The sequence below is a fragment of the Sphingobium sp. KKT206 genome (assembly GCF_055640555.1).
On record NZ_CM145764.1, the window covers coordinates 1,247,874 to 1,305,544 of the forward strand.

Below are 57,671 nucleotides of genomic sequence, written 5' to 3' on the forward strand. Positions count from 1 at the left end.
GCGGCGGCAGCGGGATTGGCGAGGGACTGGTCGAGGGCTTTGTCGCGCAGGGCGCGCATGTCGCCTTTTGTGACATTGCGGTGGCCGAGAGCGAAGCGCTGGTAGCGCGCCTCAGCGATGCGGCCTTCACGCCGATCTTCCACGCGATCGACCTGTGCGACATCGATGCCGTGCAGGCGATGATGGCGCAGGTCGAAGCGGAGCTGGGCGGCATCGACATCTTGATCAACAATGCCGCCAATGACGACCGCCACACGATCGAGGAGGTCACGCCGACCTATTGGGACGAGCGGATGGCGGTGAATTTGCGCCATTTGTTCTTCGCCGCGCAGGCTGCCGTTCCGGCGATGAAGCGCGCGGGCGGTGGTGTGATCCTGAATTTCGGGTCGATCAGCTGGCATCTCGCTCTGCCCGAACTGGTGCTGTACCAGACCGCCAAGGCAGCGATCGAGGGGCTGACCCGCAGCCTGGCCCGCGACCTTGGCCGCGATAATATCCGCGTCAACACCATCATTCCGGGCAATGTCAAAACGCCGCGCCAGATGAAATGGTACACGCCCGAAGGCGAAGCCGAAATCGTCGCCGCGCAATGCCTGGACGGGCGGATCATGCCGGTCGATGTCGCCGCGCTGGCGATGTTCCTGGCGTCGGACGATGCGCGCTATTGCACCGGCCATGATTATTTCATCGATGCGGGTTGGCGCTGACATGAGCAGCGCGACGCCCCAGAGTGTTTTGAGCGTCGGCGCGATATTGGGCGAAGGCCCGATCTGGGTCGCGCGCGACGCGGCGCTATGGTTCGTGGACATCAAGGGCCATTGCATCCATCGCTACGATCCGGCGCTCAATGTGGCGCGCAGTTGGACCGCGCCGGGACAGGTCGGATGGATCGTGCCGACCCACGACGGCCTGTTCGCGGTCGGGCTGCAATCGGGCATCCATCGTTTCGATCCGACCAGTGCCAGCTTCCGGTTGCTGCACGCGCCCGAAGCGCAGGTGCCGGGCAACCGGTTGAACGACGCGACGGTCGCGCCGGACGGCGCGCTATGGTTCGGGTCGATGGACGATGGAGAGGCGGAAGATAGCGGTCACATTTATCGGCTGCATCGCGGCCTGTGCGCCAATGTCGGCCTGCCGCCAGTGTCGATCACCAACGGCCCTGCCCTCTCGCCCGACGGGCGGACGCTCTATCATACCGATACGCTGGGCCGCCATATCTGGCGCACCGCGCTGAGCGCCGACGGGGCGATCGGCGAGACCAGCCTGTTCACGACGATCGAGGATGGCGCGGGCTATCCCGATGGGCCGACGGTGGATGCCGAAGGCTGCCTGTGGACCGGATTGTTCGGCGGCTGGGCGGTGCGGCGCTATGATCCGGCGGGCGCGCTGATGCGCGAAATCCGCTTTCCCGTCGCCAACATCACCAAGATCGCGTTCGGCGGGGACGACCTGGCGGTTGCCTATGCGACGACCGCGCGCAAGGGACTGGACATGACAGCGTTGACAGAGCAGCCCCTTGCGGGTGATCTGTTCGCCTTCGACCCCGGCGTCGCAGGATTGCCGGGCCACGTCGCAACGATATAAGATTTGGGAGAATGACGGATGAATGAGGGGAGCGCCGAGAAGGTCAACATGGCCTTCATCGCAGCGATCGTCGCGGTGGCGACGATCGGCGGGTTCATGTTCGGCTATGATTCGGGTGTTATCAACGGCACGCAAAAAGGGCTGGAAAGCGCCTTTGACCTCGGCAAGCTGGGCATCGGCATCAATGTCGGCGCGATCCTGGTCGGGTCGTCGGTCGGCGCGTTCATGGCCGGGCGCATGGCCGACCTGATCGGGCGGCGCGGCGTCATGATGCTGGCGGCCGTCCTGTTCCTGGTCAGCGCCCTGCTGGCGGGTGCGGCGAGTTCCTCGGCCCTCTTCATCTTCGCGCGCATCATCGGCGGGCTTGGCGTCGGCGCGGCGAGCGTGATTTCGCCGGTCTATATTTCCGAAGTCACGCCAGCGGCGGTGCGCGGGCGGCTGTCCAGCATTCAGCAGGTGATGATCATTTCCGGCCTGACCGGCGCGTTCATCGCCAATTTCGTGCTGGCGCGCTATGCGGGCGGATCGACCGCGCCCTTGTGGCTCGATTTTCCGGCGTGGCGCTGGATGTTCTGGTTGCAGGCGATTCCTGCCGCCATCTATCTCGTCGCTTTGCTCTTCATCCCTGAAAGCCCCCGCTATTTGGTCGCGCGCGGCCGGGATGCGGACGCCGAAGTGGTGCTGACCCGCTTGTTCGGTCCGCTCGAAGCGGCGCGCAAGGTCGCGGAAATCCGCGCGAGCCTCGCCGCCGACCATCATCGGCCCAAATTGTCCGACCTCATCGAAAAGACCAGCGGCAAGATCCGTCCGATCGTGTGGACCGGCATTGGCCTGGCGGTGTTCCAGCAGTTGGTCGGCATCAACGTCGTCTTCTATTATGGCGCGACGCTGTGGGAAGCGGTCGGCTTTTCCGAAGACAATGCGCTGCAGATCAACATCCTGTCGGGCGTGCTGTCGATCGGCGCGTGCCTTGGCGCGATCGCGCTGGTGGACAAGATCGGCCGCAAGCCGTTGCTGCTGATCGGATCGGCCGGTATGGCGGTAACGCTGTCGGTCGTGGCCTATGCCTTCTCGACAGCCGTGACCGGCGCGGACGGCGCGGTGTCCCTGCCCGGCTATAACGGGTTGATGGCGCTTATTTCCGCCAACCTCTATGTGATCTTCTTCAACCTCAGCTGGGGTCCGATCATGTGGGTGATGCTGGGCGAGATGTTCCCGAACCAGATTCGCGGATCGGGCTTGGCCGTCGCTGGCTTTGCCCAGTGGATCGCCAATGCGGCGATTTCGGTCAGCTTCCCCTCGCTGGCCGTCTCGCCGGGGCTGGTGTGGACCTATATGGGCTATGCGCTGTTCGCGGCGATCTCCTTCTTCTTCGTGCGCAAGATGGTGTATGAGACCAAGGGTCGCGAGCTAGAGGATATGGTCGGCTGAGTAACGAGACGATCCTGTTGCGGGCGGGAGGGCTGGAGGCAGCGCTCTCGCCCGCTGTCGGTGGGGCGCTGCGCTGGCTGGCGCTTGATGGCGTCGACCTGCTGCGGCGCGCGCCGGAGGGGAGCGTCGATCCGCTCGCCATGGCGAGCTTTCCGCTGGTGCCCTATGCCAATCGCATTGCCGATGGGCGCTTTCATTTTGGCGGGCAGGATTATCACTTGCCGCTCAATTTCGGCGATCACCCGCACAGCCTCCACGGCCATGGCTGGCAAAGCGGCTGGGCAGTGACGGACCAGCGCGATGATGCAGCGCAGTTGACGTTGGTACATCGCCCGGATGCGCGCTGGCCATGGGCGTTTACCGCGCGGCAGCATATTGCGCTCAGCGCGGATGCGATCGTCCTGACGCTGGCGCTGACCAACGATGCCGAGGACGATGCGCCCGTTGGCCTTGGTTTCCATCCCTATTTCCGCGCCGATGCCGACACGCGCTTGCAGTTTGCGGCGCAAAGCCTGTGGCTGTCCACCCCCGACATGCTGCCGGAGCGGTCGGTGCCTGCCGATGGGCTTGGCGACTGGTCGGCGCTGGCACCGGTGCAGGGCGAGAGCCTGATCGACAATGTCTATGGCGGCTGGGACGGGATGGCGACCGTGGCGCGCGGCGACGGGCTGCGCCTGACGCTGACGGCGAGCGGGGCGGACTGGCTGCATGTCTATCGCCCGCCCGGCTCCGATGCCTTTTGCCTGGAGCCGGTCAGCCATATGCCCGACGCGCTGAACCGGGCCGACGGCATGGCGATAGTCGCCCCCGGTGCGACGCACAGCCTGTCGATGCGGATCGAAATCGGCAAAAGCGATCAGGTGCTTCCGAAATCCGCCGGGATCGCCTAAGCTGCATCGCAACAGCAGCATGAGGTAAAGCCGATGCAATTTTTGCGGACCGCCTTCTGGGTCGTCATCGCCGTCGCCCTGGCCTTCTTCTGCATGGCGAATTATGTCCCCGTGACCGTGCGCCTGTGGGGCGACCTGGTGATGGAAACCAAGCTGCCGGTCCTGTTGATCGGCGCGTTCCTGCTGGGGGCTCTGCCCTTCTGGATCATGGCGCGGGCCACCCGCTGGCGCTTGAAGCGGCGGCTGGATAGCACGGAGCGCGCGCTGGCTGCGGTCACTACGCCGCCCGCACCACCGGCTTCGGCAGCGCCGGTCGCTTCTACGCCGGTCGCCCACTCGCCTATGTCCTCGACGCCGCCGATGGCCGACGCGACGGACCCGGCCACACCCCCACCCTCCCCTCTTTCGCCCGCAGGACCAGCATGAGCAGCCCCATCTATGTCGCCATCGACACGCCCGATCTCGCCAAGGCGCAGCATCTGGCCGGGCAGGTGCGCCATCATGTCGGCGGGCTGAAACTGGGCCTCGAATTTTTCTGCGCCCATGGCCATCATGGCGTGCATGAAATGATGAAGTTCGACCTGCCGATCTTCCTCGACCTCAAGCTGCACGATATTCCGAATACTGTGGCCAAGGCGGTGCAGGCGCTGCACCTGCTGGAACCTGCGATCCTGACCGTCCATGCGGCCGGTGGCCGCGCCATGCTGGAGGATGCCAAGGCGGCGGCTGGGGTGAATACGAAGGTGGTGGCGGTGACCGTGTTGACCAGCCTGGACGATGGCGACCTGCTCGACATCGGTGTGGGCGGGAAGGCCGAGGATCAGGTGCGGCGGCTCGCCGACCTGGCGCAGAGCGCCGGGCTGGACGGCATCGTCTGTTCGGGCGAGGAAGTGGCGATGGCCAAGAAGGCCTGGCATGACGGCTTTTTCGTGGTGCCGGGCGTGCGGCCTGCTGGCGGCGCGATGGGCGACCAGAAACGCGCCGTGACCCCGCGTCAGGCGCTTGATCGGGGTGCGTCGATATTGGTGGTGGGGCGTCCGATCAGCCTGGCGGAAAATCCCGACCTGGCGGCGCGCGAGATCGAAGCGACGCTGTAAGCGGCGAAGTTCACACCGTCGCTGGGTGATTGGGGGCAATCGCAACGGAGAAGTTGCTGCCACTGAAGCGCGCCAGCAGCTTTTATAGCACCGACGTTCCTGCTTGGTATAGGGCCCGCAGCTACAATCGGGATTGATGGCGGATGGCCAAGAATAACAAGTCAGCAACCGTGCAGCCCGCTCCAGGTCCGCCAGCATAGGCTTAACCAGATAGTCGTGGCCCAATGGGCCATGTTCTCCTGCCCTAGACCTTTGGCCATCGTCATACTATATACCGATCGGTATGGAACAGGTTGCAACCACGTCTCGCGGTCGCCCGCGTGAATTTGATCCGGCACAGGCCTTGGCTGCTGCGCTGCAGGTTTTCTGGCGGCGTGGTTATGAAGGCGCGTCGATTTCGGACCTGACCGAGGCGATGGGGATCACCCGACCCAGCCTCTATGCCTGTTTCGGCAACAAGGAAGCCCTGTTTCGGCAAGCGCTCGACCTCTATGAGACCGAGAAGCTCTGCTATGTGAAGACGGCGTTGGAAGCCCCCACGGCGCGCGGCGTGGCCGAGCGGTTGTTGCGCGGTTCGCTTGCCATGCAATGTAGCGACAGCGAGCCGCAGGGTTGTTTAGGCGTCATCAGCACCGTGGCTGGCGTGACCGAGGCAGACTGCATCCGCGACGAAGTGTTGAAGCGCCGCGCCTCGTCGAACGCCGCCTTGCTCGCGCGGTTCGTGCAGGCGAAGGAAGAGGGCGACCTGCCCGACGGCATCGAGCCGGAGGCGATGTCCTGTTATCTCTCGACGGTGATGCAGGGCATGGCGGTCCAGGCATCGGGCGGCGCATCGCGCGAAACGCTGGAAAGACTGGTGCAAACCACCCTTGCCATGTGGCCGGGGCGATAGGGGATAGGTCGCCGAACGGGCACCCCATTCACCTGCGATAAATAATTACCGATCGGTATGTTATTCCGTTTGACGCGGCGCAGCATCTCATTATATACCGATAAGTATGGAATGAACCACTGAGCCGACAGGCTTCAGGGAGGTAATTATGCGCTGCCCCATCATCAGAGGCGGTCCCTGACCGATCGCTTGCGGTAGCCCAACAGGGCGTCGCATCCCCCCACCGATATTCTCGTTCGATAGCTCCGCGCACCTGCGCGTGGGTTTCGGCCATCGCTCATCTGCCGGACGCTCTGCGTGTATCCGGTCGGCGCGATCGGCTGCGCTCTTTTCATCACTGGTGCCGTCCAGGGAGGACTTAACACATGGCTTTTATAGATTTCGCCCAGCCCATGGCTGGAGCGCCCCTATCCGCATGCCTGCCGATGGCGGACATGACTGAAGCTGCCACGCTTGATCCGCTGGAATGGCAGGTGGTGGCGCTGGCCCGATCCGATCGGCTCTCCACCCTGCGCAGGCCCGGCAGCTGGGACAAATGGAGCGCGCTCATCTTGGGCCCACGCCCAAGCCCCGTGCTGGCCAGCGAACGGCTGGAGGCGCTGCGCCGCCTGTCGGTCGAGGCCTGGCATCGCGGCTATGCCGTCACCCCTTCCGCCCTTGCCGACGCGCAAGAGGCCGGTTTCACCGCCGACCAGCTCGAACTGCTGCTCGCCACCATCAGCGCGGGCCGCAGCGCCCGTGGACGAAAGGTTCGCCCATGAACATGCTCGCCCCCATCCATGCCGACACGGCCAATGAAGTTTCGCTGTCCAAGAAGCGCCGCCTGTCCCGGCGCGGCGGCGCGATGGCCGCGATCGCGCTGGTCCTCGTCGCCGGTGCCGCCTGGAAATGGCTCGACCAACCCAATGCCCAGGCCGCGGCCACGCCGATCGCCACCGTCGGCATCTCCACGCCGCTCGCGCGCGAAGTGACCCAGTGGGACGAATATGTCGGTCGATTCGCCCCCAGCCAGACGGTCGAAATACGGCCGCGCGTATCGGGCGCGGTCACCGCGCTTCACTTCCGCGACGGGGATATCGTGCGCAAGGGCCAGCTGCTCTTCACGATCGACCAACGCCCGTTCCGCGCCGCGCTGGCCGAAGCGCAGGCCAATGTCGCCGCCGCCCGCAGCACCTTGGCGCTTGCCCGTTCCGATTATGCCCGCGTCCAGCGGCTGACCGGCGACGAAGCCATTTCCGCGAGCGAAGTCGACGCCCTGCGCGCCCGGCTGCAATCCGCACAGGCTGCGCTGGCCGCTGCCGAGGCGCGCGCGCGCCAGCGCTCGCTCGATATGGAATTTACCCAGGTCCGCGCCCCGATCGGCGGCCGCGTGTCCGACCGGCGCATCGACATCGGCAATCTGGTGGCCGGTGGCGACGGCGCCAGCGCGACATTGCTGACGACGATCAATGCGCTCGATCCCATCTACTTCACCTTCGATGCGTCCGAAGCTTTGTTCCTCAAGGCGCAGCGCGACCGGGCGGATGGCGATGGTGCAACCGCCGTCGAGGTCCGTTTGCAGGACGAAACCGACTATAAGTGGAAGGGCAAGCTGGACTTCACCGACAATGGCCTCGACCCGCGTTCGGGCACGATCCGGGTGCGCGCGACCTTTGCCAATCCGGGCATGTTCCTCGCGCCCGGCCTGTTCGGCAATATGCGGCTTGCCAGCGGTGGCACGACCCGCGCCTTGCTGGTGCCGGACGCCGCGATCCAGTCCGATCAGGCGCGCAAGACGGTGCTGGTCGTGGGCAAGGATGACAGCGTTTCCGCCAAGCCGGTCGAACTCGGCCCGGTCGTGGATGGCCTGCGGATCATCCGGTCCGGCCTGACGCCGCAGGACCGCGTCATCGTCGGCAATGTCCAGGCGGCGATGCCCGGCACCAAGGTTGCGGTACGCGCCGCACCCATCAAGCCGCAGCCGACGCCGGTGACGCCCGTCGATCCGGCCGCCGCACCCGCCGCCGCCCAGGCGACCTTTGCGCGCTAAACCCATTTCCCAAGGATAACGCCCATGCGTTTCTCCCGCTTCTTCATCGACCGGCCGATCTTTGCGGCCGTGATCGCCGTGATCATCACGGTCGTCGGCGCGCTGGCCTTCATCGGGCTGCCCGTCGCCCAATATCCCGACATCGTCCCGCCGACCGTGACGGTCAGCGCGCAATATCCGGGCGCATCGGCCGAAACGGTGGCCCAGACCATCGCCGCGCCGATCGAACAGGAAATCAACGGCGTCGACGACATGCTCTATGTCAGCAGCCAGTCGACCGGCGATGGCAAAGTCACGATCACCGTTACCTTCAAGATCGGCACCGACCTGGATGCCGCACAGGTACTGGTGCAGAACCGAGTCGCGGTCGCCGTCCCGCGCCTGCCCGAAGAGGTGCAGCGCCTGGGGGTCGTCACGCGCAAGACATCGCCCGACTTTCTGATGGTCGTCAATCTCCAGTCGCCCGACGGCTCGCTCGACCGCAACTACCTCTCCAACTATGCCCTGACGCAGGTGCGCGATCGCCTCGCGCGGCTCGACGGTGTGGGCGATGTGCAACTGTTCGGCGCGCGTGACTATGCGATGCGCGTGTGGATCGACCCTGGTCGCGCCGCCGCGCTCAACCTGACGGCGGGCGAGATCGTCGCCGCCCTGCGCGCGCAAAATGTGCAGGTGTCGGCGGGGGCAATCGGCCAGCCGCCCTATGATAGCGGCGAAGCCTTCCAGCTTGGCGTCGAGATGCAGGGCCGCCTGAACGAACCGCAGCAATTTGCCAATATCGTCATCCGCACGGACGCCGATGGCCATCAGGTTCGCGTCGCCGACGTCGCGCGGGTCGAACTGGGCGCGCAGGATTATGGCATTAACACCTATCTGTCCGGCAAGCCCACGGTCGTCATCGCGGTCATGCAGCGCCCCGGCTCCAACGCGCTCGACGCGGCGGAGAAGGTGAAGGCGGAAATGGACAGCCTGTCCCAGCGCTTCCCGAAAGGACTGGAATATAGCGTCATCTACAATCCGACCGAATTCATCAGCCAGTCGATCGACGCGGTCTATGACACGCTGTTCGAGGCGGTGATCCTGGTCGTCCTCGTCATCCTCATCTTCCTTCAAAATTGGCGCGCGGCGGTCATCCCGATCATCGCCATTCCGGTCTCGCTGATCGGTACGGCGACGATGCTGGCGGCGGTCGGCTATTCGCTTAACAATCTCTCGCTCTTCGGCCTCGTGCTGGCGATCGGCATCGTCGTCGATGACGCCATCGTCGTGGTCGAAAATGTCGAACGCAATATCGAGGAAGGCATGTCGCCGTTGGAGGCCGCGCGCTTCTCGATGGACGAAGTGGCGGGCGCGCTGGTCGCGATCGTTCTGGTGCTGTGCGCGGTGTTCGTGCCGACCCTCTTCATCACCGGCATTTCGGGCGCTTTCTATCAGCAATTCGCCGTCACCATCTCGACGGCGACGGTGATCTCGCTGCTGCTCTCGCTCACCCTCTCGCCCGCCGCCGCCGCCTTGCTGTTGAAGCCCAAGCACGGGCATGATGCGCCAGCAGCGGACACCCCGCGCTGGAAGCGGTGGCTGCAAAAGGGCGCCGATGCCTTCAATCGCGGCTTTGAACGGATGAGCGACCGCTATGCCAGCCTCACCCGCTTCCTGGTCGCCCGGCCCAAGAAGATGCTGCTGACCTATGTGGGCCTGATCGCGGCGACCATCGCGCTATTCTGGGTCACCCCCGGCGGCTTCATCCCCGCGCAGGATCAAGGCTATTTCCTGGCCGTGGTCCAGCTTCCCCCCGGCGCGTCGCTCGAACGCACCGACAAGGTGACGCGCGAGGTCGCGGAGAAGATCCTGCCGATCAAGGGCCTGCGCGGCGCGGTGATGTTCGCTGGCTTCCATGGTCCTTCGCAGACCGCCGCGCCCAATTCGGCGGCGATCTACTTCCCCTTCACCAGTTTTGCCGAACGCAAGGAAGTAGGCGCCACCTATGCCGGGATCATGGAGCAGGCCAGCAAGGCGATCGGCGACTATGACAAGGCGCGCATCATTCTCGTGCCGCCGCCCGTCATCCAGGGCATCGGGTCGGCCGGTGGCTATCGCACGATGATCGAGGATCGCGAGGGGCGCGGCTACGACGCGCTGAATAAGGTCGCCACCGACTATATCGGCAAGGCCAATACCACGCCCGGCCTCGCCCAAGTCTATACCCTGTTCGACGTCGCCACCCCGCGCATCTTCGCCGATGTGGACCGGCGCAAGGCCGACCTGCTTGGTGTGCCGCCCGAACGGGTGTTCGAAGCGATGCAGGTCTATCTGGGTTCCGCCTTCGTCAACGATTTCAACCTGCTGGGCCGTACCTATCGCGTCACGGCACAGGCGGATCAGGCATTTCGCGGATCGACGGCGGACATCGCCAACCTCAAGACCCGGTCCAATTCGGGCGCGATGGTGCCGCTCGGTTCCCTGTCGACCTTCCAGGACAAGACCGGTCCCTATCGCGTCGTCCGCTATAATCTGCTGCCCGCGGTGGAGGTCGATGGCGATACGGCACCGGGCTATTCGTCCGGCCAGTCGCTCAGCACGATCGAAAAGCTGGGTGAAACGGCGCTGCCTGCTGGCTATGCGCAGGAATGGACCGGCATCGCCTATCAGCAGGCGACGGCGGGCAATACGGCGGGCCTGGTATTCGGGATGGCGGTCTTCTTCGTCTTCCTGGTGCTGGCCGCGCAATATGAAAGCCTGACACTGCCGCTGGCGATCATCCTGATCGTGCCGATGTGCCTGTTGGCCGCGATGCTGGGCGTCAACCTGCGGGGGATGGACAATAATATCCTGACCCAAATCGGCTTGGTCGTGCTGATCGCGCTGGCGGCCAAGAACGCCATTCTGGTGGTCGAATTCGCCAAGCAGGCCGAGGAACAGCAGGGTCTCTCACCCGTCGAGGCGGCGGTGCAGGCCGCACGGACCCGGCTGCGACCGATCCTGATGACCAGCTTCGCCTTCATCCTGGGCGCTGTGCCGCTGGTGATCGCGCAGGGGGCCGGTGCCGAGCTTCGCCAGGCCTTGGGCACGGCGGTCTTCTTCGGCATGGCCGGGGTCACGGCCTTCGGTCTGCTCTTCACCCCCACTTTCTATGTCGTCTGCCGCGCGCTTGGCGACCGCTTCACCCGTCGCGGGCGGAGCGGCCAGGCTCCCGCGCTGCAACCGGCCGAATAGGAACCCACGCCATGACCAAATCCCTGTTCGCTGCCCTGTTGGCAGCTACTTCCCTCACGGCCTGCGCCGCTGGTCCCGACTATCGGTCGCCAGTCACGCCCGCCACCGCCGCCGCGCCCTTCATCGGCACGGCAACCCCCGCCGTCAGCGCGGCGGAGGCGCAGGGCGACTGGTGGCGGCTCTATGAAGACCCGCTGCTCGACCGGCTGGTCGGCGACGCGCTGAGCGCCAACACCGACATCCGCGTCGCGGTGGCGCGGCTGGAGCGGGCGCGCGCCACCCTGCGCGGCGCACGCTCGGATCGGCTGCCCTCGACCGGCCTCGACGGCACCGTCACCTATGGCCGCACGGCAGCGGCGCAGAGCTTCCCCGGCCTCGACCGGGAAAATCGCACCGTCGATGCGGGGTTCAGCGTCGGCTATGAGGTCGATCTGTTCGGCCGGGTGAAGCGCTCGATCGAGGCGGCGCGCGGCGACCTGGGCGCGGCCGAGGCGGATGCCGACGCCGTCCGCGTGGCGGTCGTCGCCGATACGGTGCGCGCCTATGTCGACGCCACATCTTCGGCCGAGCGGCTGGCCGTGGCGCAGCGCACGGTCGACCTGCTCGATCGATCGATCCGCATCACCGGCGCGCGCTTCGACGCGGGCCGCTCGGATCGGCTCGACGTGATCCGGGTGACAGCCCTGCGCGACCAGCAAAAGGCGCTGGTGCCAAGCCTTGCCGCGGACCGGGATGCCGCCCTGTTCCGACTCGCGACGCTGACGGGGCGGACGCCGCAAGACTTGCCCGCCGATATCCGCGCCAGCGTCACCACGCCGACCCTGGCCCAGCCCATTCCCGTGGGCGATGGTCGCGCGCTGCTGGCCCGGCGGCCCGATGTCCGCGCCGCCGAACGCCGCCTCGCCGCCGACACGGCACGGATCGGGGTAGCGACGGCGGACCTCTATCCGCGCATTTCGCTGGGTGGCACCATCGGCACGACCGCCATCGGCGGGGGCGACATATTGGGCGGCGGTCCGCTGCGCTGGGTGTTGGGGCCGCTCATCAACTGGGCCTTCCCCAATCAGGAAGCGATCCGCGCCCGCATCGGCGCGGCGCGCGCGGACAGCGCGGCGACGCTGGCGACCTTCGACGGTACGGTGCTGCGCGCGCTGGAGGAAACCGAAACGGCGCTGTCCATCTACGCCCATGCGATGGAACGCCGGGACACGTTGCAGGCCGCGCGCAACGCCGCCGATCGTGCCGCGCGCATCAGCCTCGCCCGGCAGCGGGAAGGGCAGATCGATTTCCTGACCGTCCTCGACGCCCAACGCACGCTCGCGGCCGCCGAAGCCGACCTCGCTTCGGCCGATCGCGCGGTCGCCTTCGCCCAGGTCGATCTGTTCCGCGCTCTTGGTGGGGGGTGGCAGAGGGTTGGGTAAAGCGTCCCTATTGCGTACAGCGATGCGTACAGTGGTAAGGCTTTTTTGCCTCTCTCCTACTTGACCTATCGCTCCGATCCAGATGTTGGAAAACTGATATAACTGTTTGTTTTTAATGTATTAAATGGCGATCTTATCGGGATAGAGACATAGGATCGCCCTGTTATCCCGTACGTCCTTCTGCACGCCCGAAATCAGCGAACAGGATGATCATACACTGTGATCGATAGCGTGGCGGTGCCGTTATGTGCGCCCGACGTGGATCAACACTGTTGCTGAACAGTAAACCGATGTGTCGATACTATTATTTCATCGTAATTTTCGCAATTAGCGATTTGATCCGATGACGGTGCATCGCTACTTGGACCGCAAGCCACTGGCGCGGCCCGTGACCCGGCCACATCGGGTTCGCTGCGCTAGGGCAGAATTATAGACAAGAAACGTCATTAGGAGCTGAGCAGCGCCATCCAGGGTATCGCCATGGATGGCTTTATTATGCTCTTGATGATGCAGCGCGCCCTTGTGGTGTCGGCTGTGTTTTGGATCATGTTGTTACGCGGTGGGACATTCGAATATGGCGGCTCCGGTCGATGTGCGATTGCGCGACTTCTTTGCCTGGGCGGGGCCGATCATCGGTCCTGACAAGGCTTTCATCAGACTGACACTGGTTTACGGTGTCGGCATTGGCCTGTTGTCGCTAGCCACGCCGATCTCGGTGCAGATGCTGATCAATTCGGTGGCGAATACGGCGCTGCCAGCGCCATTGTTTACGCTGGCAGCGATCCTTCTCGGATTGTTGCTGATATCGGCGCTGCTCGGCGCGTTCCGTATGCATTTGATGGAGATGTTCCGACGGCGCTTTTTCGCCCGGCTGGTCGCGGACATCACGCTACGCGCCGTCTACGCGCAAAATCCCTTTTTCCAGGACGAACGACGCGGCGACCTGTTCAACCGCTTCTTCGAATTGATGACGGTACAGAAGGCGATCCCGTCGCTGCTGATCGGAGGCTTCTCGATCATCCTGCAAGCGAGCGTCGGTTTCGTCGTCACGGCATTTTACCACCCCTTCTTCCTGGCGTTCAATGTCGGCTTCATCTTCGCCGTCTGGCTGATCTGGCGCCTCTGGTATCGCGGGGCGATGCGGACGTCGGTGGCGCTGAGCTATCGCAAATATGAAGCGGCCCATTGGCTGGAAAGCGTCGGCGGATCGAACGGCTATTATAAATCGAGCCGCCATCTCCACTTCGCCATGGACCGATCAGAAGAGGCCACCGCCGCCTATGTGAAGGAGCATAAGGCGCATTTCCGCTATGCCTTCCCGCAAAGCCTTGCGCTGCTGATCCTCTATGCGGTGGCGAGTGCCGGGTTGCTGGCGCTGGGCGGCTGGCTGGTCATTCAGGGGCAATTGTCGATCGGCCAGCTGGTCGCGGCCGAACTGATCCTGTCGAGCATCTTCTATGGCGCCGCACAATTGGGACCGTATCTCGACAGTTTCTACGATCTGGTCGCAGGCGTCGAGGAACTCTCGCTGATCCTCGCCATTCCGCAGGAGCAAGTGCCCGAACCCAAGCCCGATGCCGCACGGCCCGCCCATGGCGCGCTCGTCCTCCATTCCGTGCGCGCGCCGATCGGTCGCGACGAAGCGGAGATCGACATCGTCATTCCGGGCGGCAGCCGACTGATCGGTGCGGCGGACCCGGACATGGACCGGCTGCTCTCCACGCTGCTCAAACGGCATATCCGGCCGACCAGCGGCATCATCATGCTGGGCGGCGCGGACATCACCTCGCTCGACATGTATCAACTTCGCAGCGACGTGATCGTCCTCAACCGGCCGACCATCGTGGAAAGTTCGATACGCGACTATCTCTCGCTCGCGCGGGCCGAGAATGACTCCGTCGGCATCATGGACGTGTTGCGCGCCGTGGGCCTGGACGAGCGGGTCGCCGCCCTGCCCGATGGCATGGACACGCGCCTGTCCTCCACCGGCTGGCCGTTGGCGCTGGTCGAGATCATGCAGTTGAAGCTGGCGAGCGCCCTGTTCGCCCAGCCGCGCATCCTCGTCCTGTCGGCACTCTACGACATGGTGCCGGTCCATCATCTGCAGGCCGCCTTCGACATGCTAAAGGGCAAGCCCGTGACCATCCTCTATTTTTCTAGCCGCCCGCACGACATCACCCTGGATGGCTGGCTGTGGCTGGGTCGCAAGAAGCAACGATTGGTCGCCGACCGGGAGAGTTTCGACGCCCTACGTGCTGGCGCTGGCAAGGAGGCTGGCGATGCCGTTTCGCGCTAATCATCTGTCGCATTTCAAGACGCTGGCGAGCATCCGTGCGCCGCGCGTCACGCGCGCGCTGGCCTGGATGCTGGTGGCGACGATCGTCGGCTGCATCCTGTTCATGATCTTCGTGCCGTGGGTGCAGACCGCGCCGGGAACAGGCGCCGTCATCGCGCTTGATCCGCGCGACCGGGTGCAGAATATCACCGCGCTCGTCCCCGGCCGGATCGAACAATGGTATGTCACCGACGGCAGCCTGGTGAAGCGTGGCGATCCGATCGCGCGGATCAGCGACAATGATCCCAATCTGCTCGACCGCCTGCGCGCCGAACGCGCCCAGGCCGATGTCGAAATCATGGCGGCGCAGCAGGCCATGCGGGTGGCGCAACTGGACGTGTCGCGCATGGAAACGCTGTACCGCGAAGGCTTGGCCCCCCGCCGCGACTATGAACTCGCCCAGATCAAGGTCAGCGATTATGCCGCCAAGGTCGCGCAGGCGCGGGCCGAGCGGACGCGCGTGGACGTCAGCCTCAACCGCCAGTCGGTCCAGATGATCCGCGCCCCCCGCGATGGCCGCGTGCTGCGCATCCAGGGCGGCGACAATGCGACCATGGTCAGCGCGGGCGACATCGTCGCGACCTTCGCGCCCGAACAGTCGCAGCGCGTGGTCGAGCTTTATGTCGATGGCCGCGACGTGCCGTTGATCGAGATCGGCCGCCGTGTCCGCTTGGAGTTCGAAGGCTGGCCCGCCATCCAGTTCAGCGGCTGGCCGTCCGTCGCGCAGGGCATGTTCGATGGCAAGGTGCGCGCGATCGACGTGTCGGCATCGGCCAACGGCCTGTTCCGCGTGATAGTAGAACCGGCAGCGGACCGGCCAGCCTGGCCGCAGGAACCTTATGTCCGGTTGGGCGCCAAGGTGCGCGGCTGGGTATTGATGGATACCGTCAGCCTCGGGTTCGAACTGTGGCGGCAACTCAACGACTTCCCGCTGCAATTCCAGCGTCCCGGCAATGTACCCGACGCTTCGGCGACGAATGCGACCGATGCCAATGCCAACAGCAATGCCAAGTAAGCGCCTGCTCATGGTCGCCGCGCTGATGGCGACGGTTGCGCCTGCGATCGCGCAGGACATCGCGCCGTTGCCGACGCGGGCGGCTGCGCCGTCCCTGTCCGGCCCGCTGCAATTGGCCGATGTGCTGGCGTCATCGCGCCAGCATGCGCCGCAGGTGCTGGAAGCGCTGGCGCGGGTGCGCGGCGCGCAGGGCAAGCGGCTGTCGGCCGAAGGGGCGTTCGACACGGTCTTTTCCGCCGCTGCGGACAGCCGCCTGACCGGCTATTATGACAGCCGCTATGCCGAAACGAAGGTGACGCGGCCGCTCGAACAATGGGGCGGCAATGTCTATGGCGGCTATCGCGTTTCCGACGGGCGCTTCCCCATCTATGAGGATAAAAGCTACACCAACCAGTTCGGCGAGATAAAGGCGGGCGTGGTGCTGGCGCTGTTGCGCGACCGGGCGATCGATGATCGGCGGTTCAACCGGACGCAGGCCGAAGCGGATATCGCACTCGCCGACGCCGACCGGCTGTTCGTCGCGATCGGCGTCCAGCGGCGGGCGCTGGACGCCTATAATCAATGGGTCGTCGCGGGCGAACGGCTGGAGATCGTGCGCAACCTGCTGGCGCTGGCGCAGGATCGGCAGACGGGGCTGGAGCGACAGGTTACGCTGGGGCTGCGCCCGCGCATCATCCTGACCGAGAATCAGCAGAATATCCTGCGGCGCCAGATATTGGTGGTGCAGGCGGAACAGGCGCTGGCCAGTGCCGCCAATACGTTGTCGCTCTATTGGCGTGACGCGGATGGACGGCCGGTGATCCCGTCGCCTGCGCAACTGCCATCGGATCTGCCCAACCCCCTGCCCTTGCCGGTCGATCCCAAACCGGCCCTGTCGATGCGGCCGGACCTGCGCACCATCGACCTGCGGATGCAGGTCGCGCGTGACCGGTTGGCGCTGGACCGCAATGCGCTATTGCCCCGCCTCGACTTCAACGCCGAAGCGTCGCGCGACATCGGGCCGATCGGCGAAGGTGGACGATCGCGCGAAGGCACGGACACCCGCGTCGGACTGACCTTCACCCTGCCGCTCCAGCGGCGCGCGGCGCAGGGCCGGATCATGCAGACCCAGGCGGAGATCGAGGCGGCGATGCTGCGAGGCCAGGGGTTGCGCGAGCAGATCATCGCGGAGATCGACACGATCGGCGTCGCGGTGGATGCGACCGAGCGGCTGCTGGTGCTGGCAGGCGACGAACAGGCGCGCGCGCAAGACATGGCCCAGGCAGAGCGCCGCCGGTTCGAAATGGGGGCAAGCGACTTCTTCCTGGTCAACATTCGTGAGGAAGCGGCCGCCGATGCGGCCTTGCGCAAGCTGGATGCGGCCTATCGCCAATTGATCGCCCATGCGGACCTCGCCGCAGCCAGCGCCGATACCGACGCTTTGGGACTATGAGCGGATAATCGGCGCGCGCTTCACACGGCCAACCGCGCCCGATTGATGCGCAGGGTCACGATCAGGCCGGTTTCGGCCCAATCATAATCGATGGTCCCGCCGAGCTGACCGCGCACGCTGCGCTGCACCAGCTTGCTGCCAAAGCCACCCGCGCCGTCCGGCTCCTGCACCTTGGGTCCGCCATGTTCCAGCCAGGTGAGGATCACATCATCCTCCTCCGCCATGCTGGAGACGTCAAGCGTGCCGGCCTCATGCGACAAGGCGCCATATTTCATCGAGTTGGTGGCCAGTTCATGAATGACGAGGGCCAGCCCGGTCGCCGCATGTTCGCCCACGCCCATCCGCTCGACAGCGACCCTGATGCGGCCCTTGAACGCGCCCAGATCGTCATAGGGGGCCAGCAATACCGACAGAAGATCGCCCAGCAATGCCGCATTACCCTGCCCATTGGGCAGCGGGCGGACCAGATCATGCGCCCGGCCCAAAGCCGATAGACGCTCGGTCAATTCCCCCGCCATATCCTCCTTGCTGAGGGCGGAGCGCGAGGAAATGGCGGTCAGGCCCGATGCTATAGCGAGCAGATTCTTGACGCGGTGGCTCATTTCGCCAGCGAGCAGTTCATGCCCCTCTTCGGCCTGCTTGCGGCCGGTCACATCCAGGAAGATGCCATACATGGTCCGCCCGACGATACCGTCATCCTCGCCTTGGCCACGCGCGGCGATCCACCGCACTTCGTCGCCGATCAAGATGCGGAAATCCGTTTCATAGGGGCCAAGGATGGCGCGCGTCGCCATGAAAGCCGAGCGCACCCGGTCCCGGTCGGCGGGGTGAATGCGGGTGGATAGTTTTTCGAACGTGACCTGCTCACCCTGCGGCAGACCCCATAATTTGAAGCCCAGCTCGTCCATGGTGAAGGCGTCGGTATCGACATTCCAGGCCCAGAGTGCGACCCCGGCGGCGAAGATCGCGCGCCGCAACTGTGCGGGCTGCCACTCATGCGCCTTCGGCATTTCTTGAACCAATGTCATTCCCCGATCATGCCGTGCGTCCAGCCCCTATCACAATGGGCGGGCAGCAGGGGAATAATCCATCGGATGCCGCTTGGCGGTCAGGCTTCGGTCGGGTGGATGGTTTCGAGCCGGTCGGCCAGTTCGGCATTGCGAAAGGGCTTGGTCAGCCGCGGCAGATCGGGCGCTATCCCCTCCGCCTCGGCATAGCCGGATACGATCAGCACAGGCAGGTCGGGCATCCGGGTCCGCAGGCTGCGCGCTAGTTCCTCACCGTTCATCCCCGGCATCAGATGGTCGGTGACCAATATGGTCGGCGCGACACCCGCTTCGATCAGGTGCAGGGCCTCCTCGGCCGATTTCGCCTCGACCACGTCATAGCCAAGGTCGTTGAGCATGTCGGCGGTGCTCATCCGCACCAGTTCCTCATCATCGACCAGCAAGGCCGTGCCGCGCGCGACGGATATGCGCGGCAGCACGCGAATCTGGTCGTCGCTGCCGATCGCGTCAGGGCTGACGGGGAGCCAGAGTTCGACCGTGGTGCCCTCACCCGGCGCGCTGATGATGGTCAGCCCGCCACCCAATTGCGCGGCCAGGCCGTGCGCCATCGACAGGCCAAGGCCCGTGCCCTTCCCTATGCCCTTGGTCGAGAAGAAAGGCTCGATGGCCCGCGCGCGCGTTGCTTCGTCCATGCCGATGCCCGTGTCGGCGACCGAGAGGCGCACATAATGGCCGACGCGCAGGCCCGCGGGATGACGCCCCCGCACGCTGGCGCGACTTGCCGAGATGGTCAGTTCGCCGCCCCCAGGCATGGCGTCACGGGCGTTGACGCTTAAATTAAGGATCGCCATTTCCAACTGGTTGGCATCGGCCCGCGCCGGGGGCAAATCGTCGGCGATATTGACCCGCAGGTCGATTTTCGGGCCGATCGTGCTGCTCACCAGGCTCGCCATGCCTGTGACGAGGTCATCAAGCGCGACCGCCTTGGGCTGGAGCGGCTGTCGGCGGGCGAAGGCGAGCAACCGTTGCACCAGCGTCTTGGCGCGTTCGGCCGATTGGAGCGCGCCGTCGATCAGGCGGCGTTCGCGTTCGCTCCCCAGCCCCCGACGCATCAGCAGGTCGAGCGAGCCGATGATGGGGGTGAGCAGATTGTTGAAGTCATGGGCGACGCCGCCGGTCAACTGGCCCATCGATTCGAGCTTCTGCGACTGGCGCAACGCTTCCTGGGTTTGCAGCAATTCTTCTTCGCGCGCCTTGTCTTCGCTCAGGTCACGGCCAATCGCGATGAAATTCATCCCGTCCGGTTCGGGCGACACGGTCCAGCCGATCGGCGTCCAGCTGCCGTCTGCCGTCGCAATGCGGTTTTGAAAACGGGTGGGAAGGCCCGTGCGGCTCATATCTTCGATGGCGGCGAGCGTCACCGCCGCATCATCGGGATGCATGAAGTCGACATAGGGTGTCGCCAGCAGATGCGCCTCCGACCAGCCCAATACGCGGGTCCAGGCGGGATTGACGGCCCCCATGCGCCCGGCAAAGTCCGCGCGGGCAAGCATGTCTTCGGACAATATCCACAGCCGGTTGCGCTCCGACGCTTCGGCTTCGCGGCGCGTGCGCTCCGCCAATATCTGCTCGGTGGTTTCGACACAGGCGCAGAAGAGGCCATCGACCGTCCCCGCCGCGTCGCGAACCGGCGTGTAGGAGAAAGCGAAATGCGCTTCGCGCGGCCGACCCGGCCGATCGAGCATGAGTTCGATATCGTCCATATGCACAGGCTCGCCCGCAGACACCTTGGCGAAGAGCGGGGCGATGTCCGCCCGGATTTCGGGCCAGACGTCGAAGAAGGTGCGGCCGAGTGCTGCCGGATGGCGGTCCGCCAGCATCGGGGCGTAGCGGTCATTATAGAGGAAGATATGGTCAGGCCCCCAGCCGATGAACATCGGTTGATCGGCCGACAGCATGAGCGCCACCAATGTCTTGAGCGGCTGAGGCCAACTTTGCGGCGCGCCAAGCGGCGTTGCCGACCAGTCCTTTGACCGGACCAATTCGCCCATGACCCCGCCCCCCGACAGGAAATGCATGTCCTGGCCGCGATCCGTGCTGGCAGCGCTATCATTCATAAATGGGGTAATCCGTCGGTCCTATCCATCATCTGATCTTTGCGAACCGACGCCAGCCTTCACAGTTCCGTCCAATATGCAATATGCCCTTGTTTTTGCGAAAATCTTGCCCGGCGTCTGCGCCGAAATGGTGCCAAAGGGTGGCGACTTTTCCCCAGCGATGCTAGGACGGGGCAAGGCAGAACCAGATATGATACTCGCTCCCCCACGGCCCGGCATCTATGTCAGGGGCACCGAAACCGTCGATCAGATCCTCAAGGCCGCGCTCGACGTGCTGATCGATGAAGGGGCCGACGCCTTCACCCTGCGCCGCATCGCCGCGCGGTGCGACATGAAGGTCGGCAATGTCAGCTATCATTTTCCGCGCAAGGAAATGCTGATTCAGGTGATGCTCGATGAGCTGGTCGAGTCTTATGGCAGCGTGCTGGATCAGACGGTGCGCAAGCCGGGGCTGACCGCCGAAGAGCGGCTGAGACGGATCATCCTCCTATGTCTCGACGACATCCAGACCAAGCGCACTACCCATTTATTCACGGAATTATGGGCGCTCGCCAATCATAGCGACTTCGTCGCGGATCGCGTCCGCGCCTTTTACCAGCGCGTCCATGATGCGATCGGCGAATATGTCGCGCAGCTCAATCCCGCCTTGTCCCCCGACGACGTGCATAGCGTGGCCCTGTTCATCAGCGCGTCGATGGAAGGATCGACGCCGTTCCTGGGCCATGGCAAGCCCTGGGCACATAAGATGCCGGCATTTACCGCGCTTGCCGCTACGTCATTCATCCACCTGGCCAAGACGGTGACCGCGCGCGATATTGCCGGGTTGATCAGCGAAACGGCGTGATTTTGGTATTGCGCGCGCTTTGTTGCGGTGCAGAAATAAATTCGCGAACGCCCCCGTTAAGCGCTTGACCGATCCCGGACATCTGTCCAGACTTCATGCCAGCGCTGGGGGGCGTGGACAGCGTGAGTCCGCAGGCCCGCCCGCCGCATCAAGGGGGATCAGGCCAGATGTCGAGGACCGCCACCAAGGCAATATTCGCTGCCGCCGCGCTAGGCTGGACGCTGTTCGCGACCGCCGCATGGGCCGCTCCCGCCGCCGAGACCGACGCCGTGCCGGAAGCGGAAACATCCGACGTGATGACCATCCCGCCGCCCAAGCCGACCTGGTTCTTCGTCGATGGCGGATGGGACATGGCGGGCACCAGCATTTTCGACGGCGAAACCGGCAAGATGAAGGGCATGGTCGAAACCCGCCGCCTCGCCGACTTCGCCATCGATCCCGCAGGCAAATATTATTATGTCTCCGAAACCATCTGGTCGAAGGGCGATCGCGGCACGCGGCAGGACATGGTGTCGGTCTATGACAGCCAGACGCTCAACCTCGTCACCGAAATCCCCCTGCCCGGCCGCATCCTGATCGGTTCGCGCAAGAATAATTTCATCATCAGCGACGATGGCAAGACCGCCTATATCTATGATTTCAGCCCTGCCTCCGGCGTCAATGTCGTTGACCTGGCGAAGCGCAAATTCGTGACCGCAATCGAACTGCCGGGTTGTGCCAGCCTGATGCCCAATCCCGGCGTCGGCTTTTCGGCGCTCTGTTCGGACGGGTCGCTGGCCACCGTGGCGATCAAGGGGGCCAAGGCGGATATCACGCACAGCGCGCCTTTCTTCTCGGCCACCGACGATCCGATCTTCGACAATTTCACCTATGACAAGCGCAAGCAGGAAACGACGTTCCTCACGTATACCGGCCAGATCTTTCAGGCGAAGCTGGGCGCGACCCCGACCATTGCCGCGCCCTTTTCAATTCAGGCGGCGGCCGGCATTCGCCCCGGCGAAACCAAGCCGCTGGAATTGAACTGGTATCCGGGCGGGCGGCAGCCGATGGCGCTGCATCGACCGTCGGGCCATTTGTTCGTGCTGATGCATATGGGCGAATATTGGACGCACAAGGCATCCGGGACCGAAGTGTGGGAGGTCGATCTCGCCACGCAGAAGGTCGTCAAGCGCCGCGCGCTCAAGGAACCGATGAACAATATCGAAGTGTCGCAGACCGACAAGCCGCTGCTATTCATGAATGGCGAGGAGGCCAGCGCCATCGTCATCGACCTCGCCACCGGGGAAGAAAAGCATAAGATCGAGCGGGCCGGTGGCAGCACCATCACGGTCGCGGACCCATCCTGACCATGGCACTGGGCTTCGCGATCATCGGCCTTGCGGCATCGATCGGCATTGGCCTGATCCTGCTGCTGTCGGGCGCTGAAAAGCTGCGGCACCGCGCGCTGCTGCCCGGCGTGATCGCCAATTATCGGCTGCTGCCCCCGGCTTTGGTCGCGCCTGCCGCGCTGCTGCTGCCGGTGGCGGAACTGCTGATTGGTGGCGCGTTGGTGGCGTGGCTTGCGCCGCTGCCGGTCGTTCTGGCGATCGGGCTGCTGCTTATGTTCGCGCTGGCCATGGCGATCAACATCGCGCGGGGTCGCAGCCATATCGATTGCGGATGTGGCCGCTCGCAACTGCGCCATCCGATCGGCTGGCCGCTGGTCAGGCGCAATATGATCCTGGCGCTGCTGCTTGCGCCGCGCCTGTGGCCCGTGCCGCCCCTATCCGCCATCGACATGGGCACCGCCATTGCGGGTGGCCTCGCCATTGCGCTCGCCTATCCGCTCTATACTGCCATAGCGGCCTTGATCGCATCGCCCGCCGCCTACCGGAGATAAGCATCCATGCTGACATCGCTCATCATCTCGCAAATCCTCTCCTGGGTCGTGATCCTGGGGCTTGGCGTCGCGCTGCTCGCGCTCGCGCGGCAGGTGGGCGTGTTGCACATTCGCGTCGCGCCAGCGGGCGCACTGACGACCAGCGGCGGCCCGGCAGTCGGCGACGCCACGATCAAGATCGATGCCCGGTCGATCGACGGCGCGCCAGTCACGGTCGGCGGTCATGCCCATGGCGTGCCGTTGCGGCTGCTGATGTTCGTGTCGGCCCAATGCCCGCTTTGCAAGGCCATCATTCCCATGGCCAAATCCTTTGCCCGCGACGAGCGTGTCGCGCTGACCTTCATCGGCGATGACGATGTTGCCGCGCAGCGCGCCATGATCGCGCAGCATGGGCTGGAAACCTATATGTTCGTCAATGGTCCCGATGTCGGCCAGGCGTTCGGCGTCGCCAAGCTGCCCTTTGCGGTGCTGCTCGATGCCGAGGGCACCATCCTGTCCAAGGGGCTGGTGAACAGCCGGGAGCATCTCGAAAGCCTGGTCGTCGCCCATGAAATGGGGATCAAGACCGTGCAGGATTATATCGGATCGTTGAAGGCACAGGCGGCCTGAACGGCCAAAGGGGGGCAGTGACATGAAGAGGTTCAACGCCGACGCCATGGGTGAAAAACTGCTGCGGCGGCTGGCCGGGGGCAGCTCGCGCCGCTCCATGCTCTCGCGCTTGGGGGCGGCGCTGGTGGCGGCACCCGTTTTCCCGCTGCTACCGGTCAGCCGCGCGGAGGCGGCCAAGCCCGATCGGTCGCCCGAAGCCAAGACCGGCTTTGCCCGCAATGCCCAGACCAAGGACGATACCAAGTGCGACTATTGGCGCTATTGCGCGATCGATGGCGCGCTCTGCACCTGTTGCGGCGGTGGCCTGCATAGCTGCCCGCCCGGCGCCGAGCCATCGCCGGTGTCCTGGGTCGGCACCTGCATCAACCCGGACGATGGCAAGGCCTATCTGATCGCCTATCGCGACTGTTGCGGCAAACCCGCCTGCGGCCAATGCGGATGCGACAATACCGACCGCGAAACCCAGCTCTACATGCCCCAGCTCAACAATGACGTCATCTGGTGCTTTGGCACCAGCAGCATGGAATATCATTGTTCGACCGCGGTGATGGTGGGCGCGGCCAGCTGAGGGAAAGGGTTTGCGCAGGCTTTTGACGGGATCGCTGTTGCTGCTCGGCCTGGTCGGCATCGGCCGCGCCGCGTTGCCGCCAATGGGGCCATTGCCCGACGCGATAAGCGACCCGGATCTCGCGCGCTCCGACTATGCCGAACATTGCGGCGGCTGCCATGGCATTCAGGGCAGCGCGGCCCCGGCGCAACTGCCCGAACTGCGCGGCCGGGTCGGCTGGTTCCTCTGCACACCGCAATCGCGCGCCTATCTCATCCGCCTGCCCAACATCGCGCACAGCCGGATCAGCGATAACCAGCAATTGGCCGACCTCGTCAATTTCATGGTGTTTGGCCTCGGCGGTCCCAGCGTGCCGGCCGGCGCCAAGCCGTTCACGGCCGACGAGGTGGCGCGTGAGCGGAAATTCGCCCTCTCCTCCGCCTCGCTCAAGGCCGAACGCGCCCGCTATGTCGAAGTCGCGATCAAGCAATGCGGCGCGCCCAGCGCCATGCGCCTGCTCTACCCCGGCCAGAAACCCTAAGACGCTCTCTAATAGCATCGCGCAATAGGGCTGATTCATGCACGTCGTTCCCCAGCGGGGAACGACAAGCTATAGGTTCCCGTCTATGCACCTTGGCATAAAATAATGCCGCCGGATCGCTGATCCGGCGGCATTGTCATGCGGTGACGCTAACCGTCAGAATTTCTGGCCGAAGCGGATGCCGAAAAATTGCGGCTTGATCGTGAAGGTCCGCGCCGAGCCGGAACAGAAGTCGATCGAGCAGAAAGTGTTTTTCGTCAGTTCGCCCCGCTTGTCGAAAGCGTTCTGCAGGAACAGCGTCAGGCTCCAACTATCCTTCTTGATCCCCCCTGAAAAATCGAAGCTGACAAAGCCCTTAGTATTGCCGAGCAGCGCATTGCTGGCAACGTTCAGATCCTGCGTCGCGCCGGTCTGATAGAGCGCTGCCCCCTGAATATAGGCGGCATAATCGCCCATATAGGTGTCGTAACGGATCGACGTCGTGCCCTTGAATTTGGGCTGGCGCGGCAGCCGGGTGCCATCGGCAGCGGCGACCTGGGGCGTGGGAGGGTCAGAGTCCGGCACAAATTCGCCCAACGTGCATGTCGACAATTGCGATATGCTCGATGTGTCGCGATCGAGCGCAAAGTTGCAGAAATTGCCCTTCAGCTTGCCGTCATTATAGGCGCCGGAGGTCGAGAGCGTCACATTGCCGAGTTTCAGATCGGCATCATATTCGATGCCCTTCACCACGGCCTTGCCCGCATTGCCGGTCATGCCCGCGCCCTGCGCCCCGGATACGACAACGCCATATTGGATATTATTCCATTTTTCATAATAGACGGCGGCGTTGAAGCGGAAGATGTTGTTCCACGTCGTCTTGACGCCCAGTTCGAAATTAGTGAGCGTTTCGGACTTGAACGGGGCCACATCCACCGGGCCGAAATTGCGGATGCGCAGGGGTCGGTTGAAGCCGCCGGGGCGGAAACCGGTCGAGTAATTGGCATAGACCATCTTGTCGGGCTGGAACTGCCAGTCCAGCGCGATCTTGTGCGTCTCGCCATCCTCCTTGTAGCGCCCGGTCTGATCGGCTGCGCGGAAATTGGTATTGAGACATTGCAGCCGCTCGGCCGGAAGCGGCGTTGGGCAGCCCATTTCGCCGGTCGGAACATAGACCGACGTAATGGTATTGGCCGCCGATCCCGCCACGCCCGCAAAGCCCTTCACCGCATAATCGGTCCAGAAATAGCGGATGCCGCCGGTGATCTTGAGCGTTGGGGTGATGTTGTAATGCCCTTCCGCAAAGATCGCGGTATCATGGTAAAGCTGGTTCTGTTCGGTGATGTAGAAGCCGTCGCCCTTCACCGCCTGCGTCCCCAATATCATCGTGCCAAGCGGGTTGCCGTTGGCATTGATGACATTGCTGGTATCGAAGAAGGGATTGCCGTCTTCGTCATAATCGATGCCGTACATGCCCGGCACGCCGATCAGCCCGCCCGGCACATCGCCGCCGCCCGTCTGGGTGTAGCCCGTGATCGTATCCAGGCCGCGAATGGCATAATAGGTGTTGGTCTCGTTCTTCTGCCGTTGGTAGAAGGCACCGAACGTCACGTCGAAGGGCCATTCCTTGGGTGTCGAAATCCGCAATTCCTGCGTGAACTTGTTGCGGTGCGTGTCCGCATGATAATATTGCGTCGGATCGATCAGCGAGCATTGCTGCGCCGCGCCCGACCCGGTGCAATTGTCGAAAAACTGCAGATAGCTTTCATAGCCTGCGCCGAACCCATCATAGGTAACGGTATAATAAGTATAATCGTTGAGCGTCCGGGTCCGGCGTTTGAAATAGCCGGTCGCCGATACGACGTCCCAATCGCCGATATGGCCATGAATACTCAGCGCTGCCTGATACCAGCGGTCATCGTTGCGGGTCTTGTCATAATCATGGACTTCCAGGTCACCGACGCGCAGGTCGAACCCGAAATAGCCATTGGCAACCTGCTTCTGCGCCGTGATTTCGGGCGTGATCGCCCAGCCATCGACAGGCTCCCACAGCAATTGCAGGCGGCCGCCAAATTCCTTGATCGTATTATAATCATCCTTGGCGATGTCGCTATTGTCGAGATTGAAGAAGGTCGCCGGATTATTGTCGCCCAGCGTATAGACCGCCGGCGCGCCATTATTGAGCAGGCCGTTATTGGGTATATTGTCGATATAGCCGCCATCGCGCCGATAATAGCCCATGGCGCGCACCGCCATCGTGTCGCTCAGCGGCACGTTGATGTAGGATTCGAGCTGCCCGCCAAAATCGCCCTTGCCATATTTATTGGCCTCAACGTCATAGCCGAATTCGAACTTATCCAGCTTGGGCTTGTTGGTGATCAGGCGGATGGTGCCCGCCAACGACCCCGCGCCATAGAGCGTGCCCTGCGGCCCCGCCAGCGCCTCGACCCGCTCCAGGTCATAAGCATGAATGTCGGGGACTTCGGTGCCGGTGATCGGAATATCGTCCAAATAATAGCCGACCGATGCATAGGCACCGCCTGCAGGCACGATGCCGCGGAAAAAGGCGGTATTGCGGCCCGGCCCGATGCCTTCGAACGAAACGGAGGGCAGCAGCGCAGCGAAATCGCTCAAGCCCTTCACCTGGCGCTCCGCCAGCGTTTCGGCACCCAGCGCCAGCATGGAGATCGGCACTTTCTGGATGCTCTGCGCGCTGCGCGTCGCAGTCACGACGATTTCGCTGAGGCCCGATGATGGATCGGCGGCGGCGGCCTCTGCCGGTGCTTCGGTCTGGGCAAAGGCTGGCGCCGCGAGCGCCAATTGCGTCAGGCATGTCGTTGCGCCCAGCGCGCAAAAATTGCGCACTCGTCGCGAGCCAAATCTGATGGCCATGGATAGTCCCCCCTTATACGCGTTGCGTCATGGCCTCTCCCGTTGCAGTGCCCGGCGACCGGGTCTTAACCTTGCAAATCATGACATGCGCTTGCCTTCACCGCGCAGAAGACACGCAAAACCCCCTGCCCGAAAGACGCATCTTTCGGGGTCGCGGCCGAATAACGACCACGCCGAACATCGTATTTTTTATGAGACAGTTCGCTCACGCAGCAATTCGAACGACTGTCCTAAATTGGATACTGCCACTCAGACGGGCGCTGTCAAGCGGGTGAAATCGCATTTTTTGAACTTTTATGACGCGCCCACTCGACGGCAGGCTGCAATCGGCATAGCCTTTTGTGCAATCGCACAATTTTCGGGGTGCTATGGGAAACGGGTCTGCCGCTGCCGCAACGGGCACCATCGAATCTACGCTGGCGCAGATTGCTGGTCTGGTCGAAACGCGCCCCGATCTGGCGCTGACGCAGGCGCAAGCCCTCCTCGCCCGAACCGGCGGCCTGCCGCAGGCGGAACTGCTCGCTTGCCAGGCGTTGCGGCGTCTCGGCCAACCTAAAGACGCCCTCCCCCGCCTCGCTGCGCTGGACCGCACCTACCCGCACATCCCGGCCATCGGGTGGGAGTTGGCCCAGGCCGCCGAAGCAGCAGGCGATACCGCCCAGGCCATCGCCGCGCTGGAAGCGCTGACCAGGCAACAGCCGTCGGTGGCGGGCGGCTGGTTCATGCTGGCCCGGCTGTTGCGCAGCGTTGGCCGCGCGACGGATGCCTGGCGCGCCGACCTGTCGGGTATCCATGCCTCGTCGCGCGACCGCGACCTGCTGGACGCCGCGATCGCGATGAACGAGGCCCGGTTGGACGATGCCGAAGCGATCCTTGTGGCGCGGCTCGACCGCCTGCCCGATGACGCCGCCGCCTGCCGCCTGCTGGGCGAAGTCAACTGGCGGCGCGGTGATATGAGCCAAGCGCTGGCGCTGGTCGATCGCGCGGTCACGCTGGCCCCCGGCTTCGATCTGGCGCGCGATTTCCTGATCCGGCTATTGCTCCAGAACAACCGTTTGCCCGAAGCGTTGAGCCATGCCGAGATATTGGAGAGGTCGCCGCTCAAAAATCCCGGCTACGCGCTGATCAAGGCATCGGTGCTGGTGCGGCTGGGCGATCAGGATGGCGCGCGGGCCATTTACGAACGCCTACTCGCGGATCAGCCCGACCAGCCACAGGTCTGGCAGAATCTCGGCCACGCCTTGAAGACGCTCGGCAAACAGGCCGATGCCGTCCACGCCTATCGCCAGGCGGTTCGCTATCGCCCGACCATGGGCGAAGCCTGGTGGAGCCTCGCCAACCTCAAGACCGTCAGGTTGGATGCGCAGGACATTGCGGCGATGGAACAGGCGCTTGCGTCGCTGGAGCCGGAGACAGCGGACGGACAGGAGGATATTTTCCACCTCCATTTCTCGCTCGGCAAGGCGTTCGAGGATGCGGGCGATTATGCCGCCGCCTTCCGCCATTATGATGCGGGCAATCGCCTGCGCCGGACGATGGTGCGCCATGATGCCGACGAATTTTCCGCCGAAGTGCGCGCCATCGCCACCACCTTCACCGCGCCTTTCATCGCCGCGCGGGGTGCTGGCGGTTGCCCCGCACCCGACCCGATCTTCATCGTCGGTCTGCCCCGCTCCGGCTCCACCCTGATCGAGCAGATCCTTTCCTGCCACAGCCAGGTCGAAGGCACGATGGAACTGCCCGACATGATGGTCATCGCCAGCCGCCTGCAATCGCGCGTGGATGACGGCGAGTTTCCCGACTTCGCCTCTATGGTCGCTTCGCTCACCCCCGCCGACCGGCTGCGGCTGGGCGAGGAATATATCGAGGGCACGCGCGTCCATCGCCACACCGCCAAGCCGCATTTCATCGACAAGATGCCCAATAATTGGCAGCATGTCGGCCTGATCCAATTGATCCTGCCCAACGCCAAGATTATTGACGCCCGCCGCCATCCGATGGGCTGTTGCCTGTCTGGCTGGAAGCAGCATTTCGCGCGCGGCCAGGCCTTCACTTATGATCTGACCGACATCGGCCGCTATTATCGCGACTATGTGGCGCTGATGACTGCCTATGACGCGGCCGCGCCGGGGCGCGTGCATCGCCTGATCTACGAGCAGATGGTTGCCGATATGCCGGGCGAAGTCGACCGGCTGCTGGCCTATCTGTGCCTGCCGTTCGAAGCGCAATGCCTGGACTTCTGGCGCAGCGACCGCGCGGTGCGCACCGCCAGTTCCGAACAGGTGCGCCAGCCCATCTATGCCGATGGCGTCGACCATTGGCGGCGGTTCGAACCCTGGCTTGGCCCCTTGGCCGATGCGCTGGGGCCGCTGGTCACGACCTATCGCGATCCACCTCCCATCTGATGGACATTTTTAAGTCAGCGGCCAGAGGTCGCGGCAATCTGCAACCGGAAAGTCTGGCCCGATGCCGGTGCGGCGATGGCGGCGATGCCCTGTTCCTTGAGCAGGGCGGCGATTGCCAGTGCGCGGCGTTGCGGCAGGGAGGGTCGTTCTGGGACATCGGTCGGCAAGCCGGGCACGGACAGTTGCGGACTGTTCCAACGCTTTGCCGCCCAGGCCGAAAGCAGCACGGCTTGCCGCGCCTTCGGGTCGAGCGCGTCCACATTGTCGGCAAAGGCGATGACCGGCAGCGGCGTGAGCGGTGGAATGATGGCGACCTCCCATCCCTCCACGGACTGGATCGCGCGCTGTTCGAGCGCGCCATAGGTGGCGAGGTCCGCGCCCGGCAGCAGGGCTGCCGTCGCTGTCGCGCGTTGATGATCGCGGTCGATCGTCACGGCGTCGGGCGCCACGCCAGCGGCCAGCGCGATCAGTCCGGCCACTCTGTTGGCGCGGCTGCGGTCATTGGCCAGCACATCATTGGCCTGCTGCAATTCGGCCCGTTGCGCTTCGACCGATCCTGCGCCCGGATCGAGCAGGACTTGGTCCACGCGCAGCGCCACAGGGCGGCCCAGCCGGTCGCTAAGATCGGTCTGCAGCAAGGCGTTGCTTTCGGCGCGGGATCGAGGGGCGATGACCACGCTGCGCACGGTAAGGGGCGTGCGGTCGAAATTGACGTCGAGTTGGGTGATCCGCGACTCTGCACCATAACGATCGGAGAGGAAGGCGCGGATTTGATTGACGGCAACCGCTTCGCCCGCGATGCGGCTGAGGGATATGGCCAGCGGCACCGCCATCACCACGAAGACCAGCATGAGCAGCACGGTCTGAGTCCAGCTTTGCTGGCTCGATAGATAATGGCCGAACCCATAATAGCGGGCCATCACCATCGCCGACAAGGCGATGGTCACGAAGTTGGTGACGAACAGGGCCAATGCGCCGCCAAGGATCGGCATATTCCAGGTCGCAAGCCCGAAGCCCACAACCGCCAGCGGTGGCATCAAGGCCGTGGCGATGGCGACGCCGACGATGGTTTCGCCGCGCCCGCGGATGATCGCGAAGGTGCCCGCCAGAGCGGCGAAGAGGGCGACCAGCAGATCGAACAGATTGGGGCGGGTGCGAGCCAATATCTCGGCCGTGGGTGCCTTTAGCGGCGAGACGAGAACGATGAAGGCCGTGAACAGCAGCGCTGCGGTCGCGCCTATCGCCAGAGCGGAAAGCGATCGGCGCAGTTCGGCAAAGTCGAACAGGGCGAGGCTGAACCCCAGGCCAAGAATCGGGTTCATCAGCGGCGATATGAGCATGGCACCGATGACGACGGCAGGCGACGACAGGAGCAGACCCAGCACCGCAATGCCCGCCGACATCATGGTCATGAAGAGATAGCGCGGCGTACAGCCGCTTTCCTCCACGATGCGGGCGACGACCTTTTCCTGATCGACCGATCCGACCACAGATTTCCGCCACCAGCGGTAGAAGGGGATATGATCCCAACGTGCGGGATAGGGATGGTCTGGCGCAGGCGAAGTCATGATGTCAGCGCTCCCCCTACACCAGCCAGTAGATGGCAAAGCAGGTCGCCAGGCCGACGATGACGTTCATCGGCACGCCGATCTTGACGAAATCGCTGAACCGATAATCGGCCGCCGCATAGACCATCGTGTTGGTCTGATAGCCTATAGGCGTTGCGAAGCTGGCGGAGGCTGCGAACATCACGGCGATGATCAGCGGTCGCGGATCGACGCCATTCTGCCCGGCTATGCCGATGGCGATCGGCGTCATGATGACGGCGACGGCATTGTTGGTGACGGTTTCGGTCAGCACCGATGTCGCGGCATAGATGGCGATGATGAGCGCCAACGGTGGCAACGCCGCCATCCAGGGCGACAGGGTGGACACGATCAACGCCACACTACCGGACTTTTCCAGCGCCAGGCCGATGGCGAGCATGGCGAAGATCAATACGATGACATTGCCGTCGATCGCCGACCAGGCCTCCTCCGCATCGAGGCAGCGGGTTGCCAGCACGATCGCGACGCCGATCAGCGCCAGGGCAAAAACGGGCATGATGTTGAAGGCAGCCCCCACGATCACCATGGCCAGCGTGAGCGCCGCGATCGGCGCGCGCCGACGGCGATAGCGCCTGACGCCGCTGGTATCCTCCGCGATGAAATTCATATTGTCGCGCAGTGCGGCCGCCGCCTGGTCATCGGCAGCCACCAGCAAACTGTCGCCGGCGCGCAGGCGCACATTCACCAGGTCCGGTCCGGCGACATGACGCGGGCGGCTGAGCCCCAATATGCGGACGCTGAGATTGGAGAGAAAAGGAATTTCCCGCAGCTTCCGCCCGATGGCGGGATGAGTCGGGGCAAGGGTGATACCGATCAGCCCTACCATGCTGTCCCGTTCGTCCGCCGCCAGCCGGATCGGTCGTCCGATATTCTGAAGCCCAACAACAAATTCATGCGATCGGGCCAGGGCATCCAATTCATGCGCGCTCGTCGCGACGATGACCCGGTCGGAGGGCAGGATGATAGCATCATTGTCGATGTTGCGCAGGATCTGCGATCCGCGCGCGATCCCCAGCACCCGCACGGAGCCACGACGAAGCGCCTTGATATCGCCCAGTCGCGTGCCGTCATCCTTCAATTTGGGGCAAAGTTCAGTGATGTAGAGGCGGTCGCTGTCGATATCGAGTTCATTGTCGGGGCGGTTGGGCAGCAGCATCGGCCCCAGGATCAGCAAGGTGATGCCACCGGTCACCAGTGCGACCAGGCCAACCGTGGTGATTTCGAATATGCCGAAAGCCGCCTGTCCATTTTCCTGCGCGACGCCATCGACCAGCAGGTTGGTGGAGGTGCCGACCAGGGTCAAAGTACCGCTGAGAATCGCGAGATAGGAGAGCGGGATGAGCAGGCGCGTCGCTGCGATGCCGACCGTTCGGGCCAGCCGCTTGACCAGCGGGATCAGCACCATCACCACGGGTGTATTATTGACGAAGGCCGGGGCCAGCATGGCGGTGCCCAGCAATTCCGCCACTGTGCGCCGGGGTCGTTCTTTGGCGCGCGACACCATCAGGCTGGCCAGAGCCTCGATCGCGCCGGTGCGGATGAGGGCGCCGGAGAGGATGAAGAAGGCCGCGATCGTGATGGGGGCGGGATTGGCGAAGACCGTCAGCAGGTCGGTCGGGCTCAACATGCCCGTCACCAGCATCAGGATGGCCCCGATCACGGCGATGACGACGGGCGGAAACCGCTCCATCGCAAAGGCCACGAACAACAACAGCACCATCACGAGGCCCGCCACCGGCCCCGCTTCGGGCCAACGGGCAAAGAGCGTTCCCCCCTCCATCAGCACAGGATACCGCGCATCAAAGTCTTACCATCCGGTCGTTCATAATGCCCCTGTCGATCTGGCCCGATGCTTGGATGGGTAGCATAGCGACTTCAAGAGATTAGGAAACCAGCGCCGGATGAATTTGGTACAGGTGACGACAAGAAAAAGGCCGGTGGATCGCTCCACCGGCCTCTTCTTTGTCGTGTGGAAAGCAGGACTTAGAAGTCCATGCCACCCATGCCGCCCATGCCGCCGCCGGGCATGCCGCCCATGGGCGACTTGTCGTCAGCAGGCATTTCCGAGATCGCCGCTTCGGTGGTGATCAGCAGGCCAGCAACCGAGGCCGCGTCCTGCAGAGCCGCACGAACGACCTTGGTGGGATCGATGACGCCAGCGTCGACGAGGTTTTCGTAGACGTCGGTCGAAGCGTTGAAGCCACGGGTTTCGTCATTTTCGCGCAGCAGGTTGCCGGCAACCACGGCACCATCAACGCCCGCATTCTGGGCGATCTGGCGCAGCGGCGCTTCGATCGCCTTGCGGATGATGTCGATACCACGGGTCTGGTCGTCGTTCGCGCCCTTCATGCCGGCCAAAGCCTTGGTGGCATAGAGGAGAGCGGTGCCGCCGCCAGGAACGATGCCTTCTTCAACGGCCGCACGGGTGGCGTGCAGCGCGTCGTCGACGCGGTCCTTGCGTTCCTTGACTTCGACTTCCGAAGCGCCGCCAACCTTGATGACGGCAACGCCGCCAGCCAGCTTGGCCAGACGTTCCTGCAGCTTTTCCTTGTCATAGTCCGAGGTGGTGTTCTCGATCTGCTGACGGATCTGCTCGGTGCGGCCCTTGATCGAGTCATGGTCGCCAGCGCCATCGACGATGACGGTGTTGTCCTTGTCGATGGTGACGCGCTTGGCAGTGCCCAGCATCGCCAGCGTGACATTCTCCAGCTTGATGCCCAGATCTTCCGAGATCACTTCGCCCTTGGTCAGGACAGCGATATCTTCCAGCATCGCCTTGCGACGATCGCCAAAGCCAGGAGCCTTGACCGCTGCGACCTTCAGGCCGCCGCGCAGCTTGTTGACGACCAGGGTCGCCAGCGCTTCGCCTTCGATATCTTCGGCGATGATCAGCAGGGGACGACCCGACTGAACAACCGCTTCGAGGATCGGCAGGATCGACTGGAGGTTGCTGAGCTTCTTTTCGTGGATCAGAATGTACGGATCAGCCAGCTCTACAGCCATCTTTTCCGGGTTCGTCACGAAATAGGGCGACAGATAGCCACGGTCGAACTGCATGCCTTCGACAACGTCCAGCTCGAATTCGAGACCCTTGGCTTCTTCAACCGTGATCACGCCTTCCTTGCCGACGCGCTCCATGGCTTCAGCGATCTTTTCGCCAACCACGGTGTCGCCATTGGCCGAGATGATGCCGACCTGGGCGATTTCCTTGGTCCCGGCGACGGGCTTGGAACGTGCCTTGAGGTCTTCGACGACCTTGATCACGGCGAGGTCGATGCCGCGCTTGAGATCCATCGGGTTCATGCCGGCGGCAACCGACTTCATGCCTTCACGGACGATCGCCTGCGCCAAGACGGTCGCAGTGGTCGTGCCGTCGCCGGCGATGTCGTTGGTCTTCGATGCGACTTCGCGCACCATCTGCGCGCCCATATTCTCGAACTTGTCCTTGAGTTCGATTTCCTTGGCGACGCTGACGCCGTCCTTGGTGATACGGGGGGCGCCGAAGCTCTTGTCGATCACGACGTTACGGCCCTTGGGGCCCAACGTCACCTTGACCGCGTCGGCCAGGATGTCGACACCGCGCAGAATGCGCTCACGAGCGTCGCGGGAAAACTTTACGTCTTTCGCTGCCATGGTCTTAATACCTTCTATCGAGAATGTGCAAAATTGCGAAGTTCACACCGTTGCTGGACGTGAAAATCGCGAACCGGAAATCAGGCTACGACGCCCAGAATGTCCGATTCCTTCATGATCAGCAGGTCTTCGCCGTCGACCTTGACCTCGGTGCCCGACCATTTGCCGAACAGCACGCGGTCGCCAGCCTTGACGTCGAGCGGGGTGACCTTGCCATCTTCAGCCTTGGAACCGGTGCCGACAGAGACGATCTCGCCTTCCTGCGGCTTTTCCTTGGCGGTGTCGGGGATGATGATCCCACCGGCGGTCTTCGCTTCCGCTTCGATGCGGCGGACGAGAACACGGTCGTGCAATGGACGAAATGCCATGTTGATTGCCTTTCCCTTCTATTTGGGATGGGTCCGGCGCGCGATCCGGGGATGATTTCCCCGCAAAACCGCAATCGCCTTGTCCGTCTCCCCTTGAACTGCGTTGCTGTTAGCACTCACTGGAGGAGAGTGCTAGCGCCGTGAATATGGAGCGGTCCTTTTATGCGTCAAGGCGATCGCGCAGAAAAATTTGCCGGGCCGCGCAACCGAGCGCCTGCTTCCGGGTTATGGCGATTGCCGCGCGACATGGCATGTCCCGTGCGATGGATAGACCGACTGTTGCCGTCAGCCGCGCCTTCATGTCGCGACGGTTATTTTTCGTGAATGCTGCATCCCCTGCCCCGCCCGCCTGTTGGTGAAGGATAACCATAAGGAGGATGCATCATGGCCTATTCGAAGATTGTCGTTGCCGTCGATATCAACGACGTATTGCACGCGCGCGCCGCGATCGATGCGGCGGCGGCTGTTTGTGGACCGGAAACGACCGTCCATATGCTCTATGTCCGCTATCATATGCCCACCCGCTATTCCGACCTTCTGGGGCGCGACCTCGACATCAAGGAAGAGGCCGAGGCGCTGGCGCTGATGCGGCAATGGGCGAGCGAAGGCGGCCTTGCCGAGGGGCAGGTCCATTTCGACACGCGGCGCGGCCGGGTGCGCGATGAAGTGATCAGCGCCGCCGAACGAGTCGGCGCGACGCTGATCGTGATCGGGTCGCATGAACCGTCTTTCTCCTCGAAGCTGCTGGGGTCCAATGCGTCGGCGATCGTGCATCAAAGCCCGGTCAGCGTTCTCGTCGTGCGGGTAGCTGCGGAATAATCCTGTGAAGCCTGATGGCTGTCGGTTGCAGGGGATGGGGTCGCCCCCTACCTGCGGCCCATCCTTTCACGATATTGGAGCCAGCCCCGCATGACCGACAGCTATACCCCGCCCCGCATCTGGACCTGGGACAAGGATAATGGCGGGGCGTTCGCCAATATCAACCGGCCGATCGCAGGCGCGACCCATGACAAAGCGCTGCCGGTCGGCCAGCATAAGCTCCAGCTCTATTCGCTCGCCACGCCCAATGGGCAGAAGGTGACGATCATGCTGGAAGAATTGCTGGAGGCGGGCTTTGCCGACGCCGACTATGATGCCTGGCTAATCAGGATCGGCGATGGCGACCAGTTTTCGAGCGGCTTCGTGGCGGTCAATCCCAACAGCAAGATCCCGGCACTGATGGACCATAGCGTGTCGCCGCCGCAGCGGGTTTTCGAATCGGGCGCGATCCTGCTCTATCTTGCCGAGAAGTTCGGCGCGTTCCTGCCGACCGACCCGGCCAAGCGCACTGCTGCACTCAGTTGGTTGTTCTGGCAGATGGGGGCTGGGCCGCTGCTGGGTGGCGGCTTTGGCCATTTCTATGCTTATGCGCCGGAAAAATACGAATATCCGATCAACCGCTACGCGATGGAGGTGAAGCGGCAGTTGGACGTGCTGGACCGGCATCTGGCGGACAACGCCTATATGGCGGGCGATGATTACAGCATCGCCGACATCGCGATCTGGCCCTGGTATGGCGGGCTGGTGCTGGGCCGCGCCTATGAGGCGGCGGAGTTTCTGGACGTTGCCAGCTACACGCATGTCGTGCGTTGGGCGCAGCAGATCGACGCGCGCCCGGCAGTGAAGCGCGGGCGGATGGTCAACAAGGCGAATGGCCCGTTGGAAGAGCAATTGCACGAACGCCATGACGCCAGCGACTTTGCGACCCGGACGCAAGACAAGTTGGAAAGCGAAGGCTGAACGGCCCCGCGCGGAGCGACCGAAGATGTTGCGTGCGCGCAACATTGTTACAAAGGGCTGGACGAGGCGGCGGAGCGGGGTAAGACAGGTAGGCAAGACATAAGGGAGTTATCGCCATGGATCGCCGCCTGTTTCTCTCCTCCGCCGGAGCCATTGCCCTCGCCGCCTCCGCCCCGCGCGCGCTGGCGCAGATGGCGGGCAATGACGATGCGCGGCTGTCCGCTGCCTTTGCTGCCATTTTCGAGAAGCAGCTAGACGTGTCGCCCGGCATGGTCACGAGCCTCGGCCTGGACAAGGGCGCGCGCGCCGGGGCGAAGAGCCAGTTGGACGACAATAGCAAGTCGGCGATGATGAAGCGGCTGAGCATGACGCAGGCGGCGATCAAGGAATTGGAGGGCTTCCAATCGGCCAGCCTGTCCGACCCGCAGCGGCTCAATCTGGAGGTGGTCCTCTATTCGCTGGGGCAGCAGACGGTCGCACCGGCCACCTTCGGCCTCAACAGCGCAGTGCGCCCCTATCGCATCTTTCAGCAGGGCGGCAGTTACTTCTCCACCCCTGATTTCCTGAACACCGCGCACACGATCAACAATGCCGCCGACGCGGATGCCTATGTCGCGCGGCTCGACGCTTTTGCCCGCAACCTGCGGACCGATACGGCAGTCCAGCGGGACGAAGCGGCGCGCGGCTATCTCGCGCCCGGCTGGTCGCTCGACCTGACGCTTGCGCAAATGCGCAAGCTGCGCGATCAGCCCGCCGCGTCCAGCTCGATCGTGCAATCGCTGGTCAAGCGGGCTGCGGCCAAGAATGTGGCGGGCGACTGGCAGGGCCAAGCGACGGCTGTTGTCGAAAAGGCCATTTATCCGGCGCTGGACGAGCAGATTGCCGCGATCGAGGCGCTCAAGGGCGGCACGGTCGCGGGCGATGGCATATGGCGCACGCCGCGCGGCGAGGAAATCTATGCCGCCGCGCTCAAGAGCGCGACCACGACCGACCTGACCGCCGACGAAATCCACGCAATGGGCGTGGAGCAGGTCGCCGAGATCAGCGGGCAGCTCGACACGATTCTCAAAGCAGCGGGCTATAGCAAAGGCACGATCGGCGAACGGCTGGCCGCGCTCAATGCCGAGCCGTCGCAGCTTTATCCCGATACCGCGCAGGGCCGCAGCGACCTGATCGCCGCGCTCAACGCCGAAGCCAAGCTGATGCAGGCGAAATTGCCGCAGGCGTTTGCGACCATTCCCGACACGCCGCTGGAAATCCGCGCGGTGCCGGTCGAGATTCAGGATGGGGCGTCGAACGGCTATTATAATCGCGCGGCGCTGGACGGGTCGCGGCCCGCGATCTTCTTCATCAATCTGAAGGCGATCGGCGATTGGCCCAAATATACGCTGCCCGCGCTCAACTATCATGAGGGCGTGCCGGGGCATCATCTGCAGATTTCGACCGCGCAGACCGCCGGCGATATTCCGATGCTGCGCAAGACCGCCTTCATGAGCGCCTATAGCGAAGGCTGGGCGCTCTATGCCGAGCAGTTGTCCGACGAATTGAAGGGCTATGCGACGCCGCTCGACCGGGCGGGCTATCTGCAATCCTTCCTGTTCCGCGCGGCGCGGCTGGTGGTCGATACCGGCATCCATGCCAAGCGGTGGAGCCGTGAACAGGCGACCGCCTATATGGTTGAAAAGACCGGCTTTACTCCTGCCCGCTGCCAGCGCGAGGTGGAGCGTTATTGCACCCAGCCGGGGCAGGCGACCAGCTACAAGGTCGGCCATGGCGTATGGACCAAGGCGCGTGCGGCGGCGCAGGCGGCGATGGGTGATCGCTTCGATATCAAGCAGTTCCACGCCATTCTTGAGGAAGGTGCGATGCCGCTGTCGATGCTGGAGAAGCGCGTGGCGGCGCGGGCGAAGATGGGCGTTTAAAAATACCGTTCGGGCTGAGCCTGTCGAAGCCCCATCCTTCTTCTCAAGAAGGACGGCCCTTCGACAAGCTCAGGGCGAACGGTTCAAAGACGTTCGACGGGCCGCTTATTCATATTCCAGATCCTGATAGCCATCCTCAGCGATGTCGGAGAAGCGGGTGATGCGGGCGTCGAATTTCATGCGGATGCGGCCGGTGGAGCCGTGGCGCTGTTTGGCGACGATCAGTTCGGCGAGGCCGTAAATCTGCTCCATCTGCTGCGCCCATTCGGTATGTTCGGCGCTTTCCTTGTTCCCCGGTTCCTTGGCGGCGATATAATAATCTTCGCGGAATACGAACCAGACCATGTCGGCATCCTGCTCGATCGAGCCGGATTCGCGCAGATCGGAGAGCTGGGGCCGTTTGTCCTCGCGCTGTTCGACGGCGCGGCTGAGCTGCGACAGGGCCAGCACGGGAACATGCAGTTCCTTGGCCAAAGTCTTGAGCCCGCGCGAAATTTCCGAAATTTCGTTCACGCGGTTTTCGTTGCCGCGGCCGCTGCCCTGGAGCAGTTGGAGATAATCGACGACGATGAAGCCCACGTCATGGCGGCGCTTCAGGCGGCGGGCGCGGGTGCGCAGCGCGGCGATGGTGAGGCCGGGCGTATCGTCGATGAACAGCGGCAGTTCCTGCAGCTCGCGCGCGGCGCGGGAGAGATTCTGGAAATCGGCGCGGCTGATCTTGCCCATGCGCAATGCTTCGCCGCTGATCCCCGACTGTTCGGCCAGCACGCGGGTCGCGAGCTGATCGGCGGACATTTCGAGGCTGAAAAAGGCGGTCTTGGCGCCCATATTTTTTTCGGGCGGAATGCCGTCGGCATTATCGCGCAGCCAGCGCGAGGCGGCATTATAGGCGATGTTGGTGGCAAGCGACGTCTTGCCCATGCCCGGACGGCCCGCGAGGATCATGAGATCCGAATTGTGGAGGCCACCGATCTTGGCATTGAGGCTGTTGATGCCGGTCGTGATGCCCGACACATGGCCGCCGCTGTTGAGCGCCCGTTCGGCCACCTGCACGGCGGCGGTCGAAGCGGAGAGGAAGCTCTTGACCGAACCGCTTTCGCCCTCGCCCTCCGAAACCTTGTAAAGCGCGACTTCGGCGGCTTCGATCTGCTCGCGCGGATTGACGTCTTCGCTGGTATCCAGCGCATTTTCAACCAGTTCGCGGCCGACACTGACAAGCTGTCGCAGCAAGGCAAGATCGTAAATCTGCGCCGCGAAGTCGCGCGCGCCGATGAGCGCCGCGCCATTGCCGGTCAATTGCGCAAGATAGGCCGCGCCGCCCAGTTCCTTGAGCGCGGGGTCTTGATCCAACATCGGCTTCAACGTCACCGGGTTGGCGATCATGTCGCGATCGAGCAATTTCATGATCGCGTCATAGATGCGGCCATGGAGCGGCTCGAAGAAATGCTCCGCCTTGATCTTGATCTGGACATCTTCGGCGATGCGATTGTCGATCATCAGCGCGCCCAGCAGCGCGGCTTCGGCTTCGACATTGCGCGGCAGTTCGGTGCCGCCGGCTTCGGCGGCAGTGATTTTCAATAGTTCGACCATGGGCCTCTCATCCTCCGGTCGCGCGCGTCGCGCAAGGGCTGGCGCGCAATCCATCTGTGGATAAGTCCCGCTTGCTTTTCAGCGCGCATCGCCGCACTGACTATGCCCTTCACCATGGCCGATCCGCGCATCATAGACATCAAGCTCGACGAGCGCACGATCCTGTGGCGCAATGCCGATGTCGAGCAGGAACGGCGGATCGCGATCTTCGATCTGCTGGAGGATAATCATTTCGCGCCCCAGCGGGTCCATGCGGACGGCTATATGGGGCCTTACAAGGTGGTGCTGCGCGTCGAGGACGGGCGGCTGGTGATCGAGATTAATCGCGAGGATGACAGCGCGCTCGAAGCCATCATCCTGGGCCTTGGGCGGTTCCGGCGGCCGATCCGCGAATATTTCGCGATCTGCGACAGCTATTATCAGGCGATCAGCAATGCGTCGCCACAGCAGATCGAGACGGTGGACATGGCCCGGCGCGGCATCCACAATGATGCAGCGGAGATGCTGATCGAACGGCTGGAGGGTAAGATCGCGGTCGATTTCGATACGGCGCGGCGGCTGTTCACGCTGATCTGCGTGCTGCATATCAAGGGGTAGGAACGATTTCGCGGCTGACTTTGGGGGGGCTGCTGGTCCGCGTGGGCGTGGGACTGGCGATTGTCGCGCTACTGGCACTGGCGCTGTGGCTCTATGCGCGCAGTTGGGCGCCCGCGCGGGACCAATATCCGGTGCAGGGCGTGACGATCAGCGCCGATAATGGCGTGGTGGAATGGGACACGCTGGCAGCGCAGGGGGCGGACTTCGCCTATATCCGCGCAGCGCGGGGTGCGGCCGGGCGCGATCCGGCGTTCGCGGCGAACTGGCGCGCGGCGCGGACGGCGGGCCTGCGTTATGGGGCGATGCTCGACTATAGCCTGTGTCGGCTGGCGAGCGATCAGGCGACCCGCTTCGTGACGACGGTGCCGCGCGACAATGCCGCGCTGCCCCCGGTGATCCGGCTGGCGTTCGACAAGAGTTGCACCGCGCGACCGGGGCGCGACCTTGTGCTGTCGGAACTCAATACCTTGGTCAATCTGGTCGAAAGCCATGCGGGCAAGACCGTGCTGCTCAACGTCACCGAGGATTTCGACAAGCTGTACGATGTGGGTTCGGGCATCAACCGCACGCTATGGCTCGATGGCAATTTCTTTCCGCCCGATTATGCGACGCGGCCCTGGGTGATGTGGACAGCCAGCGACATGCGGCATATCGACGGCGTCAACGGGCCGGTGAGATGGGATGTGGTGGCACCATGAGCGAAACGGAAGACCAGGTAACGTTGCTGATCGCCGCCGCGCGCGGGGCGATGGTCCATGCCCATGCGCCCTATAGCCGTTTTGCGGTGGGGGCGGCGGTGCGGTTGACCGATGGCAGCATTATGACCGGCTGCAATTTCGAGAATGCGAGCTATGGCCTGTCGCTCTGTGCCGAGACGGTGGCGCTGGCGACCGTCAATGCGCAGGGTCGCTTTGCCGATGTCGCCGCGATCGCGGTGGTCGGCGGGGCGATGGACGCGGCCGAGGAAGCCATGGTCACACCCTGTGGCCGGTGCCGCCAAGTGATGAACGAGGCCGAACAGATGGCGGGGCGGGCCATTGCCATCTATTGCGCCACGCCGTCGGGCAGCCGCATTACCGAGCATCGCATCGCCGATCTTCTTCCCCACGCCTTCGGCCCCGCCGATCTGGGCATCACCCCCATCAGGAAAAGCTGAAAAGACCATCATGGCCATTCTTTCCGACAAATGGATCCGCGACAAAGCGCTTTCGACCGGCATGATCGAGCCGTTCGTGGAGAGCCAGAAGCGCGACGGCTGCATCAGTTACGGCCTGTCCTCCTATGGCTATGACGCGCGGGTGGCGGACGAGTTCAAGATCTTCACCAATATCGACAGCACCATCGTCGACCCCAAGAATTTCGACACCAACAGTTTTGTCGATCGCAAGACCGACTGCTGCATCATTCCGCCCAACAGCTTCGCGCTGGCGCGGACGGTCGAATATTTCCGTGTGCCGCGCGACGTGCTGGTGATCTGCCTCGGCAAATCCACCTATGCGCGATGCGGCATCATCGTGAATGTGACTCCGCTGGAGCCGGGCTGGGAGGGGCATGTGACGCTGGAATTTTCCAACACCACCCCCCTCCCCGCCAAAATCTACGCCAATGAAGGCGCATGCCAATTCCTGTTCCTTCAAGGCAATGAGCCGTGCGAGGTCAGCTATGCCGACCGGGCGGGCAAATATATGGGGCAGCAGGGCGTGACATTGCCCAAGCTGTAACGCTGTGCGAGACGTAGCGTCATGAGTTGGTGGCGCAGATGGTTAGGGTGCAAGGTCGCGCCAGCGGCGGGACGAGCACCCAGCGTGGGCGCGGATCGCCGTGTCTATGCGATCGGCGACGTGCATGGTCGGATGGACCTGCTCGACACGCTGCTCGACATGATCGCGCAGGACGATGCGAGCCGTGGGGCCGCGAAGCTGACCCTCATCTTTCTGGGCGACCTGATGGACCGGGGCGGTGACTCGCGCGCGGTGATCGAGCGGGTCATGGCGCTGATCAGATCAGGCGGCGACGTGCGCTGCCTGCAGGGCAATCATGAGGAATTGTTCATCGCCGCCGCGCGGGGCGACATAAGGGTGATGCCGACCTTCCGGCGCATGGGTGGCGAACAGACGCTGGAAAGCTATGGCCTTGGTCCGGGTCGATTTCCGGTGATGAGCGACGCGGAGATTGCCGAGTGGATGCTGCATCATGTGCCGCGCGACCATGTCGATTTTCTCGACGCGCTGCCTGACTGGACGGAGGTGGGCGATTATCTGTTCGTCCATGCCGGTATCCGCCCCGGCGTCGCGATCGAGGCGCAGAAATCGTCCGATCTGCGCTGGATTCGCCGTGATTTCCTGAACCATGACACGCCGCATTCGCATATGATCGTCCATGGCCACAGCATCACGCCGGAAGTGGACGAACAGCATAATCGGATCGGCATCGATACCGGCGCCTATCGCAGTGGGCGGCTAACCGCCTTGGGGCTGCAAGGCACGGCGCGCTGGACGTTGCAGACCGTGGCATGATCCGCCCTGGTGAGCGGATATGAAAAAGACCGGCAATCCAAAGTATTGCCGGTCTTTTTCAGGATCGATCCATGGCGTGAAGCGTCAGGCGACCTTGGCTTCTTCTTCGATCACTTCGTCCGGGTCGCGCAGCACATAGCCGCGGCCCCAGACCGTCTCGATATAATTGTCGCCGCTGCAGGCCAGCGCCAGCTTCTTGCGCAGCTTGCAGATGAAGACGTCGATGATCTTGAGTTCCGGTTCGTCCATCCCGCCATAGAGATGGTTGAGGAACATTTCCTTGGTGAGCGTCGTGCCCTTGCGGAGCGACAGCAGCTCCAGCATCGCATATTCCTTGCCGGTCAGGTGCACGCGGTTGCCGTCCACTTCGACCGTCTTGGCGTCGAGATTGACCGACAGCTTGCCGGTGCGGATGACCGATTGCGAATGGCCTTTTGACCGGCGCACCACGGCATGGATGCGGGCGATCAGTTCTTCGCGATGGAAGGGCTTGGTCACATAATCATCGGCCCCGAAGCCGAAGGAGCGGACCTTGCTGTCTATTTCGGCGACACCCGACAGGATCAGCACCGGCGTCTGCACCTTGGCAGCCCGCAACTTCTTCAGCACGTCATAGCCGTGCATGTCGGGCAGGTTCAGGTCGAGACAAATGATGTCATAATCATAGAGCTTGCCCAGATCGAGGCCTTCTTCGCCCAAATCGGTGGTATAGACGTTGAAGCCTTCGGTCGTGAGCATCAGCTCGATCGCCTTGGCCGTCGTCGGTTCGTCCTCAATCAGCAGCACGCGCATGTGAAGCCCCTTTGCGTCGCAGGTCCGTTCACCCCACCAGAACGGCTTCTGTCCCAATTCATTAACCAAAAAACTTCTGAACGACAAAGGTTAATTTTTGGCTAACCGGCAGAAATCCACGAGTCGCAGAAATACGAATCCGTTTACAAAGGGTTGAAGCCGAAACGACCGGCCACGAGTCAAGATATAGCCGTGCGCGAAACGAGGTTCAGCAGGCGTGGTGCCGGGTGATGAAATCCAGCAAAGCCTCTACCCGCGCGGGCCGCAACCGCGATGGCGGCGTGACCAGGTGCAGCCCGAAGGGTGCCGGACGCCAATCCACCAATATTTCCTCCAACTCGCCTGCCGCCAGCGCGTCGCCGACGATGAAGTCGGGAAGTCGGGCAATGCCCACCCCCAGCCGCAACGCAGGCAGCATCGCTTCACCGCTGTTGACGGTGATGCGCGAGCGGACCTGCACCACGACATTCTGCTGCCCCGGCCCGGCGAAGCGCCACACGTCGGGCGTCGTCACGTTGGAATAGCAGAGGCAGTCGTGCTCCCCCAGGTCGGAGGGATGCTGTGGCCGCCCCCGCGCATCCAGATAGGCGCGCGACGCGACCAGGTGCAGCGTGACATCGGCCAGGCGTCGTGCCCGCAGGGAACTGTCGGGCATGTCGGCAATGCGGATCGTGGCATCCAGCCCCATTTCGACAATATCGATATGCGCGTCCGACAAGTGCAGATCGACATCGACCAGCGGATGGGTCTTGGTGAATTCCGCAACTAGCGGCGCGATGCGGAGCAGGCCGAAGGTCATCGGCGCGCCCAATCGCACGACGCCGGACAGCTCCGCCGTTTCGTCGCGCGCCGCTTCCTCCGCCGCCTGCCCTTCGGCCATGATGCGATGGGCATGATCGGCCAGCCGCTTGCCGCTCTCGGTCAAGGCCAGGCGACGGCTGGTGCGGTTGAACAGGCTGGTGTCGAGATGTTCCTCCAGCCGCGTCACCGCCTTGGACACGGTCGCCTTGGATACGCTGAGTGCCTTGGCCGCGTCGGTGAAGCTGCGATGTTCGACCACGGCGGCGAACATCGCCCAGGCCTCAAAATCCGGTAATCGCATAGGGAAACAATCCGTTTCGATGCTGCTTGTTTCAGAAACGATACTGATGACTAGATTGGCGGAAAGCAAGCCGGAACCTCCGGCGCTTGGTCAAAAGGCACCCGAACTATTGAGTTCGAAACCGAAAGGCAGAGCATATGAACACGACCACAGCGAGCCGCATCGAGCGCCGCCCCTTCGCCTCACTCGGCCATGCCAATCATGGCTGGCTGAATGCGCGCCATCATTTTTCCTTCGCCGATTATCATGACGAAGACCGCATGCACTGGGGCGCGATCCGGGTTTGGAATGATGATGAGATCGGCCCGCGTTCGGGCTTTCCGCCGCACCCCCATGCCGACATGGAAATCATTACCTATGTCCGCACCGGCGCGATCACCCACCAGGACAGCCTGGGTAATAAAGGCCGCACGGAGGCGGGCGATGTTCAGGTGATGTCGGCGGGCACGGGTATCCGCCATGCCGAATATAATCTGGAGGATGAAACCACCACCCTCTTCCAGATCTGGGTCATTCCACGCGCACGGGGCGGCAGTCCAAGCTGGGGGGCAAAGCCCTTCCCGCGTGGTGATCGCTCCGGCAAGCTGGTCGTGCTGGCCAGCGGCTATGACGAGGATAAGGAAGCGCTGCGCATCCGCGCCGATGCCCGCTTGCTGGGCGGAACGATCAAGGCCGGGACGAGCGTGACCTATGACAGTGCGGAGGGTCGTCACCTTTATCTCGTCCCGGCGACGGGTCGGATCGAGATAGACGGACAGACGTTCGAAGCACGGGACGGCGCGGCCATCATCGGCGGCCAGCCCATCACCATCACGGCCCATGAGGACGCCGAAATCGTCCTGGTGGACAGCCTGTAACTTTGGTCGATCCGTTCCTTCCCTTCTGGACGGATCTGCCCGCCGCCCGCGCCTCTCCCCTCCCTCGCGCGGGCGGCACCCCTTCAATCCCCTCATGTAAGGAGACGCATCATGGCTAAGGTTCTGGTTCTCTATTATTCTTCCTATGGTCATATCGAAACGATGGCGAAGGCCATGGCCGAGGGCGCAGCCGCTGCCGGCGCGCAGGTCGATATCAAGCGCGTGCCCGAAACCGCGCCGCTGGAAGTCGCCAAGAATGCGCATTTCAAGCTGGATCAGGAGGCACCGGTCGCGACCGTTGCCGAACTGGCAGAGTATGACGCGATCATCATCGGCACCGGTACGCGCTTTGGCCGTATCTCCAGCCAGATGGCCGCATTCCTCGACCAGGCGGGCGGCCTGTGGGCGCGCGGTGCGCTTAATGGCAAGGTCGGCGGTGCCTTCACCTCGACCGCCAGCCAGCATGGCGGGCAGGAAACGACGCTATTTTCGATCATCACCAACCTGCTGCATTTCGGCATGACGATCGTGGGCCTCGACTATGGGTTCCAGGGCCAGATGGGCGTGGACAAGGTGCGCGGCGGATCGCCCTATGGCGCGACGACGCTGGCCGATGGCGACGGCAGCCGCCAGCCGAGCGAAGAAGAACTGGACGGCGCGCGCTATCAGGGCCGTCGCATCGCGGAAACCGCGATCAAGCTGCACGGTTGATCGCCGACCGCGCCGTCTAGATGGCGCGGCTTACCGAGCCTTTGGGTCGTACTAAGGCTAAGGCATGCCGCAGGGGTCGATGCATTGGGACTGTGCATCGACCCCTTTTGCGTTCTGCTATAGCAGCCAGCGGGTTGCGCGTGGGGACAGGCGGATGAGCCGGTCGATCGCGAAGGGTGCGAACAGGGCCAGCACGAGCAGGGCCCCTTTGCTAAGATAAGGCGACATATAGTGAATGATGGCGACGTGAAGATACATGATCGTCAGCGACGCCCGGCCTATGGCCGCCAGTGGCCCAGCAACAGGTGCGACCTGCGTGGATAGGCGGAACAAAAGCAGGGCCGTCGCTACCGCTGCGGCAATCGACAGCATAGGCCAGCCATAATCGGCCGCCTTCATATTGAGTGTCGGGAACAGGCCGACAAGGCCCGCAGCCGCCAGCAACCCTAGCGGCAACACCATCCAGCGCCGCCAGCCGATACGCGGCCAGATCGCCCCGACCCATAGCAAAATGAAGGCCATCGGCACGGTGAGCAGGCCAAATGGCGAGGCCTGCGTCCATTGGCCCACGCCGTAAGCCAGCAACAGCACCGGCGGCACGATCAGCGCCCAGCGCCGGTCGAACGGATCAGGCCAGCGGCATAGCAGGGCATTGAAGGCGATCCGCGCCATCAGCAGACAGGGTACGAACCAGAATATCGTATAAGGCCCGCGCAACCAGTTGCCGCCGAGCAGTATGAGCATGATGTCCTGCGGCCATTGGTGGAAGATCGGCTGATTGCCCTTGAGCGGCTCGATGATCTGGTCGGCTAAGATCAGGAACAGCAGAAACAGGGCATAGGGTCGCATCTGGCCGACAATCTGGCGCGTTGTGAAGCGCCCGATCGGCTGCGGGCGCGAGAGCATGCCCGATAGCAGGAAGAAGAGCGGCATGTGAAAGCTGTACATGGCATCATGCACCGGCCCGCGCGTCCACACATGACCGACCACGACGGCGATGATGCCGATGCCGCGTGCGACATCCACCCAGTCCAGCCGACCCGGCGATGGTGTCGCTGCACCCCCGCTATTTTCCCCACTATGTTCCATCGGCCCCACCGCCTATAGGAAGCGACGCGCGCGTCAATTCCACACCCCTTGCTGCCCCGATCGGATTTCTCTTTTGTCCCTGCTTACCGACCATGTTCTTTTCATCGATGGCGAAGCCCTCATTCTCGACAAGCCCGCCGGGCTGCCGGTCGATGCGCCGCGTGACGGGTCGATTGCGCTGGAAAATCATCTTCAGTCGCTGACCTTCGGCTTTCAGCGCTGGCCGCTGCCGGTCCACCGGCTCGACCGTGACACCAGCGGCTGCCTGCTGCTGGCGCGCAACCCCAAGGCGCATAAGCGCTTCGCCCAGGCGTTCGAGGCCGGCACCGTCGCCAAACGCTATGTTGCGGTGATCGAGGGCGTGCCGGCGGAGGAAAGCGGCCTCATCGAACTGGCGCTCAAGAAGGTCAGCACCGCCGAGGAAGGCTGGCGCATGATCCCGGCCAAGGCGGGCAAGGTCGCCATCACCGAATGGCGCAAGATTGCCGAGAAGGACGGCCGGTCGCTGATCGCCTTCACGCCGCGCACCGGGCGCACCCACCAGATCCGCGTCCATGCGCTGCATGGGCTGGGCTTTCCGATCGTCGGCGATCCGGTCTATGGCGAGGGCGGCGTGCCGATGCTGCTCCACAGCCGGTTCCTGAGCATCGCGCGCGGCGAGAAGCCTGCGGCGGAGGCGACGGCCCCTCTGCCCGCGACCTTTGCCGCCGCCGGTTTCGGCCCGGAGTTGCTGGACGATGCCGGGATTTGAGATTCCCGATGATGCGCTGGAAGAGCGCTTCATCACCGGGGGCGGTCCGGGCGGGCAGAATGTCAACAAGGTCGCAACGACGGTGCAGTTGCGCGTCGACCTGTTCCGGCTCGGCCTGCCGCCCCATGCCTATCGCAAGATCAAGGAACTGGCCGGATCACGGCTGACATCGGGCAATCAGATCGTCATCCAGGCGTCACGCTTCCGCACCCAGGAAGCCAATCGCCAGGATGCGCGCGAGCGGCTGGCCGAGATGATCGCCAAGGCCCACCAGCGCGAGGCCCGCCGTATCGCGACCAAGCCCGGCAAAGCCGCCAAGGCGCGGCGGGTGGATTCCAAAAAAGCGCGCAGCACGGTCAAGCAGGGACGCGGCAAAGTGTCGATGGATTGAGCCACGTTTAAACAACGGCTTTTTGTTGGAGAAAGCCCCATATTTTCCTGACCGATCGATTGGCGATTTTTGCCCGCGCGCCTATATCCGCCCCATGTATGACTTCGCCCCCACTGACGCCGCCGACAAGGCGACCCTTTATGCCGACCTGCTGTCCGCCGCCGATGCGTTGACAGGGGGCGAGCCGGACTCCGTGGCCAATATGGCCAATGTTTCTGCGCTGTTGTGGCAGTTTCTGCCGGACCTGAACTGGGCGGGGTTTTATCGGTTGGTCGGTGACGAACTGGTGCTGGGGCCGTTTCAGGGCAAGCCCGCCTGCATCCGCATTCCGATGGGTCGGGGTGTATGCGGCGCGGCGGCGGCGACGGGGGAGACGCAATTGGTGGAGGATGTCCACGCTTTTCCCGGCCATATCGCCTGCGACGCGGCCAGCGCGTCGGAAATCGTCGTGCCGATCGTGCGCGACGGGCGGGTGGTCGGCGTGCTGGATCTCGACAGCCCCAAGCCCGCGCGGTTCGACTCGGATGATGCTGCCGGGCTGGAAGCGCTGATCGCGGTGATCGGTGCGCGGGTCGGTTGACGGGTTAACCGTTTTTCCCATGCCTGGCGCGCGTTCCGACCCGTTTCGGGACAGGAATCCAGCGTCCCGCTGATGGATAGCGGCGGATCATCATGCTAAACGGAGCGTTAGCATTTTGATCTGCGCGCGCGCCTTCGCGTGCCGGACAACAGGGAGCGTTAACCATGCGGATATCCGGCCTTTTCCTTTTGAGCGCAACCGTCGCGCTTGCGGGCGCGGGCAGCCCGGCGCTGGCCGGTACGCCTAACCAGCCCGGCACCCACACAGTCCGTACTGGCAATCATTGGAATGGCGGCCAGCGTTGGGGCCAGCGCCATAACGGCCGCTGGGTGGCGGGATGGCGCGCACCTGGTGGCTGGAACGGCTATCGTCGGCCAGTCTATGGCTATGTCCTGCCGCGATATTGGATCAGCCCGACCTATTATATCGCTAATTACGGTGCCTATGGCCTGCCCGCCCCGGCCTATGGCTATGGCTGGTCGCGCTATTATGACGATGCGGTGATGACCGATCGCTATGGCCGAGTCTATGACAGCCGCAGCAACATCGACTGGGATCGCTACGAAGGCGGCTATGGTCCCGACAACGGCACTTATGACGATCGTCGCCGCGACAATGGCGTGGGTGGTGCCGCGATCGGAGCGGTGGTTGGCGGAGTCGCGGGCAATCGCATTGCCGGGCGGGGCAATCGCACGGCTGGGACGTTGATCGGCGCTGGAGTTGGCGCGGTCGCTGGCATGGCGATCGACAAGGCCGAGGATGCGCCGCGCCGCAACGCCCCGCCGCCGCCCCGTCGTCACGGTGCAAGCTATGACGATGGCTATGGCTATGCCGACGACAGCGTGACCAGCAGCAACGAATATGAGGGGCGCTGGACCGGCACCTGGACCACCGAAGATGGTCGCCGCACCACCGGCACCTATGAAGGCCGGTTCGAAGGCGATGTCCGGGGTGCGGGCGTGGATTATGACGCGCCAGCCTATGCCGGTGCGCCGCATTGGTCGCATGGTGGCGCGCCCATGGGCGGTCATGGCGGTTATGTTTCGGGCGGCTATTATTATCCCGCGCCGGTCGTGACCACGGTGACGGTGCAGCCCGTCATGACCACGACGACCACGACCAGCTATGTCACGGAAACCGTGCCGGTGCGCCGGTCCACGCGGCGCACACGCCGGTCCTGCGCCTGCTGATGACGCATCGGGGGCGGTGAGTACCGCCCCCCTGCCGATAGCTATTTGCGGAAGATGGCTGCCAGTTCGACCGGCAAGGGCGGTTCATCGCGCGCGACCACGCCGCGAATCGCCTCGACCTGCTCGTCAGGATCGAAACGGGTCCAGCCGCTCCGCGTTAGCTTTTCGAGCGGGCGGTAGCGGACCTTATATTGCATCCGCTGCGACCCCTCGACCCAATAGCCCAGATACACATAGGGCAGGCCCGCTGTGCCTGCGCGCAGGATATGGTCGAGGATAATGAAATTGCCGAGGCCCGGCCGATAATCGATTTCGGTATCGAAGAAGCTGTAGATCATCGACAGGCCATCGCCCTGCCGGTCGGTCAGGCAGGCACCGACCAGTTTGCCGACGCGCCCATCGACGCCGGGCTCGCGATATTCGATGATATGGCTGTCGACCGGGGTCTGTTCGACCATGTCGGCAAAGTCCATTTCATCCATTTCGGTCATGCCGCCGCCCGGATGCCGGGCGCTCAGATAGCGCTGGAGCAGAGCGAACTGTTCTTCTGTGGACCAGGGCTTGCAGGCGGTGACAACCAAGTCGCTGTTGCGGCGGATGAGCTTGCGCTGGGTCGCGTTGGGCTTGAATTCATTGGCGACCACCCGGACCGAGACGCAGGCCGTGCAGTCGGCGCAACTGGGGCGATAGGCGACATTCTGGCTGCGGCGAAAACCGATGCGGCCCAGCGCGTCATTGAGTTCGGCAGCGTTGTCGCCGCTCAATTCCGTGAATACCTTGCGCTCGCTCCTTCCCGGCAAATAGGGACAGGGCGAGGGGTTGGTCACGAAAAAGCGGGGGAAACGGAAAGGTGCGGTCACGCGCCTCTGTCCTGTTTATCGCTGTGCCGGAAATGGGTCATGCGCAGACTATGCCGACCCCATGCGCGCGTGAAAAGGGCGTTTACCACGAAATATTAACAAAAGGTTGCAGCCCGTCAGGCAACCTCGATCGGCGCGACCTCATAGCCCGCTTCGCCAAGCGCGGCGATCAACCGCTGAAGATGGGCGCGATCGCGCGTCTCGCACTCGACGTCGAGGCTCAAGCCCTTGGCCGGCAGGTTGGTGAAGATGCGCTGATGCGCCAGTTCGAGGATGTTGACCGCTTCCTGATCGAAGATGCGGGCGACATGGAACAGCGCGCCGGGCCGATCCTGCAGGATGATGCGCAGCCGCGCGAGCCGTCCCGACCGGGCGAGATCGCGCAGCAGGACGTTAGCGAGCAGCCGGGTGTCGATATTGCCGCCGGTCAGCACGAGGCCGACATTGCGCCCGACAAATTGTTCGCGATAGGTCAGCAGCGCGGCGAGCCCCGCAGCCCCTGCCCCTTCGACCACGGTCTTTTCGATCTGCAGCAACAGGCTGAGCGCTTCTTCCAGTCGCCGTTCGGTGACCAGCAGCATGTCGTCCGCCAGCCGTTCGACCACAAGACGGGTGTTGTCGCCGGGCTGCTTGACCGCGATCCCCTCCGCCAGCGTATCGCCGTCGCAGGGCAGATGCTCGCCCTTGATATAGTCGTACATCGACGGATAGAGTTCCGCCTGCACGCCGATCAGGCGGATGTCGGGCTTCATCGCGCGCGCGGCGGTCGCCATGCCGGAAAACAGGCCGCCGCCGCCGATCGGGATGATCAGCGTGTCGATTTCCGGCGCATCCTCCAGCATTTCGAGTGCAACGGTGCCCTGCCCCGCCATGATGTCCGGCTCGTCGAAGGGATGGATGAAGGTCAGTCCCTGTTCGACTTCCAGCAAGCGCGCATGAGCATAGGCGTCATCGAACTTCTCACCATATTGCACGACCGTCGCCCCATGGCCGCGGGTCTGCGTCACCTTGATGATCGGGGTGGTCAGCGGCATGACGATGGTCACGGGGACGCCCAGCCGCTTGCCATGATAAGCGAGGCCTTGCGCATGGTTGCCCGCCGATGCCGCGATCACGCCCTTGGTCTTGGATGCCTCGTCCAGTTGCAGCAGGCGGTTGAGCGCGCCGCGCTCCTTATAGGCGGCGGTGAACTGGAGATTTTCGAATTTCAGATACACGTTGCAGCCGAGCATCTGCGAGAGCGTCTGGCTGATCAGCGTCGGCGTCTTGACGATCGCACCGGCAATGCGGGTGCGCGCGGCAAGCACGTCATCGACGGTGATGGGCAGCGGCGGGGCGCTCTCGATCTTGGCAAGCGTGTTCATATGGTCGCGCCCTAACGCAAAATTGCGGTGGAAGAAACTGGCACTGTCGGAAAACTGCCCCTATGGCTGGTCGCCACGCACTTATCCTACGAGGCATATGGCTAACATCGCGTTTATCGGCCTGGGCGTCATGGGCGGCCCGGTTGCAGGACATCTGGCGAAGGCCGGGCACAGCCTGACCGTTTACAACCGTTCCATCGGCAAGGCGAAAAGCTGGGCCGAAGCCTATGGCGGGACGGTCGCGACCAGCCCGGCCAAGGCGGCGGAAGAGGCCGAGATCGTGATCAGTTGTGTCGGCACCGACGATGACCTGTCCCAAGTGACACTGGGCCGTGAAGGCGCATTCCGCACGATGAAGCCGGGCAGCCTGTTCATCGACCACACTACCGTTTCCGCGCGGATCGCCCGGCAATTGTTCGTCGAAGGCGAAAGCCGGGGCATCCATAGCGTCGATGCGCCGGTGTCCGGCGGACAGGCCGGGGCCGAGAATGGCCGGTTGTCGATCATGTGCGGCGGCACGGAACCCGCCGTGACCGCCGCGAAGATCGTGATGCAGGCCTATGCCGCGCGGATCGCCCATGTCGGCGGCGCGGGCGCTGGGCAAACGACCAAGATGGTGAACCAAATCTGCATCGCGGGCGTATTGCAGGGCCTGGCGGAAGCGATGCGTTTTGCGCAGGCGGCCGAACTCGACCTCGACACCGTGTTCGAGGCGATTTCGGGCGGCGCGGCGCAAAGCTGGCAGATGGATAATCGATGGAAGACGATGGCGCAGGACAGTTTCGATTTCGGCTTTGCGGTGGATTGGATGCGCAAGGATCTGGGGCTGGCGCTGGAAGAGGCGCGGGCGAATGGCGCAACGCTGCCGGTGACGGCGATGGTCGATCAATTCTACGCCGATGTGCAGGCAATGGGTGGCCATCGGCAGGATACCAGCGCGCTGGTGCGACGGATTATCAAGGCGTGAATATTGCCCCAACGTCCGTTCGGGCTGAGCTTGTCGAAGCCTCTTTTCTGTCTGCACCTCGCTCGAAGAAAGGAAGGCCCTTCGACAGGCTCAGGGCGAACGGATTTGGGGTGTTGGGTCTGGGGCTGATTGCCGCCCTCCCCTTCCCTGCGCTCGCGTCCGGCGTCATCGACAATGTGAATGGCATTGCGGTCGATCCCACTGGCAAGGTCGTGCGTTTCGGCGCGCTGCTGATTGATGATGAGGGCAAGGTCGAGAGACTGATTCCGGGCCGCTATCAGGAACCGGAATATAAGAAGCCCAAGAAACCGAAGCGTGGCCAGCCCTGGCCGCAGCCGCCCAAGGGGCTGTCGTTCAAGCTGGATGCGGGCGGCAAGACGCTGGTCCCAGGCATGATCGACGCGCATGGCCATGTCATGAGCCTTGGCCTGTCGCTCATAACGCTGGACCTGTCGGACACACGATCGCTGGAAGAGGCGCAGGCGAAGATCCGCGCCTATGCGCAAGCCAGTCCGGGGCGCAAATGGATCATCGGGACGGGCTGGAACCAGGAACAATGGGGCTTGGGCCGCTTTCCGACGGCAGCCGACCTGGACGCAGCGGTCGGTGATATTCCGGTATGGCTCTCACGTGTCGATGGCCATGCGGGCTGGGCCAATAGCGCGGCGATCCGCGCTGCGGGCGTGACGGCCGCGACCAAATCGCCCATCGGGGGCCGAATCGAGATGGCGGCGGGCAAACCTGCGGGCGTGTTCGTGGATCAGGCGATGGCGCTGATCGAGAAGGTCGTGCCTGCGCCTGCGCCCAAGGATCGCGACATCGCGCTGGAAAAGGCGCAGCGCGCTTTGCTGGCGATGGGCGTCACTGGCATTGCCGATATGGGCACGAGCATCGAGGATTGGCAGGCCTTTCGCCGCTCGGCCGATCGCGGGGCGTTGCGCGTGCGGATCATAGCCTATGCGGCAGGTCTCGATAATATGACGCTCATCGCCGGGCCGGAGCCGACGCAATGGCTTTATGACGACCGGCTGCGGCTGGGCGGGATCAAGCTGGTGCTGGACGGGGCGCTGGGATCGCGCGGCGCGTGGCTGAAGGCCGATTATGCCGATGCGCCGGGGCAACGCGGGCTGCCGATGATATCGGCGACGCAATTGCGCAATGTGATGAGCCGTGCGGCGATGGACAATTTCCAGATCGCTACCCATGCGATCGGCGATGCGGCCAATAGCGAAATATTGGATGCGATCCAGGAATTGTCGGAAACCTATAAGGGCGACCGGCGCTGGCGGATCGAACATGCCCAGATCGTCAGCCCGGCCGATCTGCCGCGCTTTGCCCAGTTCGGCATCGTCGCGTCGATGCAGCCGGTGCATGAAGCGTCCGACTGGCGCATGGCGACGACCCGTATGGGCGAAGCGCGTCTGGGCGGAGCCTATGCGTGGAAGGCGATGCTCGACAATCGCGTGCCTTTGGCCTTCGGATCGGATGTGCCGGTGGAGAGCCCCAACCCCTTTGCCGGTATCGCGGTCGCCATGAGCCGCGAGGATGCCAAGGGCGAACCGATGGGCGGGTGGATGCCGACGCAGCGGGTCGGGTTCGACGCGGCGCTCGACGGCTTTACGCGCCAGGCGGCCTTTGCCGGTTTTGCCGAAAAGCGGTTCGGCAGTCTGGTGCCGGGACAGCGCGCCGACTTCCTGCTGATCGACCGGGATATTTCCACGGCACGGCCTGCGGACATTCGGGGGACGCAGGTGCTGGAGACGTGGATCGGTGGCAAGCGGGTGCATGTGAAGGGGCAATAAGCCCTTTCACATGGCGTTGCCGGCGGCGTTCAGCGCGTCTTCGAAGGTTTCAGGCAGCGGCGGCTGGACCGGCTTGTCGCAGCCCGCTTCCTTCATATGCGCGCGCAGCGTGTCCATGCGGCTGAGGTTCCAGCGGGCGAGCGGCACGCCCAGCGGGCGAAATTCGGCGCGGTCGAACAGCTCGACGACGTAAGATTTGCACAGTTCATCAACCTGATCGAGCGTCAGCATGCCCAAGTTCATGACCATGGGCTTGCCCGGCACGCCATTGCGGCCGCGCACCAGATCCGTGACGTAGAGTCCGCCGCGCGGATCGATCAGCACGACATCGGCCTGGCTCGAATCGATCAGCCGATGGCTGGCGGCGTAGGGGGCGACGAAGGCGTGGGTGCGCCAGACGAGGAAAATGCTGCCCAGCGCGGTGATGCACAGGCCGATGAGCAACGGGCGCAGCGCGTCTTGCGGGCGGAACCGCGCCCAGCCGAGACCTGCGAGCAGGCAGAACGGCCCAATGAAGCCATGGGCATAGCGGAAGCCCCAGCCATAGCCCTGCGCCAGTGCCAGCATGCAGCCCGCGAGGCATCCAAGCGCCAGCGGCAGCGCGATCTCCTGCCCCCGGATCATGCTGCGCCAGCGCATCGCAGCCATGCCCAGCACCGCAAGCGGCACCATCAAGATGTCGTTCCAGGCGATGTAGCGGCTCAAATTGACGAGCGGTTGCCAGCGGTCGCCGAGCCGCTGGAACAGGCTGCCGACCTTGTCGGCGACTCCGGCGGACGGCCGCACATCGGCGGGGGCGCCCAGCGCGTGGAGTAGAAATTCGGGCCAGAGCTTGGCCCAGACGATGACGATCGCCACCAGCGTCAGCGCGTGGAAGGCCGCGACGGTCCAGCGGCGGGCGAGCAGCATCCACAGGATGAAGGGCGCGATGAACAGCGGCGGGAAATGCCATTGGTGCAGGCCCGCCGCGACCAATGCGACGACGCCTGCGCTGCCATGGCCGATCACCCCGCCGCGCAGCACCAGCGCGAGCCAGATCATGTT

The 57,671-nt window shown here is 63.6% G+C and carries 51 protein-coding genes (2 of these 51 cut by a window edge); 37 read left to right on the plus strand and 14 right to left on the minus strand.

The window, feature by feature from the left end; genetic code table 11:
- The 14 genes from ACZ2HM_RS05775 to ACZ2HM_RS05840 all read left to right on the plus strand — a co-directional run.
- Positions 1-707, plus strand: the 3' portion of a protein-coding gene (locus ACZ2HM_RS05775) for an SDR family NAD(P)-dependent oxidoreductase (RefSeq protein WP_096061392.1). The gene continues 52 nt to the left of window position 1, outside the view; only the last 707 of its 759 coding nucleotides appear in the window; the start codon falls outside the window, past its left edge; the stop codon is at positions 705-707.
- Between the two features lies 1 nt (position 708).
- On the plus strand, positions 709-1,584 hold the full coding sequence (locus ACZ2HM_RS05780) for an SMP-30/gluconolactonase/LRE family protein (RefSeq protein ID WP_470426473.1): 876 nt from the start codon (positions 709-711) through the stop codon (positions 1,582-1,584).
- 18 nt (positions 1,585-1,602) lie between these two features.
- Positions 1,603-3,015 (plus strand): sugar porter family MFS transporter, encoded by a 1,413-nt coding sequence (locus ACZ2HM_RS05785; protein WP_037474073.1) that lies wholly within the window; start codon positions 1,603-1,605, stop codon positions 3,013-3,015.
- A gap of 17 nt (positions 3,016-3,032) precedes the next feature.
- Entirely contained in the window at positions 3,033-3,905 is an 873-nt protein-coding gene (locus ACZ2HM_RS05790; protein WP_037474071.1) for an aldose 1-epimerase, read from the plus strand.
- 33 nt (positions 3,906-3,938) lie between these two features.
- Positions 3,939-4,331 (plus strand): lipopolysaccharide assembly protein LapA domain-containing protein, encoded by a 393-nt coding sequence (locus ACZ2HM_RS05795; RefSeq protein ID WP_037474069.1) that lies wholly within the window; start codon positions 3,939-3,941, stop codon positions 4,329-4,331.
- Positions 4,328-5,002 carry an orotidine-5'-phosphate decarboxylase gene (pyrF, locus tag ACZ2HM_RS05800; RefSeq protein WP_037474067.1) on the plus strand — a complete coding sequence of 225 codons (675 nt, stop codon included), beginning with the start codon at positions 4,328-4,330 and terminating at the stop codon, positions 5,000-5,002. The genes ACZ2HM_RS05795 and pyrF overlap by 4 nt, the downstream gene beginning before the upstream one ends.
- Positions 5,003-5,285: 283 nt before the next feature.
- Positions 5,286-5,894: a TetR/AcrR family transcriptional regulator gene (locus tag ACZ2HM_RS05805; protein WP_037474066.1), complete on the plus strand. Its 609-nt coding sequence runs from the start codon at positions 5,286-5,288 to the stop codon at positions 5,892-5,894.
- A gap of 365 nt (positions 5,895-6,259) precedes the next feature.
- The gene (locus ACZ2HM_RS05810; RefSeq protein WP_470426474.1) at positions 6,260-6,655 is read left to right on the plus strand and encodes a hypothetical protein; all 396 of its coding nucleotides are present in this window, start codon (positions 6,260-6,262) and stop codon (positions 6,653-6,655) included.
- Complete coding sequence (locus ACZ2HM_RS05815; protein WP_037474064.1) at positions 6,652-7,923, plus strand: efflux RND transporter periplasmic adaptor subunit; 1,272 nt, start codon at positions 6,652-6,654, stop codon at positions 7,921-7,923. Before ACZ2HM_RS05810 ends, ACZ2HM_RS05815 begins: the two co-directional genes overlap by 4 nt.
- A gap of 24 nt (positions 7,924-7,947) precedes the next feature.
- Entirely contained in the window at positions 7,948-11,136 is a 3,189-nt protein-coding gene (locus ACZ2HM_RS05820; RefSeq protein ID WP_470426475.1) for an efflux RND transporter permease subunit, read from the plus strand.
- An 11-nt stretch (positions 11,137-11,147) separates the two neighbouring features.
- Positions 11,148-12,557 (plus strand): efflux transporter outer membrane subunit, encoded by a 1,410-nt coding sequence (locus ACZ2HM_RS05825; protein WP_470426476.1) that lies wholly within the window; start codon positions 11,148-11,150, stop codon positions 12,555-12,557.
- Between the two features lie 574 nt (positions 12,558-13,131).
- Positions 13,132-14,853: an ATP-binding cassette domain-containing protein gene (locus ACZ2HM_RS05830; protein ID WP_470426477.1), complete on the plus strand. Its 1,722-nt coding sequence runs from the start codon at positions 13,132-13,134 to the stop codon at positions 14,851-14,853.
- Positions 14,837-15,907: an efflux RND transporter periplasmic adaptor subunit gene (locus tag ACZ2HM_RS05835; RefSeq protein WP_470426478.1), complete on the plus strand. Its 1,071-nt coding sequence runs from the start codon at positions 14,837-14,839 to the stop codon at positions 15,905-15,907. Before ACZ2HM_RS05830 ends, ACZ2HM_RS05835 begins: the two co-directional genes overlap by 17 nt.
- Positions 15,897-17,339: a TolC family protein gene (locus tag ACZ2HM_RS05840; RefSeq protein WP_470426479.1), complete on the plus strand. Its 1,443-nt coding sequence runs from the start codon at positions 15,897-15,899 to the stop codon at positions 17,337-17,339. The genes ACZ2HM_RS05835 and ACZ2HM_RS05840 overlap by 11 nt, the downstream gene beginning before the upstream one ends.
- A 20-nt stretch (positions 17,340-17,359) precedes the next feature.
- Here ACZ2HM_RS05840 and ACZ2HM_RS05845 read toward each other — a convergent pair whose 3' ends face one another.
- Entirely contained in the window at positions 17,360-18,367 is a 1,008-nt protein-coding gene (locus tag ACZ2HM_RS05845) for a sensor histidine kinase (RefSeq protein ID WP_081912787.1), read from the minus strand.
- A gap of 80 nt (positions 18,368-18,447) precedes the next feature.
- Complete coding sequence (locus tag ACZ2HM_RS05850; RefSeq protein WP_052027570.1) at positions 18,448-20,463, minus strand: hybrid sensor histidine kinase/response regulator; 2,016 nt, start codon at positions 20,461-20,463, stop codon at positions 18,448-18,450.
- A gap of 190 nt (positions 20,464-20,653) precedes the next feature.
- Between ACZ2HM_RS05850 and ACZ2HM_RS05855 the strand changes: the two genes are divergently transcribed.
- The 6 genes from ACZ2HM_RS05855 to ACZ2HM_RS05880 all read left to right on the plus strand — a co-directional run bounded on the left by ACZ2HM_RS05855 (position 20,654) and on the right by ACZ2HM_RS05880 (position 24,883).
- Positions 20,654-21,307 carry a TetR/AcrR family transcriptional regulator gene (locus tag ACZ2HM_RS05855; protein ID WP_037477926.1) on the plus strand — a complete coding sequence of 218 codons (654 nt, stop codon included), beginning with the start codon at positions 20,654-20,656 and terminating at the stop codon, positions 21,305-21,307.
- Between the two features lie 167 nt (positions 21,308-21,474).
- Positions 21,475-22,653, plus strand: a complete 1,179-nt coding sequence (locus ACZ2HM_RS05860; protein WP_037477924.1) for an amine dehydrogenase large subunit — start codon at positions 21,475-21,477, stop codon at positions 22,651-22,653.
- A gap of 2 nt (positions 22,654-22,655) precedes the next feature.
- On the plus strand, positions 22,656-23,186 hold the full coding sequence (locus tag ACZ2HM_RS05865) for a MauE/DoxX family redox-associated membrane protein (protein ID WP_470426480.1): 531 nt from the start codon (positions 22,656-22,658) through the stop codon (positions 23,184-23,186).
- A 6-nt stretch (positions 23,187-23,192) separates the two neighbouring features.
- On the plus strand, positions 23,193-23,795 hold the full coding sequence (locus tag ACZ2HM_RS05870; protein ID WP_470426481.1) for a thioredoxin domain-containing protein: 603 nt from the start codon (positions 23,193-23,195) through the stop codon (positions 23,793-23,795).
- A gap of 22 nt (positions 23,796-23,817) precedes the next feature.
- Entirely contained in the window at positions 23,818-24,363 is a 546-nt protein-coding gene (gene mauA, locus ACZ2HM_RS05875; protein WP_069066561.1) for a methylamine dehydrogenase (amicyanin) small subunit, read from the plus strand.
- A gap of 10 nt (positions 24,364-24,373) precedes the next feature.
- Positions 24,374-24,883, plus strand: a complete 510-nt coding sequence (locus ACZ2HM_RS05880) for a cytochrome C (RefSeq protein WP_470426482.1) — start codon at positions 24,374-24,376, stop codon at positions 24,881-24,883.
- A 156-nt stretch (positions 24,884-25,039) separates the two neighbouring features.
- Here ACZ2HM_RS05880 and ACZ2HM_RS05885 read toward each other — a convergent pair whose 3' ends face one another.
- Positions 25,040-27,754 carry a TonB-dependent receptor gene (locus ACZ2HM_RS05885; protein WP_470426483.1) on the minus strand — a complete coding sequence of 905 codons (2,715 nt, stop codon included), beginning with the start codon at positions 27,752-27,754 and terminating at the stop codon, positions 25,040-25,042.
- Between the two features lie 368 nt (positions 27,755-28,122).
- Here ACZ2HM_RS05885 and ACZ2HM_RS05890 point away from each other — a divergent pair, with 368 nt between their 5' ends.
- Entirely contained in the window at positions 28,123-30,159 is a 2,037-nt protein-coding gene (locus ACZ2HM_RS05890) for a tetratricopeptide repeat-containing sulfotransferase family protein (RefSeq protein WP_470426484.1), read from the plus strand.
- A gap of 14 nt (positions 30,160-30,173) precedes the next feature.
- Here the strand turns inward: ACZ2HM_RS05890 and ACZ2HM_RS05895 are convergent, their stop codons facing one another.
- The 4 genes from ACZ2HM_RS05895 to groES form a co-directional block, all read right to left on the minus strand.
- On the minus strand, positions 30,174-31,727 hold the full coding sequence (locus ACZ2HM_RS05895; protein ID WP_069066558.1) for a DUF389 domain-containing protein: 1,554 nt from the start codon (positions 31,725-31,727) through the stop codon (positions 30,174-30,176).
- 16 nt (positions 31,728-31,743) lie between these two features.
- Entirely contained in the window at positions 31,744-33,546 is a 1,803-nt protein-coding gene (locus ACZ2HM_RS05900; protein WP_069066557.1) for an SLC13 family permease, read from the minus strand.
- Positions 33,547-33,749: 203 nt separating this feature from the next.
- Positions 33,750-35,399 (minus strand): chaperonin GroEL, encoded by a 1,650-nt coding sequence (groL, locus tag ACZ2HM_RS05905; protein WP_037476035.1) that lies wholly within the window; start codon positions 35,397-35,399, stop codon positions 33,750-33,752.
- Positions 35,400-35,479: 80 nt separating this feature from the next.
- Complete coding sequence (gene groES / locus ACZ2HM_RS05910) at positions 35,480-35,767, minus strand: co-chaperone GroES (protein ID WP_007704439.1); 288 nt, start codon at positions 35,765-35,767, stop codon at positions 35,480-35,482.
- 384 nt (positions 35,768-36,151) lie between these two features.
- Here groES and ACZ2HM_RS05915 point away from each other — a divergent pair, with 384 nt between their 5' ends.
- The 3 genes from ACZ2HM_RS05915 (at position 36,152) to ACZ2HM_RS05925 (ending at position 39,468) form a co-directional block, all read left to right on the plus strand.
- Positions 36,152-36,586 (plus strand): universal stress protein, encoded by a 435-nt coding sequence (locus tag ACZ2HM_RS05915; protein WP_470426485.1) that lies wholly within the window; start codon positions 36,152-36,154, stop codon positions 36,584-36,586.
- Between the two features lie 90 nt (positions 36,587-36,676).
- Positions 36,677-37,546, plus strand: a complete 870-nt coding sequence (gene yghU / locus ACZ2HM_RS05920) for a glutathione-dependent disulfide-bond oxidoreductase (RefSeq protein WP_470426486.1) — start codon at positions 36,677-36,679, stop codon at positions 37,544-37,546.
- 116 nt (positions 37,547-37,662) lie between these two features.
- Positions 37,663-39,468 carry a DUF885 domain-containing protein gene (locus ACZ2HM_RS05925; RefSeq protein ID WP_470426487.1) on the plus strand — a complete coding sequence of 602 codons (1,806 nt, stop codon included), beginning with the start codon at positions 37,663-37,665 and terminating at the stop codon, positions 39,466-39,468.
- 105 nt (positions 39,469-39,573) lie between these two features.
- Here ACZ2HM_RS05925 and ACZ2HM_RS05930 read toward each other — a convergent pair whose 3' ends face one another.
- A complete protein-coding gene (locus tag ACZ2HM_RS05930; RefSeq protein WP_037476023.1) occupies positions 39,574-41,058 on the minus strand; it encodes a replicative DNA helicase in 1,485 nt (494 codons plus the stop codon).
- Between the two features lie 114 nt (positions 41,059-41,172).
- Between ACZ2HM_RS05930 and ACZ2HM_RS05935 the strand changes: the two genes are divergently transcribed.
- From ACZ2HM_RS05935 to ACZ2HM_RS05955, 5 genes are read left to right on the plus strand one after another with little or no spacing between them, the layout of a single operon-like run.
- Positions 41,173-41,655 carry a UPF0262 family protein gene (locus tag ACZ2HM_RS05935; RefSeq protein ID WP_037478539.1) on the plus strand — a complete coding sequence of 161 codons (483 nt, stop codon included), beginning with the start codon at positions 41,173-41,175 and terminating at the stop codon, positions 41,653-41,655.
- Between the two features lie 29 nt (positions 41,656-41,684).
- A complete protein-coding gene (locus ACZ2HM_RS05940) occupies positions 41,685-42,353 on the plus strand; it encodes a GH25 family lysozyme (protein ID WP_470426803.1) in 669 nt (222 codons plus the stop codon).
- On the plus strand, positions 42,350-42,811 hold the full coding sequence (locus ACZ2HM_RS05945; protein WP_470426488.1) for a cytidine deaminase: 462 nt from the start codon (positions 42,350-42,352) through the stop codon (positions 42,809-42,811). The genes ACZ2HM_RS05940 and ACZ2HM_RS05945 overlap by 4 nt, the downstream gene beginning before the upstream one ends.
- Positions 42,812-42,821: 10 nt before the next feature.
- Positions 42,822-43,376, plus strand: a complete 555-nt coding sequence (dcd, locus tag ACZ2HM_RS05950) for a dCTP deaminase (protein ID WP_069066552.1) — start codon at positions 42,822-42,824, stop codon at positions 43,374-43,376.
- A 21-nt stretch (positions 43,377-43,397) separates the two neighbouring features.
- The gene (locus ACZ2HM_RS05955) at positions 43,398-44,171 is read left to right on the plus strand and encodes a metallophosphoesterase family protein (protein WP_470426489.1); all 774 of its coding nucleotides are present in this window, start codon (positions 43,398-43,400) and stop codon (positions 44,169-44,171) included.
- Between the two features lie 84 nt (positions 44,172-44,255).
- Here the strand turns inward: ACZ2HM_RS05955 and ctrA are convergent, their stop codons facing one another.
- Together ctrA and ACZ2HM_RS05965 are read right to left on the minus strand one after the other, a co-directional pair.
- Positions 44,256-44,963, minus strand: coding sequence for a response regulator transcription factor CtrA (ctrA, locus tag ACZ2HM_RS05960; RefSeq protein ID WP_037476016.1), 708 nt, complete (start codon positions 44,961-44,963; stop codon positions 44,256-44,258).
- Between the two features lie 208 nt (positions 44,964-45,171).
- Positions 45,172-46,065: a LysR family transcriptional regulator gene (locus tag ACZ2HM_RS05965; RefSeq protein ID WP_037476014.1), complete on the minus strand. Its 894-nt coding sequence runs from the start codon at positions 46,063-46,065 to the stop codon at positions 45,172-45,174.
- Between the two features lie 137 nt (positions 46,066-46,202).
- Between ACZ2HM_RS05965 and ACZ2HM_RS05970 the strand changes: the two genes are divergently transcribed.
- Positions 46,203-46,922, plus strand: coding sequence for a pirin family protein (locus ACZ2HM_RS05970; RefSeq protein ID WP_037476012.1), 720 nt, complete (start codon positions 46,203-46,205; stop codon positions 46,920-46,922).
- A gap of 111 nt (positions 46,923-47,033) precedes the next feature.
- A complete protein-coding gene (gene wrbA, locus ACZ2HM_RS05975; RefSeq protein WP_037476010.1) occupies positions 47,034-47,633 on the plus strand; it encodes an NAD(P)H:quinone oxidoreductase in 600 nt (199 codons plus the stop codon).
- A 117-nt stretch (positions 47,634-47,750) separates the two neighbouring features.
- Here the strand turns inward: wrbA and ACZ2HM_RS05980 are convergent, their stop codons facing one another.
- Entirely contained in the window at positions 47,751-48,722 is a 972-nt protein-coding gene (locus ACZ2HM_RS05980) for an acyltransferase family protein (RefSeq protein ID WP_037476008.1), read from the minus strand.
- A 73-nt stretch (positions 48,723-48,795) separates the two neighbouring features.
- On the opposite strand from ACZ2HM_RS05980, the gene ACZ2HM_RS05985 reads away from it, so the two are divergent.
- The 4 genes from ACZ2HM_RS05985 (at position 48,796) to ACZ2HM_RS06000 (ending at position 51,634) form a co-directional block, all read left to right on the plus strand.
- Complete coding sequence (locus ACZ2HM_RS05985; RefSeq protein WP_037476006.1) at positions 48,796-49,473, plus strand: RluA family pseudouridine synthase; 678 nt, start codon at positions 48,796-48,798, stop codon at positions 49,471-49,473.
- A complete protein-coding gene (gene arfB / locus ACZ2HM_RS05990; RefSeq protein ID WP_470426490.1) occupies positions 49,460-49,864 on the plus strand; it encodes an alternative ribosome rescue aminoacyl-tRNA hydrolase ArfB in 405 nt (134 codons plus the stop codon). Before ACZ2HM_RS05985 ends, arfB begins: the two co-directional genes overlap by 14 nt.
- 94 nt (positions 49,865-49,958) lie before the next feature.
- The gene (locus tag ACZ2HM_RS05995; RefSeq protein WP_037479325.1) at positions 49,959-50,444 is read left to right on the plus strand and encodes a GAF domain-containing protein; all 486 of its coding nucleotides are present in this window, start codon (positions 49,959-49,961) and stop codon (positions 50,442-50,444) included.
- 164 nt (positions 50,445-50,608) lie between these two features.
- Positions 50,609-51,634 carry an RcnB family protein gene (locus ACZ2HM_RS06000; protein ID WP_470426491.1) on the plus strand — a complete coding sequence of 342 codons (1,026 nt, stop codon included), beginning with the start codon at positions 50,609-50,611 and terminating at the stop codon, positions 51,632-51,634.
- A 41-nt stretch (positions 51,635-51,675) separates the two neighbouring features.
- Here the strand turns inward: ACZ2HM_RS06000 and ACZ2HM_RS06005 are convergent, their stop codons facing one another.
- Together ACZ2HM_RS06005 and ACZ2HM_RS06010 are read right to left on the minus strand one after the other, a co-directional pair.
- The gene (locus ACZ2HM_RS06005) at positions 51,676-52,494 is read right to left on the minus strand and encodes an arginyltransferase (RefSeq protein WP_470426492.1); all 819 of its coding nucleotides are present in this window, start codon (positions 52,492-52,494) and stop codon (positions 51,676-51,678) included.
- Between the two features lie 116 nt (positions 52,495-52,610).
- Positions 52,611-53,858, minus strand: a complete 1,248-nt coding sequence (locus ACZ2HM_RS06010; RefSeq protein ID WP_037477672.1) for a threonine ammonia-lyase — start codon at positions 53,856-53,858, stop codon at positions 52,611-52,613.
- Positions 53,859-53,955: 97 nt separating this feature from the next.
- On the opposite strand from ACZ2HM_RS06010, the gene ACZ2HM_RS06015 reads away from it, so the two are divergent.
- Both ACZ2HM_RS06015 and ACZ2HM_RS06020 read left to right on the plus strand, forming a co-directional pair.
- A complete protein-coding gene (locus tag ACZ2HM_RS06015) occupies positions 53,956-54,825 on the plus strand; it encodes an NAD(P)-dependent oxidoreductase (RefSeq protein ID WP_470426493.1) in 870 nt (289 codons plus the stop codon).
- 110 nt (positions 54,826-54,935) lie between these two features.
- Positions 54,936-56,627 carry an amidohydrolase gene (locus tag ACZ2HM_RS06020; RefSeq protein ID WP_443211249.1) on the plus strand — a complete coding sequence of 564 codons (1,692 nt, stop codon included), beginning with the start codon at positions 54,936-54,938 and terminating at the stop codon, positions 56,625-56,627.
- A gap of 6 nt (positions 56,628-56,633) precedes the next feature.
- Here ACZ2HM_RS06020 and ACZ2HM_RS06025 read toward each other — a convergent pair whose 3' ends face one another.
- Positions 56,634-57,671, minus strand: the 3' portion of a protein-coding gene (locus ACZ2HM_RS06025; protein WP_470426494.1) for an MFS transporter. The gene runs 711 nt beyond the window's last position; the window shows 1,038 of its 1,749 coding nt (coding positions 712-1,749); its start codon lies off the right edge, out of view — the gene reads right to left on this strand; the stop codon is at positions 56,634-56,636.

Coding starts and splice junctions, on each gene's coding strand:
- ACZ2HM_RS05830 (WP_470426477.1), top strand. CDS start 13,132: ATGGCGGCTCCGGTCGATGTGCGATTGCGCGACTTCTTTGCCTGGGCG.
- ACZ2HM_RS05815 (WP_037474064.1), top strand. CDS start 6,652: ATGAACATGCTCGCCCCCATCCATGCCGACACGGCCAATGAAGTTTCG.
- ACZ2HM_RS05895 (WP_069066558.1), bottom strand. CDS start 31,727: ATGACTTCGCCTGCGCCAGACCATCCCTATCCCGCACGTTGGGATCAT.
- ACZ2HM_RS05915 (WP_470426485.1), top strand. CDS start 36,152: ATGGCCTATTCGAAGATTGTCGTTGCCGTCGATATCAACGACGTATTG.
- yghU (WP_470426486.1), top strand. CDS start 36,677: ATGACCGACAGCTATACCCCGCCCCGCATCTGGACCTGGGACAAGGAT.
- ACZ2HM_RS05845 (WP_081912787.1), bottom strand. CDS start 18,367: ATGACATTGGTTCAAGAAATGCCGAAGGCGCATGAGTGGCAGCCCGCA.
- ACZ2HM_RS05780 (WP_470426473.1), top strand. CDS start 709: ATGAGCAGCGCGACGCCCCAGAGTGTTTTGAGCGTCGGCGCGATATTG.
- ACZ2HM_RS05970 (WP_037476012.1), top strand. CDS start 46,203: ATGAACACGACCACAGCGAGCCGCATCGAGCGCCGCCCCTTCGCCTCA.
- ACZ2HM_RS05860 (WP_037477924.1), top strand. CDS start 21,475: ATGTCGAGGACCGCCACCAAGGCAATATTCGCTGCCGCCGCGCTAGGC.
- ACZ2HM_RS05785 (WP_037474073.1), top strand. CDS start 1,603: ATGAATGAGGGGAGCGCCGAGAAGGTCAACATGGCCTTCATCGCAGCG.
- groES (WP_007704439.1), bottom strand. CDS start 35,767: ATGGCATTTCGTCCATTGCACGACCGTGTTCTCGTCCGCCGCATCGAA.
- ACZ2HM_RS05835 (WP_470426478.1), top strand. CDS start 14,837: ATGCCGTTTCGCGCTAATCATCTGTCGCATTTCAAGACGCTGGCGAGC.
- ACZ2HM_RS05995 (WP_037479325.1), top strand. CDS start 49,959: ATGTATGACTTCGCCCCCACTGACGCCGCCGACAAGGCGACCCTTTAT.
- ACZ2HM_RS05945 (WP_470426488.1), top strand. CDS start 42,350: ATGAGCGAAACGGAAGACCAGGTAACGTTGCTGATCGCCGCCGCGCGC.
- ACZ2HM_RS05805 (WP_037474066.1), top strand. CDS start 5,286: ATGGAACAGGTTGCAACCACGTCTCGCGGTCGCCCGCGTGAATTTGAT.
- ACZ2HM_RS05865 (WP_470426480.1), top strand. CDS start 22,656: ATGGCACTGGGCTTCGCGATCATCGGCCTTGCGGCATCGATCGGCATT.
- ACZ2HM_RS05925 (WP_470426487.1), top strand. CDS start 37,663: ATGGATCGCCGCCTGTTTCTCTCCTCCGCCGGAGCCATTGCCCTCGCC.
- groL (WP_037476035.1), bottom strand. CDS start 35,399: ATGGCAGCGAAAGACGTAAAGTTTTCCCGCGACGCTCGTGAGCGCATT.
- pyrF (WP_037474067.1), top strand. CDS start 4,328: ATGAGCAGCCCCATCTATGTCGCCATCGACACGCCCGATCTCGCCAAG.
- ACZ2HM_RS06015 (WP_470426493.1), top strand. CDS start 53,956: ATGGCTAACATCGCGTTTATCGGCCTGGGCGTCATGGGCGGCCCGGTT.
- ACZ2HM_RS05795 (WP_037474069.1), top strand. CDS start 3,939: ATGCAATTTTTGCGGACCGCCTTCTGGGTCGTCATCGCCGTCGCCCTG.
- ACZ2HM_RS05810 (WP_470426474.1), top strand. CDS start 6,260: ATGGCTTTTATAGATTTCGCCCAGCCCATGGCTGGAGCGCCCCTATCC.
- ctrA (WP_037476016.1), bottom strand. CDS start 44,963: ATGCGCGTGCTGCTGATTGAGGACGAACCGACGACGGCCAAGGCGATC.
- ACZ2HM_RS05820 (WP_470426475.1), top strand. CDS start 7,948: ATGCGTTTCTCCCGCTTCTTCATCGACCGGCCGATCTTTGCGGCCGTG.
- wrbA (WP_037476010.1), top strand. CDS start 47,034: ATGGCTAAGGTTCTGGTTCTCTATTATTCTTCCTATGGTCATATCGAA.
- ACZ2HM_RS05840 (WP_470426479.1), top strand. CDS start 15,897: ATGCCAAGTAAGCGCCTGCTCATGGTCGCCGCGCTGATGGCGACGGTT.
- ACZ2HM_RS05935 (WP_037478539.1), top strand. CDS start 41,173: ATGGCCGATCCGCGCATCATAGACATCAAGCTCGACGAGCGCACGATC.
- arfB (WP_470426490.1), top strand. CDS start 49,460: ATGCCGGGATTTGAGATTCCCGATGATGCGCTGGAAGAGCGCTTCATC.
- ACZ2HM_RS05855 (WP_037477926.1), top strand. CDS start 20,654: ATGATACTCGCTCCCCCACGGCCCGGCATCTATGTCAGGGGCACCGAA.
- ACZ2HM_RS06000 (WP_470426491.1), top strand. CDS start 50,609: ATGCGGATATCCGGCCTTTTCCTTTTGAGCGCAACCGTCGCGCTTGCG.
- dcd (WP_069066552.1), top strand. CDS start 42,822: ATGGCCATTCTTTCCGACAAATGGATCCGCGACAAAGCGCTTTCGACC.
- ACZ2HM_RS05955 (WP_470426489.1), top strand. CDS start 43,398: ATGAGTTGGTGGCGCAGATGGTTAGGGTGCAAGGTCGCGCCAGCGGCG.
- ACZ2HM_RS05885 (WP_470426483.1), bottom strand. CDS start 27,754: ATGGCCATCAGATTTGGCTCGCGACGAGTGCGCAATTTTTGCGCGCTG.
- mauA (WP_069066561.1), top strand. CDS start 23,818: ATGAAGAGGTTCAACGCCGACGCCATGGGTGAAAAACTGCTGCGGCGG.
- ACZ2HM_RS05930 (WP_037476023.1), bottom strand. CDS start 41,058: ATGGTCGAACTATTGAAAATCACTGCCGCCGAAGCCGGCGGCACCGAA.
- ACZ2HM_RS05850 (WP_052027570.1), bottom strand. CDS start 20,463: ATGAATGATAGCGCTGCCAGCACGGATCGCGGCCAGGACATGCATTTC.
- ACZ2HM_RS05900 (WP_069066557.1), bottom strand. CDS start 33,546: ATGGAGGGGGGAACGCTCTTTGCCCGTTGGCCCGAAGCGGGGCCGGTG.
- ACZ2HM_RS06010 (WP_037477672.1), bottom strand. CDS start 53,858: ATGAACACGCTTGCCAAGATCGAGAGCGCCCCGCCGCTGCCCATCACC.
- ACZ2HM_RS05825 (WP_470426476.1), top strand. CDS start 11,148: ATGACCAAATCCCTGTTCGCTGCCCTGTTGGCAGCTACTTCCCTCACG.
- ACZ2HM_RS05890 (WP_470426484.1), top strand. CDS start 28,123: ATGGGAAACGGGTCTGCCGCTGCCGCAACGGGCACCATCGAATCTACG.
- ACZ2HM_RS05965 (WP_037476014.1), bottom strand. CDS start 46,065: ATGCGATTACCGGATTTTGAGGCCTGGGCGATGTTCGCCGCCGTGGTC.
- ACZ2HM_RS05870 (WP_470426481.1), top strand. CDS start 23,193: ATGCTGACATCGCTCATCATCTCGCAAATCCTCTCCTGGGTCGTGATC.
- ACZ2HM_RS05980 (WP_037476008.1), bottom strand. CDS start 48,722: ATGGAACATAGTGGGGAAAATAGCGGGGGTGCAGCGACACCATCGCCG.